The 55,257-nt window shown below is 71.5% G+C and carries 55 protein-coding genes and 1 pseudogene (1 of these 56 only partly in view); 15 read left to right on the plus strand and 41 right to left on the minus strand.

Annotated features, from left to right (window positions below; translation table 11 throughout):
- A partial coding sequence (locus I4Q55_RS29465; RefSeq protein WP_206792140.1) for a transposase family protein occupies positions 1–635 on the plus strand: 635 nt, incomplete at its 5' end.
- Between the two features lie 159 nt (positions 636–794).
- Here I4Q55_RS29465 and I4Q55_RS29470 read toward each other — a convergent pair.
- Both I4Q55_RS29470 and I4Q55_RS29475 read right to left on the minus strand, forming a co-directional pair.
- A complete protein-coding gene (locus tag I4Q55_RS29470) occupies positions 795–1,283 on the minus strand; it encodes a polyadenylate-specific 3'-exoribonuclease AS (RefSeq protein ID WP_206792141.1) in 489 nt (162 codons plus the stop codon).
- Between the two features lie 21 nt (positions 1,284–1,304).
- On the minus strand, positions 1,305–2,066 hold the full coding sequence (locus I4Q55_RS29475; RefSeq protein ID WP_206792142.1) for a 1-acyl-sn-glycerol-3-phosphate acyltransferase: 762 nt from the start codon (positions 2,064–2,066) through the stop codon (positions 1,305–1,307).
- 213 nt (positions 2,067–2,279) lie between these two features.
- On the opposite strand from I4Q55_RS29475, the gene I4Q55_RS29480 reads away from it, so the two are divergent.
- Genes I4Q55_RS29480 through I4Q55_RS29490 form a run of 3 tightly spaced genes read left to right on the plus strand, consistent with a single transcriptional unit; the run spans position 2,280 to position 4,694 of the window.
- Entirely contained in the window at positions 2,280–3,047 is a 768-nt protein-coding gene (locus I4Q55_RS29480) for a carboxylesterase (protein ID WP_206792143.1), read from the plus strand.
- The gene (locus I4Q55_RS29485; RefSeq protein WP_206792145.1) at positions 3,044–3,544 is read left to right on the plus strand and encodes a hypothetical protein; all 501 of its coding nucleotides are present in this window, start codon (positions 3,044–3,046) and stop codon (positions 3,542–3,544) included. Before I4Q55_RS29480 ends, I4Q55_RS29485 begins: the two co-directional genes overlap by 4 nt.
- A gap of 10 nt (positions 3,545–3,554) precedes the next feature.
- Entirely contained in the window at positions 3,555–4,694 is a 1,140-nt protein-coding gene (locus tag I4Q55_RS29490) for a glutamate--cysteine ligase (protein ID WP_206792147.1), read from the plus strand.
- Here the strand turns inward: I4Q55_RS29490 and I4Q55_RS29495 are convergent.
- Complete coding sequence (locus I4Q55_RS29495; RefSeq protein WP_206792149.1) at positions 4,691–5,533, minus strand: NUDIX domain-containing protein; 843 nt, start codon at positions 5,531–5,533, stop codon at positions 4,691–4,693. The two genes, I4Q55_RS29490 and I4Q55_RS29495, sit on opposite strands and share 4 nt — an antisense overlap.
- Positions 5,530–6,132 carry a TetR/AcrR family transcriptional regulator gene (locus tag I4Q55_RS29500; protein ID WP_242546998.1) on the minus strand — a complete coding sequence of 201 codons (603 nt, stop codon included), beginning with the start codon at positions 6,130–6,132 and terminating at the stop codon, positions 5,530–5,532. The genes I4Q55_RS29495 and I4Q55_RS29500 overlap by 4 nt, the downstream gene beginning before the upstream one ends.
- A gap of 77 nt (positions 6,133–6,209) precedes the next feature.
- On the opposite strand from I4Q55_RS29500, the gene I4Q55_RS29505 reads away from it, so the two are divergent.
- A complete protein-coding gene (locus tag I4Q55_RS29505) occupies positions 6,210–7,049 on the plus strand; it encodes an SDR family NAD(P)-dependent oxidoreductase (RefSeq protein ID WP_242546999.1) in 840 nt (279 codons plus the stop codon).
- Here the strand turns inward: I4Q55_RS29505 and I4Q55_RS29510 are convergent.
- The 7 genes from I4Q55_RS29510 to I4Q55_RS29540 form a co-directional block, all read right to left on the minus strand.
- Complete coding sequence (locus tag I4Q55_RS29510; protein ID WP_307793348.1) at positions 6,976–7,284, minus strand: hypothetical protein; 309 nt, start codon at positions 7,282–7,284, stop codon at positions 6,976–6,978. The genes I4Q55_RS29505 and I4Q55_RS29510 overlap by 74 nt on opposite strands.
- A 154-nt stretch (positions 7,285–7,438) precedes the next feature.
- Positions 7,439–8,377 (minus strand): ROK family protein, encoded by a 939-nt coding sequence (locus I4Q55_RS29515; protein WP_091307795.1) that lies wholly within the window; start codon positions 8,375–8,377, stop codon positions 7,439–7,441.
- Positions 8,378–8,392: 15 nt separating this feature from the next.
- Positions 8,393–8,836, minus strand: a complete 444-nt coding sequence (locus tag I4Q55_RS29520; RefSeq protein ID WP_206792152.1) for a hypothetical protein — start codon at positions 8,834–8,836, stop codon at positions 8,393–8,395.
- Complete coding sequence (locus tag I4Q55_RS29525; RefSeq protein ID WP_206792153.1) at positions 8,833–9,966, minus strand: ArsA family ATPase; 1,134 nt, start codon at positions 9,964–9,966, stop codon at positions 8,833–8,835. Before I4Q55_RS29525 ends, I4Q55_RS29520 begins: the two co-directional genes overlap by 4 nt.
- 1 nt (position 9,967) lies before the next feature.
- Positions 9,968–10,402: an SRPBCC family protein gene (locus I4Q55_RS29530; RefSeq protein WP_206792154.1), complete on the minus strand. Its 435-nt coding sequence runs from the start codon at positions 10,400–10,402 to the stop codon at positions 9,968–9,970.
- A 27-nt stretch (positions 10,403–10,429) separates the two neighbouring features.
- The gene (locus tag I4Q55_RS29535) at positions 10,430–11,224 is read right to left on the minus strand and encodes a metallophosphoesterase (protein WP_206792155.1); all 795 of its coding nucleotides are present in this window, start codon (positions 11,222–11,224) and stop codon (positions 10,430–10,432) included.
- Positions 11,225–11,234: 10 nt separating this feature from the next.
- Positions 11,235–11,645, minus strand: coding sequence for a polyketide cyclase / dehydrase and lipid transport (locus I4Q55_RS29540; protein ID WP_091307783.1), 411 nt, complete (start codon positions 11,643–11,645; stop codon positions 11,235–11,237).
- Positions 11,646–11,771: 126 nt separating this feature from the next.
- Here I4Q55_RS29540 and I4Q55_RS29545 point away from each other — a divergent pair, with 126 nt between their 5' ends.
- The gene (locus I4Q55_RS29545) at positions 11,772–13,568 is read left to right on the plus strand and encodes a long-chain fatty acid--CoA ligase (RefSeq protein ID WP_206792156.1); all 1,797 of its coding nucleotides are present in this window, start codon (positions 11,772–11,774) and stop codon (positions 13,566–13,568) included.
- Between the two features lie 6 nt (positions 13,569–13,574).
- On the opposite strand, the gene I4Q55_RS29550 is transcribed toward I4Q55_RS29545, so the two are convergent.
- From I4Q55_RS29550 to I4Q55_RS29570, 5 genes are read right to left on the minus strand one after another with little or no spacing between them, the layout of a single operon-like run.
- Positions 13,575–13,919, minus strand: coding sequence for an antibiotic biosynthesis monooxygenase (locus I4Q55_RS29550; RefSeq protein ID WP_206792158.1), 345 nt, complete (start codon positions 13,917–13,919; stop codon positions 13,575–13,577).
- A gap of 45 nt (positions 13,920–13,964) precedes the next feature.
- Entirely contained in the window at positions 13,965–15,326 is a 1,362-nt protein-coding gene (locus tag I4Q55_RS29555; RefSeq protein WP_206792170.1) for a GH1 family beta-glucosidase, read from the minus strand.
- Between the two features lie 17 nt (positions 15,327–15,343).
- Positions 15,344–16,231 (minus strand): carbohydrate ABC transporter permease, encoded by an 888-nt coding sequence (locus tag I4Q55_RS29560; RefSeq protein WP_206792172.1) that lies wholly within the window; start codon positions 16,229–16,231, stop codon positions 15,344–15,346.
- A 9-nt stretch (positions 16,232–16,240) separates the two neighbouring features.
- Positions 16,241–17,161, minus strand: coding sequence for a carbohydrate ABC transporter permease (locus I4Q55_RS29565; protein ID WP_206792174.1), 921 nt, complete (start codon positions 17,159–17,161; stop codon positions 16,241–16,243).
- Positions 17,161–18,432 carry an extracellular solute-binding protein gene (locus I4Q55_RS29570; RefSeq protein WP_206792176.1) on the minus strand — a complete coding sequence of 424 codons (1,272 nt, stop codon included), beginning with the start codon at positions 18,430–18,432 and terminating at the stop codon, positions 17,161–17,163. The genes I4Q55_RS29565 and I4Q55_RS29570 overlap by 1 nt, the downstream gene beginning before the upstream one ends.
- A 160-nt stretch (positions 18,433–18,592) precedes the next feature.
- Between I4Q55_RS29570 and I4Q55_RS29575 the strand changes: the two genes are divergently transcribed.
- Positions 18,593–19,642: a LacI family DNA-binding transcriptional regulator gene (locus I4Q55_RS29575; RefSeq protein WP_206792178.1), complete on the plus strand. Its 1,050-nt coding sequence runs from the start codon at positions 18,593–18,595 to the stop codon at positions 19,640–19,642.
- A 141-nt stretch (positions 19,643–19,783) separates the two neighbouring features.
- Here I4Q55_RS29575 and I4Q55_RS29580 read toward each other — a convergent pair.
- From I4Q55_RS29580 to I4Q55_RS29590, 3 genes and pseudogenes are all read right to left on the minus strand, one after another.
- Positions 19,784–20,736 (minus strand): annotated as a pseudogene (locus tag I4Q55_RS29580) (FAD-dependent monooxygenase).
- Positions 20,737–20,793: 57 nt separating this feature from the next.
- On the minus strand, positions 20,794–21,768 hold the full coding sequence (locus tag I4Q55_RS29585; protein WP_206792451.1) for a ferritin-like domain-containing protein: 975 nt from the start codon (positions 21,766–21,768) through the stop codon (positions 20,794–20,796).
- A gap of 116 nt (positions 21,769–21,884) precedes the next feature.
- The gene (locus I4Q55_RS29590) at positions 21,885–23,126 is read right to left on the minus strand and encodes an aminotransferase class I/II-fold pyridoxal phosphate-dependent enzyme (protein ID WP_206792180.1); all 1,242 of its coding nucleotides are present in this window, start codon (positions 23,124–23,126) and stop codon (positions 21,885–21,887) included.
- 63 nt (positions 23,127–23,189) lie between these two features.
- Between I4Q55_RS29590 and I4Q55_RS29595 the strand changes: the two genes are divergently transcribed.
- Positions 23,190–23,669, plus strand: coding sequence for a hypothetical protein (locus tag I4Q55_RS29595; protein WP_206792183.1), 480 nt, complete (start codon positions 23,190–23,192; stop codon positions 23,667–23,669).
- Here I4Q55_RS29595 and I4Q55_RS29600 read toward each other — a convergent pair.
- The 13 genes from I4Q55_RS29600 to I4Q55_RS29660 form a co-directional block, all read right to left on the minus strand.
- Entirely contained in the window at positions 23,666–24,148 is a 483-nt protein-coding gene (locus tag I4Q55_RS29600; protein WP_206792185.1) for a hypothetical protein, read from the minus strand. The genes I4Q55_RS29595 and I4Q55_RS29600 overlap by 4 nt on opposite strands.
- Positions 24,145–24,633, minus strand: coding sequence for a hypothetical protein (locus tag I4Q55_RS29605; RefSeq protein WP_206792187.1), 489 nt, complete (start codon positions 24,631–24,633; stop codon positions 24,145–24,147). Before I4Q55_RS29605 ends, I4Q55_RS29600 begins: the two co-directional genes overlap by 4 nt.
- Positions 24,630–25,862, minus strand: a complete 1,233-nt coding sequence (locus tag I4Q55_RS29610) for an MCE family protein (protein ID WP_206792189.1) — start codon at positions 25,860–25,862, stop codon at positions 24,630–24,632. Before I4Q55_RS29610 ends, I4Q55_RS29605 begins: the two co-directional genes overlap by 4 nt.
- A complete protein-coding gene (locus I4Q55_RS29615; RefSeq protein WP_206792192.1) occupies positions 25,859–27,013 on the minus strand; it encodes an MCE family protein in 1,155 nt (384 codons plus the stop codon). Before I4Q55_RS29615 ends, I4Q55_RS29610 begins: the two co-directional genes overlap by 4 nt.
- The gene (locus I4Q55_RS29620; protein ID WP_206792193.1) at positions 27,010–28,206 is read right to left on the minus strand and encodes an MCE family protein; all 1,197 of its coding nucleotides are present in this window, start codon (positions 28,204–28,206) and stop codon (positions 27,010–27,012) included. The genes I4Q55_RS29615 and I4Q55_RS29620 overlap by 4 nt, the downstream gene beginning before the upstream one ends.
- Entirely contained in the window at positions 28,203–29,234 is a 1,032-nt protein-coding gene (locus I4Q55_RS29625; protein ID WP_206792195.1) for an MlaD family protein, read from the minus strand. Before I4Q55_RS29625 ends, I4Q55_RS29620 begins: the two co-directional genes overlap by 4 nt.
- Positions 29,231–30,268 (minus strand): MCE family protein, encoded by a 1,038-nt coding sequence (locus I4Q55_RS29630; RefSeq protein WP_206792197.1) that lies wholly within the window; start codon positions 30,266–30,268, stop codon positions 29,231–29,233. The genes I4Q55_RS29625 and I4Q55_RS29630 overlap by 4 nt, the downstream gene beginning before the upstream one ends.
- Positions 30,265–31,587: an MCE family protein gene (locus I4Q55_RS29635; protein ID WP_206792199.1), complete on the minus strand. Its 1,323-nt coding sequence runs from the start codon at positions 31,585–31,587 to the stop codon at positions 30,265–30,267. Before I4Q55_RS29635 ends, I4Q55_RS29630 begins: the two co-directional genes overlap by 4 nt.
- Entirely contained in the window at positions 31,584–32,432 is an 849-nt protein-coding gene (locus I4Q55_RS29640; RefSeq protein WP_206792201.1) for an ABC transporter permease, read from the minus strand. Before I4Q55_RS29640 ends, I4Q55_RS29635 begins: the two co-directional genes overlap by 4 nt.
- A complete protein-coding gene (locus I4Q55_RS29645) occupies positions 32,432–33,220 on the minus strand; it encodes an ABC transporter permease (RefSeq protein WP_086838139.1) in 789 nt (262 codons plus the stop codon). The genes I4Q55_RS29640 and I4Q55_RS29645 overlap by 1 nt, the downstream gene beginning before the upstream one ends.
- A 99-nt stretch (positions 33,221–33,319) precedes the next feature.
- Positions 33,320–34,078 carry a glucose 1-dehydrogenase gene (locus I4Q55_RS29650; RefSeq protein WP_206792203.1) on the minus strand — a complete coding sequence of 253 codons (759 nt, stop codon included), beginning with the start codon at positions 34,076–34,078 and terminating at the stop codon, positions 33,320–33,322.
- Complete coding sequence (locus I4Q55_RS29655) at positions 34,075–34,932, minus strand: 3-oxoacyl-ACP reductase (protein WP_206792205.1); 858 nt, start codon at positions 34,930–34,932, stop codon at positions 34,075–34,077. The genes I4Q55_RS29650 and I4Q55_RS29655 overlap by 4 nt, the downstream gene beginning before the upstream one ends.
- Before the next feature lie 83 nt (positions 34,933–35,015).
- Complete coding sequence (locus tag I4Q55_RS29660; RefSeq protein WP_206792207.1) at positions 35,016–35,207, minus strand: ferredoxin; 192 nt, start codon at positions 35,205–35,207, stop codon at positions 35,016–35,018.
- A 103-nt stretch (positions 35,208–35,310) separates the two neighbouring features.
- Here I4Q55_RS29660 and I4Q55_RS29665 point away from each other — a divergent pair, with 103 nt between their 5' ends.
- Both I4Q55_RS29665 and I4Q55_RS29670 read left to right on the plus strand, forming a co-directional pair.
- Entirely contained in the window at positions 35,311–36,474 is a 1,164-nt protein-coding gene (locus I4Q55_RS29665) for an acyl-CoA dehydrogenase family protein (RefSeq protein WP_206792210.1), read from the plus strand.
- Positions 36,475–36,482: 8 nt separating this feature from the next.
- Entirely contained in the window at positions 36,483–37,505 is a 1,023-nt protein-coding gene (locus I4Q55_RS29670; RefSeq protein ID WP_206792212.1) for an acyl-CoA dehydrogenase family protein, read from the plus strand.
- Here I4Q55_RS29670 and I4Q55_RS29675 read toward each other — a convergent pair.
- The 4 genes from I4Q55_RS29675 to I4Q55_RS29690 form a co-directional block, all read right to left on the minus strand.
- On the minus strand, positions 37,502–38,635 hold the full coding sequence (locus tag I4Q55_RS29675; RefSeq protein ID WP_206792214.1) for a serine hydrolase: 1,134 nt from the start codon (positions 38,633–38,635) through the stop codon (positions 37,502–37,504). The two genes, I4Q55_RS29670 and I4Q55_RS29675, sit on opposite strands and share 4 nt — an antisense overlap.
- A 66-nt stretch (positions 38,636–38,701) precedes the next feature.
- Positions 38,702–41,383, minus strand: a complete 2,682-nt coding sequence (locus I4Q55_RS29680) for a bifunctional GNAT family N-acetyltransferase/acetate--CoA ligase family protein (RefSeq protein WP_206792216.1) — start codon at positions 41,381–41,383, stop codon at positions 38,702–38,704.
- A 2-nt stretch (positions 41,384–41,385) separates the two neighbouring features.
- Positions 41,386–42,555: an acetoin utilization protein AcuC gene (locus I4Q55_RS29685; RefSeq protein ID WP_206792217.1), complete on the minus strand. Its 1,170-nt coding sequence runs from the start codon at positions 42,553–42,555 to the stop codon at positions 41,386–41,388.
- A gap of 406 nt (positions 42,556–42,961) precedes the next feature.
- A complete protein-coding gene (locus I4Q55_RS29690) occupies positions 42,962–43,807 on the minus strand; it encodes a sulfurtransferase (RefSeq protein ID WP_206792220.1) in 846 nt (281 codons plus the stop codon).
- A 214-nt stretch (positions 43,808–44,021) separates the two neighbouring features.
- On the opposite strand from I4Q55_RS29690, the gene I4Q55_RS29695 reads away from it, so the two are divergent.
- The 3 genes from I4Q55_RS29695 (at position 44,022) to galE (ending at position 46,999) form a co-directional block, all read left to right on the plus strand.
- Entirely contained in the window at positions 44,022–44,738 is a 717-nt protein-coding gene (locus tag I4Q55_RS29695; protein ID WP_242547000.1) for a metal-dependent transcriptional regulator, read from the plus strand.
- Positions 44,735–45,919 carry a galactokinase gene (gene galK / locus I4Q55_RS29700; RefSeq protein ID WP_206792224.1) on the plus strand — a complete coding sequence of 395 codons (1,185 nt, stop codon included), beginning with the start codon at positions 44,735–44,737 and terminating at the stop codon, positions 45,917–45,919. The genes I4Q55_RS29695 and galK overlap by 4 nt, the downstream gene beginning before the upstream one ends.
- Positions 45,920–46,018: 99 nt before the next feature.
- The gene (gene galE / locus I4Q55_RS29705; protein ID WP_206792226.1) at positions 46,019–46,999 is read left to right on the plus strand and encodes a UDP-glucose 4-epimerase GalE; all 981 of its coding nucleotides are present in this window, start codon (positions 46,019–46,021) and stop codon (positions 46,997–46,999) included.
- Between the two features lie 303 nt (positions 47,000–47,302).
- Here the strand turns inward: galE and I4Q55_RS29710 are convergent, their stop codons facing one another.
- On the minus strand, positions 47,303–48,361 hold the full coding sequence (locus tag I4Q55_RS29710) for a DUF4192 domain-containing protein (RefSeq protein ID WP_206792228.1): 1,059 nt from the start codon (positions 48,359–48,361) through the stop codon (positions 47,303–47,305).
- A 197-nt stretch (positions 48,362–48,558) separates the two neighbouring features.
- A complete protein-coding gene (locus tag I4Q55_RS29715) occupies positions 48,559–49,413 on the minus strand; it encodes a M23 family metallopeptidase (RefSeq protein ID WP_206792230.1) in 855 nt (284 codons plus the stop codon).
- Positions 49,414–49,509: 96 nt separating this feature from the next.
- Here I4Q55_RS29715 and I4Q55_RS29720 point away from each other — a divergent pair, with 96 nt between their 5' ends.
- Together I4Q55_RS29720 and I4Q55_RS29725 are read left to right on the plus strand one after the other, a co-directional pair.
- A complete protein-coding gene (locus I4Q55_RS29720) occupies positions 49,510–50,628 on the plus strand; it encodes a sensor histidine kinase (RefSeq protein WP_206792232.1) in 1,119 nt (372 codons plus the stop codon).
- A complete protein-coding gene (locus I4Q55_RS29725; RefSeq protein ID WP_242547001.1) occupies positions 50,595–51,266 on the plus strand; it encodes a response regulator transcription factor in 672 nt (223 codons plus the stop codon). The genes I4Q55_RS29720 and I4Q55_RS29725 overlap by 34 nt, the downstream gene beginning before the upstream one ends.
- A gap of 4 nt (positions 51,267–51,270) precedes the next feature.
- Here the strand turns inward: I4Q55_RS29725 and I4Q55_RS29730 are convergent, their stop codons facing one another.
- The 3 genes from I4Q55_RS29730 to I4Q55_RS29740 form a co-directional block, all read right to left on the minus strand.
- Positions 51,271–52,668, minus strand: a complete 1,398-nt coding sequence (locus I4Q55_RS29730; RefSeq protein ID WP_206792234.1) for an FAD-binding oxidoreductase — start codon at positions 52,666–52,668, stop codon at positions 51,271–51,273.
- An 83-nt stretch (positions 52,669–52,751) separates the two neighbouring features.
- Complete coding sequence (locus I4Q55_RS29735; protein ID WP_206792237.1) at positions 52,752–53,948, minus strand: ABC transporter ATP-binding protein; 1,197 nt, start codon at positions 53,946–53,948, stop codon at positions 52,752–52,754.
- A gap of 150 nt (positions 53,949–54,098) precedes the next feature.
- Positions 54,099–55,257, minus strand: partial view of a Xaa-Pro dipeptidyl-peptidase gene (locus I4Q55_RS29740; protein WP_206792239.1) — the 3' portion only. The gene runs 641 nt beyond the window's last position; only the last 1,159 of its 1,800 coding nucleotides appear in the window; its start codon lies beyond the right edge, outside the window — the gene reads right to left on this strand; it ends in the stop codon at positions 54,099–54,101.

Consider the following 55,257-nt stretch of genomic DNA (forward strand, 5'->3'; position numbering starts at 1 on the left):
CCGCCTACCGCTACCTGCACGAAGCCATCACCGCCCTCGCCGCCTGCGCCCCGGACCTGCACCACGTCCTGGCCGACCGGCGCACCCGGGGTGACACGCACGTCATCCTGGACGGTTCCCTGATCCCCTGTGACCGGGTCGCGGCGACCACGATCAAAACCAAAGGTAAGAACCGCGGCCGGATCGTGCACCTGTGGTACTCGGGCAAGCACCGCGCCTTCGGCGGAAACATCCAGTTCCTGGCCAGCTCCGATGGGTTCCCGTTGTGGGTGTCGGCGGTGCTGCCGGGCTCCCGCAACGATCTCTCCGCCGCCCGCGACCACGGGATTGTCGGCGCGTTGACCGCCGCCGCGGGCCAGGGCCTGACAACTCTGGCCGACAAGGCCTACCACGCAGCCGGGATCGGGATCCTTACCCCGTTCAAGAAAACCGCAGGTCAACCACCCCTCGGCCCGCGCCAGCGGGTCTACAACCTGCTGCATGCCCGAGCCCGGGCACTCGGCGAACGCGCCATGGCCATCCTCAAAACCCGCTGGCGAGCACTCCGCCACATCAGCCTCTGCCCCCACCGCATCGGCACCATCGTCCAAGCCGCCCTCGTCCTCACCCACCACGAACACCACGGACGCTACTGAGAAAACCTCAATGTGGCCTTCGGTGCGTTGAACGCACCCAAGGTGGCCTTCGGTGCGTCCAACGCACCCAATGTGGCCTTCGGTGCGTCCAACGCACCCAAGGTGGCCTTCGGTGCGTCCAACGCAACCAAGGCCACATTGGGGCGCTGGGAACCGAGGTCAGCGGCGCGGGAAGTAGCTCTCGATGACTTCCCATCGCGCCAGGTTGTGCTTCGCGTCCGCCAGTGCGTCGTGCTGGTCGGTCGGCGCCGCCGGGAGCTTCGGCTTTCCGGCGTCCTCCCACCGCTGCCGCAGGTCCCGGGTGAACCGAGGCAGCTGCCGCGGCAGCGCCGGCATCGGGCCCCACAGCTGGGCCAGCGCCACGTGGTCATACGCGGCGAACCACGCCCACAGCTCGATCCCGCCCGGCGGCTTGCCGAAGAACTCCAGCAGGTCGGTGCGGATCTTCTCCCTGCTCCGCCACGCGCGGTCGGCCGGCGAAGGCAGCTTGTCCAGCACGTTGTCCCGGACCCACGGCCCGGCCTTGGCCGGGTCGAACTCGGTCGACACCGCGTAGAACTCGCGGCCCCGCTCGTCCACCACCCCGATCGACACCAAATCGATGGTCACGCCGTCTTCGATGAACTCGGTGTCGTAGAAAAAACGCACTGGTGAACAGTAGTGGGGAACTCAGCCGACCTTGGAATCGGGCACCCGGGCCGCGTCCCGGGCCGAGGGCTGGGCGGGCACCGCGGGCCTGACCCCGGCCGCCTCCGCCGCCAGCAGCTCCTTGGCCTTCGCCGCGTAGATGTCGACGTACTCCTGGCCCGACAGCTCCATCAGGGCGTACATGATCTCGTCCGTGATCGACCGCTCGATGAACCGGTCACCGGACAGGCCCTCGTAGCGCGAGAAGTCCAGGGGCTTGCCGAACCGGACCTCGAGGCGGCGCGGCCACCACATCTTCGAACCGATCGGGTTGACCTTGTCCGTGCCGATCATCGCCACCGGGATCACCACGCCGCCGGACTCCAGGGCGATGCGGGCCACGCCCGTCTTGCCCTTGTACAGGCGTCCGTCCGGGGAGCGGGTGCCCTCCGGGTAGATCCCGAGCAGGTGCCCTTCGCGCACCAGGCGGGTCGCCGTGTCGAGGGCGGCCTGGGCGGCGTTGCCGCCGGACCGGTCGATCGGGAACTGGCCGACGCCGGTGAAGAACCACTTCTTGAGCGTGCCCTTGAAGCCGGGCTCGGTGAAGTACTCGGACTTGGCCGGGAAGGTCACCTTGCGCTTGACCCGCAGCGGCATGAAGAACGAGTCCGCGACCGCCAGGTGGTTGCCGGCCAGGATCGCGCCCCCCGACTCGGGGATGTTCTCCGCGCCGACGACCTTGGTCGGCCAGAGCGCCTTGAGCAGCGGTCCGAGGAACACCCACTTCATGAGCCAGTACAGCACCGGTGCCTCAGTCCTCCATCGCGGCCGCAACCCCTGTCCACCCGAGACGAACAGCCTACGAACACCGGTGGCCGCCGCACAACGCGGACCACCCGGTTACCACTTCGGCAGCGATCGATCTCACAGCGAATTCGGGGCACGGGCAGACCCCCACAAGGTCCGCCGGGCGTGAGAGCATGGACTGACTGCAAGGCTCACACGGAAGGCGATCGCATGGGCGTGCTCGCCGGCGCGGAACCGTTCGGCCACACCGGTTCGGCCGAGATCGGGTTCCTGCTCTGCCACGGGTTCACCGGCACCCCGGCGAGCATGCGGGCCTGGGGTGACCACCTGGCCGAGGCCGGGTTCACGGTGCGCTGCCCGCTGCTGCCCGGCCACGGCACCCGCTGGCCGGACCTCAACCGCACGACGTGGGAAGACTGGTACGGCGCCGTCCGCGAAGCCCTGCTCGCGCTGCTGGCGACGTGCCGGACGGTGTTCGTCGGCGGCCTCTCGATGGGCGGCACGCTCACCCTGCGCCTCGCCGAGGAGTTCGGCGACCGGATCGCCGGGATCGTCCTGGTCAACCCCTCGGTGACGCGGCTGAAGTGGGACACGCGGCTGCTGCCGGTGCTGGGCCGGGTCGTGCCCTCGGTGCCGGCGATCGCGAACGACATCAAGAAGCCGGGCGAAACCGAGCTGGCCTACCCGCGCACGCCGGTGCGCGCGGCGGCGAGCCTGGCGAAGCTGTGGGCGGTCGTGCGCGCCGACCTGGCGAAGGTGACGCAGCCGGTGCTGCTGCTGCACTCGTCGGTCGACCACGTCGTCGAGCCGGTCAACTCGCAGCTGGTGCTCAAGGGCGTCTCGAGCACCGAGGTCACCGAGGTCGTACTGGAGAACAGCTACCACGTGGCGACCCAGGACAACGACGCCGAAGTGATCTTCACCCGCAGCGTCGAGTTCGCGAGGGCGCACGCCGGACAGCCCGAGGAGACCGCATGAGCCGGGGGAAGGACGGGCCGGAGGACGTCGACGCGACGTTCGCCGAGATCGTCGCCGACCTGCGCGCCGGCGGGTTCGGGCTCCCCGAAACGGACACCGCCGAAGCCACCGGCACCGCCGAGCCCGAGTCGCGCAAGACGCCGGAGCGGCCCGCCGAGCCGCCCGCCGTGGAGTCGCCGCCGGAGTCCGGCTGGCGGTCCGGGGGCACTTCGTGGGACACCACGATGTTCTCCGACGACCCGGCGGACGACAACGAGCACTACGTCCCGCCGGAGCCGCCGCCGCTGCCCCGGCCGAAGCTGGGCGCGTTCCTCATCCTGCTGCTGTTCCTGGCCGGGCTGTTCCTGCTGATCCTGCCCGGCGCGATCGGCGTCGGCCCGACGGTGGCGACGCCGTTGGGCATCCTCGCGCTCGCGACGGCGATCGCGCTGCTGCTGCTCCGCGTGCGCCAGGGACCGCCGCCCGGCGCCGATCCCAGCAACGGCGCCCAGGTCTAATCGGACGGCGATGCGCATCGAGTTCAGTCCTTCGCGGCGATCGACCGTCGGCGCGGAGTGGGAGCTCGGCCTGGTGGACCGGCGCAGCGGTGAGCTGACCTCGGTGGCCGAGCGGATCCTCGAGGCCGTCCGGCCCGACGGGCAGGCCGAGCACCCGAAGATCAAGCAGGAGCTGCTGCTCAACACCATCGAGATCATCACCGGCGTCTGCGACACGATCGCCGAGATCAAGGCCGACCTGAACGACTCGCTCGACGTCGTGCACGGCGTCGCCGACCCGCTCGGCGTCGAGATGTTCTCGGCGGGCACGCACCCGTTCTCGAACTGGTACCAGCAGAAGGTCACCGACAAGGAGCGCTACGCCAAGCTGATCGACCGGACCCAGTGGTGGGGACGGCAGATGCTGATCTACGGCGTCCACATCCACGTCGGCGTCGACCACCGCGAGAAGGTGCTGCCGGTCCTCGACGCGCTGCTCAACTACGCGCCGCACCTGCAGGCGCTGTCGGCGTCTTCGCCGTATTGGGGTGCCGAGGACACCGGGTACGCGTCGAACCGGGCGCTGATGTTCCAGCAGCTGCCGACGGCCGGGCTGCCCTTCCAGTTCCGGAAGTGGGCGGAGCTGGAGAGCTACGTCGAGGACATGTTCACCACCGGCGTGATCGACCACTTCTCGGAGATCCGCTGGGACATCCGGCCGTCGCCGAAGCTCGGCACGATCGAGATGCGCGTCTGCGACGGCCTGCCGACACTGGAGGAGGTCGGCGCGATCGCGGCGCTGACCCAGTGCCTGGTCGACGACTTCGTCGAGCGCCTGGAAGACGGCGAGATCCTGCCGACGCTGCCGCCGTGGCACGTCCAGGAGAACAAGTGGCGCGCGGCCCGCTACGGCACGGACGCGATCGTCATCCTGGACGCGGCCGGGCGCGAGCGGCTGGTGACCGACGACGTCGCGGACCTGCTGGACCGGCTCGAACCGGTGGCGCGGCGCCTCGGCTGCGTGGCGGAGCTGCGTGACGTCGAGACGATCCTGCGGTACGGGCCGAGCTACCGGCGCCAGCGGGCGGTCGCCGAGCAGCACAAGGGCAGCCTCAAGGCCGTGATGGCGTCCCTGGTGGCCGAGATGCGCGACGGGATCCGGCGGGACTAGAGCTCGTCGAGCTGCGTGCGGAGCGTGCCGGGGCCGAGGATCGCCGCGCCGAGGGCTTCGACGCGCCTTTTCAGCTCGCGGTCGGCGGTGGCGACGAGGACCCTGGCCTGCTGCTGCGCGACGACCTCGACGATCTTGGAGTCGCCGTCGGTGTCGGCCGCGACGACCTCGACCCCCGGTGTCCCGGTGACGTGCTTCGCCTTGCCTTCGACGACCAGGATGATCCGGGGCCACCAGGAGACCGTGGCGTCGTCCGGGTCCGGGACGCCGGCTTCGGCGAGCTTGGCGAGCTGGTCGCGGAGGCGCTCGGCGGCGCCGTGCCGGTCGCGCCACCAGCCGTCCGGACGCGAGCCGACGACGTTGGCGGCGTCGACGACCAGGACGAGCTCCTGGCCGACGCGGTCGCGCAGGTGCGGCCACGCGGCGGCGAAGTCGCGGTGCAGGGGGTAACCGGGGACGTCGTCGGGATCCACCCAGCGCACCTCCGCACTTTCGGTGTTGGCGACGCGCGCTTCGGCGCCGTCGGCGAGGGCGAGCACGGTGGTGTAGCTCCAGTCGCCGTGGTCGACGACGGACGCGGAGACCGCGCGGAAGGCCTCGGCGGGGACGGAGGCCTCTTCGAAGGCTTCCCGGGCGGCGGCGCCCACGGCGGTCTCGCCGGCCTCGATGGCCCCGCCGGGCAGCGCCCAGGTGCGGCCCTGGTGCACCCACCAGGCGCGGCGCTGCAGGAGAACGCCGCGCGCGGGATCGACGAGCAGCAGGCCGGCGGCGCCGTAGCGGCCCCAGTGCACGTGCCCGCAGGAACAACGGACGAAGACGCTCGCGGACAGGTGACTCACCTCTCCAGCGTGTCACACGCCGGCCGGTGAGCGCTGTTCCCGAGGCCGGACCGGACGCCGTCGACCAGCGTACGGACGAGCTGGTCGCCGTCGACCCCCCACTTCTCCCGCGCCAGGTGGCCGCTGAGCTCCAGCCCGGCGATCCCGTGCGCGCTCGCCATCAGCAGAGCGCCGTAGCGGCGGGCATCGGGCTCCCCGACCAGGTCGGCGACCATGGCGAGGAACCGGTTCTCCAAGCGGCTCGCGGCCACCGCGGCCTCCGGGTCGTCGGCCGGGGTGCTGAACATCAGCGCGTACCGGTGCGGGTACCTTCGGCCGACCTCGATGAGGGTCAGCAGGGCGCGTTCGAGCCGGGCCGCCGGCTCCCCCCGCAGCTGTTCGACCTCGTCCGTGACCGCGTTCCACGCGTTGATCGCCAGCCGGGTCAGCAGGTGGGCTTTGTCTTCGAAGTGCCCGTAGGGCGCGCCGCGGGAGACCCCGGCCCGGGCGCCCACCGCGCGCAGCGTCACCGCCTCGGGGCCCCCTTCGTCGAGCAGCTCGGACGCCGCGCGCACGAGCGCGTCCCGGGTCGCCGCCGCCGTTTCAGCTCGCGTCACCATGCCGCCAACCATAGTTGACAATGTCACATGAGTTGTCCACAGTAGTTCATATGACAACGTCACATCAAACTTCGCTCATGGTCGTCACCGGCGCCTCGACCGGGCTGGGCGCCGCGACCGCCCGCGCGCTCGCCGCCCGCGGCCACCACGTCCTCGCCGGTGTCCGCCGGGAGCGCGACGGGGACGCGATCCGCGCCGACGGCGTCGAGCCGGTGCTCCTCGACATCACCCGGCCCGAGCACATCCGGGCCCTCGCCGACCGGGTCGACGCGGACGACCGCCCGTTGCGCGCCCTCGTCAACAACGCGGGCATCTCGGTCAACGCCCCGGTCGAGGCGCTGCCGCTGGCCGAGTGGCGGAGCCTGTTCGAGGTCAACCTGTTCGGGCACGTCGCCGTCACGCAGGCACTGCTGGCGTCGCTGCACCGCAGCCGCGGCAGGATCGTGAACATCAGCTCGGTCGGCGGGAAGGTCGCGATGGCCACCTACGGCCCCTACGCGGGGACGAAGTTCGCGCTCGAGGCGGTCAGCGACGCGCTCCGCCGCGAACTCGCCCCGCACGGGGTGGAGGTCGTCGTGGTCGAGCCCGGCGCGGTGCGAACCGAGATGGGCGAACGCGGCGCCGCCACCGCCCGCGACCTCGCCGGGAAGATGAGCCCCGAACACCGGCGCCGCTACGGCGGGCTCGTCGAAGCCGTCGTCGCCCACTCGCTGGCGTTCACCCGGACCGGCCTGGCCGCGGACAAGGCCGGGGCCGTCGTCGCCGAGGCGGCCACCGCGCGCCGCCCGCGCACGCGCTACACGATCGGGCGCGACGCGGGCCTCCTGACCTGGCTCGCCCGCGTCATTCCGGACCGGGCTCTCGACCGGGTCGCCGCGGCGAGCCTGCGGAAGTACTGGCCCCGGGAGGCCGCGTAGTACCCCGGCGGCCGCCGACGACCGCGGCCAGGAAGATGCCCACGGTGATCCCGGCCAGCAGAACCACGGCCAGCACCGGACCCGGCACCAGGGGTTCGACCAGGAACAGCGCGACCAGCAGCCACCCCGCCGACACCGCGGCGGAGGCGAGCACGGTCAGCACCCTGCTCTTCGCCTTGGCCCGCACGACGACCGCGACGGCCACCAGAACCGCGCCACCCACCCCGATCCACACACCGGCCGGGTACCCCGCGAGGAGCCGGCCGACGCCTGGGTGGGTGACACACACGGCTGAGCAGCCCCCGGTTTCCACGCTACCGGGAGGCACTGACAGTTCCGCCCGGGCAGACCGCCGCGCGGGGTACCTGTCCACAAGATCGCAGGCCGGATCAAACCGGGGTCTTCGCCGCCTCCAACGCCAAGGCCGCCGCGCCCACGATCGCCGTGTCGTCGCCCAGGTGAGCAGTCCTGATCCGAGCCAACGGCCGGTGCCGCGCCCCCGTGATCGCGCCCGCGTAGTGCTCCCGAGCCTCGTCCAAGAACAGCGGTGCCGACTCCGACACCCCTCCCCCGATCACGATGATCTCCGGGTCGAACACGTCCGCCACCAGTGCCAGGCCCTCGCCCAGCCACTTCGCCAGCTCCGCCATCGCCAGCTGGGCGATCGGATCTCCATCACGCGCCGCGCCCGCCACCCTGCGGCCCGTCACCGAGCCCGGGTCGCCCGCCACCTGGGGGGCCAGGACCGTCGACCGGCCCGGGTGCCGGGCGAGCAGCTCCACCGCCGTGGCCGCCAAGGCCGTTCCGCTGCAGTAGCGCTCCCAGCAGCCGTACTTGCCGCAGGGGCACGGCCGCCCGCCGCGGACCACCGTCAGGTGGCCCAGCTCGGGGGCCACGCCGTACGCGCCCCGGTACAGCTTGCCGTCCAGCAACAGCCCCGCGCCGATGCCCGTGCCCAGTGCCACCAGGGCCGCCACCTGGGCGCCGCGGGCCGCGCCGAAACGGTGCTCGCCCACTATCGCCGAATTGACGTCGTGCTCCAGCAGCACCGGGAGGCCGACGCGCTTCTCGATCCGGTCGGCCACCGGTGCGCCGCGCCACGCCAGGTGCGGGGCGAACATCACCGAGCGGCGGTCGCGGGCCACGAAGCCCGCCACCGCCAGCCCCACCCCGGCCACGTCGTGGCGGTTGCGCAGGTCCTCGACCACGCTCGCGATGGCGTCCTCGAGCGCGCCCTCTTCGGTCGGCGTCGCGACGCGCGCCGTGTCGAGCAGGGAGCCGCGTTCGTCCACCACGCCGGCCCGGATGCTCGTTCCGCCGACGTCCACCCCTACCGTCCGCACTCAGCTCTCCCACTCGTCGCGCCTGCGGACCGCGATGTGCTGCACCCGCGGCGACGTGCGCGGGTCCGCGGGCCGCGGCGCGGGCCGGAACCCGGGCATGTGCACGCCCTCGTCCGGTTCCCAGCGGTCCGCGAGCACCGCACGCAGCAGGGCGACCAGCTGCGCGAGCTGCTCGACGAGCCGCGCGACCAGCTCGGGCCGCTCACCCCGCACCACCGCGACGATCGCACACAGCGGACACCAGCCGCACGCCGAACCGTCCGGTTTCGCCTCGTCAGGGGTGCCATGACCACCGGGGGCTTCGCCACCCGGACCCCCCGAAAAGAAGCTGCCGTGCCCGGCCGCGAGCACGCCTTCGAGCCACGGCGCCGCCTTGTCCGCGACCAGCTCGGCGAGCAGGCGGATCTCCTCCGCCAGGCGCGGCCCGTGTTCCTCTTCGCTCACCCGCGGCCCCGGTTCCCGGCCAGGCTCACGACCAGGCCGTCGGCGTCGGATTCCGCGCCGGTGATCCGGCACGGCCGCAGCGGCTCCGGCAGGGCGATGAGCCTGCGGAAGCCGTCCACGGTGATCGCCAGGTCGTCGTCGACGCGGGCGAGGTCGACCTCGGCGTCCCGCGGGAGCGGGATCGCGACGCGCAGGGTGTACCCACCGGGGGCGGGCCGCACGCGCAGCAGCGGGGTGACGGGGGTGCCGTTGCCCGCGAGGGGGTCTTCGCCGCGGTAGAGCTCGGCGGCGATCTCCAGCAGCGCGGGCAGCCCGACCGGCTCGACGGCGCGGTGCTCGACGCGGGCGACCGGCGCGATCCCGGCCGCGGCGAGCTCGGCGAGCACGGCGTCCTGCTGCGTCCGCCGGGTGCGCAGCCAGGACGCGGCGCCGCCGCGCCAGATGCCGGGCGCGGGCATCAGCCGGTTGGCGATCAGGCCGTCGACCGCGATGCCGCGCAGGGCCAGGGAGCTGAGCGTCCGCCGTGCCTCGGCGACGACCACCCGCTCCGGGGTCAGGACCAGCCGGACCGTCGTCACCGCCGGGTCGGTGAGCAGCGCGCGCAGGCCGTCGAGGTGGGCACCGAGGCGGCGCACCGAGCCGGTGACGCGGCCGCGCGGCCCGAACACGCGGGTCAGGTAGCCGGAGACGGCCTCGGGCAGCGCGAGCAGCCGCAGCGTCTCGGCCGTCGGCCCGCAGTCGACGACGACGGACTCCCACGGCCCGTCCTCGGCCAGCCGGCGGACCTCGGTCAGGGCGAGCAGCTCGTCGACGCCGGGCAGCACGGTGAGCTCTTCGGCGTCGAGGGTGTCGAGCCCCGCGCCGGCCAGCACCGCCCGCAGCTCACCGCGCAACTGCTCCCAGGTGGCGTCCACCAGGGTGCGCGAATCGATCTGCACCCCGGAGAGGAGAGTGTCCACTTCGGACGGTTCGGCCCCGAGCGGCGTGCCGAAGGCGTCGCCGAGCGAGTGCGCCGGGTCGGTGGACACGACGAGGGTCTTCCTGCCGCGGGCGGCGAGGGCGGCGCCGGTGGCCGCGGCCAGCGTGGTCTTCCCGACACCCCCCTTGCCGGTGCACAGCAGGATCCGCACGCTAGCCCTCGGCCCGCTTCTTCAGCTCCTTGAGCGCGGTGTCCATGACCATCTTCTCGGCCTTGCGGCGCAGCAGGCCGATCATCGGCAGCGCCAGCTCGACCGACAGCGTGTAGGTGACCCGGGTGCGGCCGCCGAGGTCGGCGAGCGCGTAGCGGCCGTTCTGCGCCTTCTGCATCTGGCCCTTGACCAGGTGCCAGCTGACGCCGAGGCCGTCTTCGTCCCAGTCGTACTCGAGGGTGTAGACGTCCTTGATCGGGCCCGCGTCGAGGGTCAGCTTGACCTGCTTGGCCCGCCCGTCGGCGTCGGTGTCGAGGACCTCGGTCTGCCGGACGGCCTTGGCCCATTCCGGGTACGCGGGGAAGTCGGCGATCACGGCCATCACCCGGCTGGGCTCGGCGTCGACCTCGATGGACTGTGTGGACTGCTCGGCCATGGGTCGAAGCGTAGCCGCCGCGGTTGGTCACCAGCGCAGCACGTAGGGCTGCCCGGTCTCCTTGAAGTGACCCACGTTACGGCACTCGGTCAGGCCGACCCGGGCACGGGCCGCCAGCGGCTGGTGCACGTGCCCGAACACCGACCAGCGCGGCCGCTGCGCCCGGATCAGCTCCAGCAGCGCCGTCGAGCCGATCTCGCTGCGCCGCGCGACGACGTCGTAGACCAGCTCCGGCAGGGCCGGCGGGCCGTGCGTGCAGAGGACGTCGACGCCGGCCAGCGCGGCCACGCCCGCGTCGTAGTCCGCGCGATCCCGCAGGTAGGGGCGCCAGGCCGCACCTTTGCGCGGCCGCGGGACGACGCCGTCGGGCAGCAGCGCCCCGCCGACGAACCCGAACCGCAGGCCGCCGATCTCGGCCACCTCGCCGTCGAGCACCCGCACGCCCTCGCCGGCGAACTCCGGCCACAGCGCCGGGGTGTCGACGTTGCCGGGCGTGGCGTACGTCGGCGCGGTCATCGCCGCGAACAGCGCCGCGTACTGGGTGCGGATGGCCTCGTCGACCGCCGCGCCCGGGTCTTCGAGGCTCGCCCAGAGCGTGCGCGAAAAGGCAACGGTTTCGTCACGGGTGCCCTCGCGGCGCAGGCGGGCGAACTCGCCGACCTTCTCCGGCCCGAACAGGGCGCCCATGATGCCCTTCTCGTGGTCGTGGTAGTCGACGAAGTCGATCAGGTCGCCGAGCACGACCAGGGCGTCGGCCCCGTCACCCGCCCGCTTCAGCGCGTCCGCGTTGCCGTGCACGTCCGAGACGACGTGTACCCGCACCCCTGGCCCCCTAGCCCTCGCCGCGCGGAGGCACCCCGGGCTCGCGCCCGTCCTCCAGGATCTCCTTGAGCCCGAGGGCGATCGCCTTCGCCGCGCGTGCCCGCCGGTCGAACTCCCGGCGCAGCTCGCGCGGCGCCAGGGCCCGGGGCGTCCCGGCCGCGTCGGCGGGAGTCGCCCGCAGGAAGTAGTGCAGCAGGGTGCCGTCGAGCACCGGCTCGAGCCAGACCTCCATCGTACCGACGAGCGCGCCCCGGACAGTCCAGCGCAGGCCCTTCTCCCCCCGGTCGGTGTAGACCTCGAGGACCAGGTCGGGCCAGTAGCGCCGCCAGGAGGCCGGCTCGGCGAAGACCGCGGCCACGGTGGCGGGCGGAACGGCGAGGAACGTCTCGTCGACGATGTCGAGGGAGGGCGGCGCGTTCACGTGCGAAGAATGTCACGGCCTCGCCTCGCCGCGTCGGTCAGCATGGTCTTAAGGTGCTCACCACGCTAAGTTGACTGGCGGGTAACAGCGGTGTCACCTGCCGCCGCGTTGAACACGGAGGTCCACGTGCGCGAATACAGCGCTCCCGCCGGCAAGCCGGTGGCCGACGACGAAAACATGTCCGACGTCGTCTGGGCGAACGCCGAGCGGTTCTCCGACGTGGTGAGCTTCCGCCGCCAGGTCGAGGGCAGCTGGCTGGACGTCACCGCCAAGGAGTTCGCGGCCGAGGTGCTGGCCGTCGCCAAGGGCATGGCGAAGGCCGGGATCGGCCGCGGCGACCGCGTCGCGATCATGTCGAAGACCCGCTACGAGTGGACGCTGATCGACTTCGCGATCTGGGCGGCCGGCGCGGTGACCGTCCCGATCTACGACACGTCGTCCGCCGAGCAGGTGCACTGGATCCTGTCGGACTCGGCCGCGAAGGGCGTGTTCGTCGAGACCAGCGCCCACGCCGCGACGCTCGACGAGGTCCGGGACCGGCTCACCGACCTGGCTCACACGTGGCAGATCGAAGGCGGCTCCCCCGCCGTCGAAGAGCTCTCGGCGCTCGGTGCCGACCTGTCCGACGACGAGCTGCACGACCGCCGCCGCGAGGTGACCGCGAACGAGCTGGCCACCATCGTCTACACCTCGGGCACCACCGGCCGCCCCAAGGGCGTCGAGCTGACCCACCGCAACCTGCTGGCCGAGATCCGCGCCGACATCGAGGCGTTCCCGCAGCTGATGGAGCAGGGCAACTCGCTGCTGTGCTTCCTGCCGCTGGCGCACGTGCTGGCCCGCGCGATCGCCGTCACCGCGCTGACCGCCCGCGTCACCCTCGGGCACACCCCGGACGTCAAGAACCTGGTCGCCGACCTCGGCACGTTCCGGCCGACGTTCGTCGTCGCGGTGCCGCGCGTGTTCGAGAAGGTCTACAACTCGGCGAAGCAGAAGGCGCACAGCGAGGGCAAGGGCAAGATCTTCGACGCCGCCGAGGCCACCGCCGTCGCCTACAGCGAAGCGCAGGACACCGGCGGCGCCGGGGTCGGGCTGAAGCTCAAGCACCTGGTGTTCGACAAGCTCGTCTACGGCAAGCTGCGCGCGGCCCTCGGCGGCCGCTGCGTCGCGGCGGTCTCGGGCGGAGCGCCGCTGGGTGCCCGGCTGGCGCACTTCTTCCGCGGCATCGGCGTCCCGGTGTTCGAGGGCTACGGCCTCACCGAGACGTCGGCGGCGGCGAACGTCAACACGCAGACGGCGTTCCGCGTCGGCACGGTCGGCAAGCCGGTCAACGGCACGTCGGTTCGCATCGCCGACGACGGTGAAGTCCTGCTCAAGGGCGACGTCGTGTTCCGGGCGTACTACAACAACCCGCAGGCGACTGCCGAGGCATTGACCGACGGCTGGTTCCACACCGGCGACCTCGGCGAGCTGGACTCCGACGGCTTCCTCAAGATCACCGGCCGCAAGAAGGAGATCATCGTGACGGCGGGCGGCAAGAACGTCGCCCCGTCCGGCCTCGAGGACACGATCAAGGCGTCCCCGCTGGTCAGCCAGGCGATGGTGGTCGGCGACCAGCGCCCGTTCATCGCGGCGCTGATCACGGTCGACGAGGAGTACTTCCCGTCGTGGAAGTCCCAGCACGGCAAGCCCGCCGCCGCCACGGTCGCGGACCTGGCGACGGACCCGGACCTGGTCGCGGAGATCCAGGCCGCGGTCGACGAGGCCAACAAAGCGGTGTCCAAGGCCGAGGCGATCAAGAAGTTCACCGTGCTGGCCAACGACTTCACCGAGGCCGGCGGGGAGATCACGCCGAGCCTGAAGCTGAAGCGGAACGTGGTTTCGAAGAACTACGCCACCGACATCGAGGGCCTGTACAAGAAGTAAGCGCGCTCAGGCTCGGGTGAAGCCGCGGCTGCGCTCCACCTTCGCCACGTGCAGCGTGTAGCTCTCGTACCACTCGGCCCGGCCCCGCTGCTGGGCCGAGTGGTGCTCGGCGTTGCTCCGCCACTGCGTGAGCGCTTCGGCGTCGCGGAAGTACCCGACGGTGATGCTCAGGCCGCCGGGTGTCTGGGCGTGGTCCATGCCCAGGTATCCGGGGACGTCGGCGACCAGCTCTTCCATCCGGGCGGCGGTCTCGGGGTAGCCGGCCTGCTCGCCGGTGCGCACCGAGGTGAAGACGACCGCGTAGTAGGGCGGCTCGAAGGCTTCGACCGGGGCTGCCGGGTGATCGCTCATGGCGTCACCGTAGGGCGGCCCCGGCCCGGCGATCCAGCGACTTTCTCACGGCGTGCGCTGGGCGGCGACGAAGTCGCGGTACCAGCGGTAGCTCGACCTCGGCGTGCGGGCCTGCGTCTCGTAGTCGACGTGGACCAGCCCGAAGCGGTGCTTGTACCCGTGCGCCCACTCGAAGTTGTCCAGCAGTGACCAGCAGAAGTAGCCGCGCAGGTCGACCCCGGCCGCGGCCGCCGTGCGGACCGCCTCGATGTGCTCGTTCAGGAAGCTGATGCGCTCGTAGTCCGCGAAGTCGCTCCGGTCGGCGTACACGCACCCGTTCTCCGTCACGTACACCGGGGGCAGGCCCGGGTACCGGTTGTGCAGGCCGACGAGGGCTTCGGTGAGGCCCTCCGGCTCGACCGGCCAGCCCATGCCCGTGCGCGGGACGTCCGGCACGCGCGTGGTGTCCACCCCGATGTCGGTCACGGTCCGCAGCGCCGGGTCCGGCTCGCGGTGCGGGGCGTCCGCGACGTGGATCCGGTAGTAGTAGTTGACGCCCAGGTAGTCCAGCGGCGTCCCGATCGTCTCGAGGTCGCCGTCGAGGCGGAACGAGAAGTCCGAGACGCCGTCGAACATCGCCGCCAGGCCCGGCGCGTACCGGCCGCCGAACAGCGGGTCGGTGAACTGGCGGCGCAGCAGCGTGTCCTGGCGGGCCGCCGCCGCGGCGTCCGCCGCCGAACCCGAGACCGGCACCGCGGGCGACTGGTTGAGCACGATCCCGAACTGCTGCTGCGGTGTCGCCTGCGCCCGCATCGCCCGGACGGCCAGGCCGTGGCCGAGCAGCAGGTGGTGGGCGGCCGCCAGCGCGCCGTGTCCCTCCCTGGCTCCCGGCGCGTGGCGGCCTTCGCCGTATCCCGCGACCGCGCACGGGTACGGCTCGTTGAGCGTCGTCCAGTGGTCGACGACATCGCCCAGCTCTTCGTGCACCAGGGCGGCGTACTCGGCGAAGCGGTGGGCCGTCTCCCGCGACCGCCAGCCGCCCTCGTCCTCCAGCGCCTGCGGCAGGTCCCAGTGGTACAGCGTCAGGAACGGCTCGATCTCCCGCTCCCGCATGGCCTCCACGAGCCGGCGGTAGAAATCGATCCCCCGGCGTTCGAAGCGGCGCCCGTCCGGCTGGATCCGCGGCCAGGACACCGAGAACCGGTAGGCGTCGACACCCAGGTCGGTGAGCAGGTCGAGGTCGGCGCGCCAGCGGTGGTAGTGGTCGGCCGCCGGTTCCCCGGTGTGGCCGCCTGCCACCGCGCCGGGGACCGCCGCGAAGGTGTCCCAGATGGACGGTCCGCGGCCGTCCTCGGTGGTGGCGCCCTCGATCTGGAACGCCGAGGTCGCGACGCCCCAGCGGAAGCCGGGCGGGAAACTGGAAGTCACGGTGAGCTCCGGGAGGGTCAGCCCTTGAGCGCGCCCTGCATGATGCCGCCGACGATCTGGCGGCCGAACAGCAGGAACACGAGGAGGACGGGAACGGTGCCGATGGTGGCGGCGGTGAGCACGAGCGTGTAGTCGGTGGTGTAGCCACTGGCCAGAGTGGACAGTGCGGTTTGGACGGTCGGGTTCTCCGGCACGAGCACCACCAGCGGCCAGAAGAAGTCGTTCCAGGCCTGCATGAAGGTGAACAGCCCGAGCACCGCCGCGGCCGGGCGGGCGGCGGGCAGGGCCACGTGCCAGAACAGCCGCAGCGAGCCGCACCCGTCCATCCGCCCGGCCTCCAGCAGCTCCAGCGGCAGTGCCCGCTCGAAGTACTGGCGCATGAAGAACACGCCGAACGCGGTGACCAGGCCGGGCACGATCACCGCCTGCAGCTCCCCCGCCCACCCGAAGTCGGCCATCATCATGTACAGCGGCACGACGCCCAGCTCGGTCGGGATCGCCTGGGTGGCGACCACGACGAGCAGCAACGCCGTCCGCCCGCGGAAGCGCAGCTTGGCGAAGGCGAACCCGGCCAGCGTCGAGAACAGCACCACCGAGACGGTGATCGTGCCCGCGACGATGAGCGAGTTGCCCAGCGCCAGCGCGAAGTCCGTCTCGTCGAAGACGCGGGCGATGTTCTCGAACAGGTGCCCGCCCGGCACCAGGACCGGCGGCACCTTGCCCACGGCCTCCGTCGTCTGCGACGAGACGACGAACGACCAGTACACCGGGAACGCCGAACCGGCGAGGATCGCGATCAGCGCGGCGTAGGTCCACGGGCTCGCGACCCGCCTGGAGATCCGCCGCAGCCGCCCGGGCGAGGCGGCCGGCGGCGCGGGCGCGGCCGGGGTCAGCACGGTGGTCATGTCCGCTCCTCAGTCGGTTTGGATGCGCCGGGTCACCAGGTACGACAGGCCCGCGACGAGCATCGTGGCCACGGCCAGGATCAGCGCGATCGCCGAGCTGTAGCCGAAGTCGTACTTGGCGAAGCCCTGTTCGTAGAGGTAGAGCGCGGCGGTCTGGAACTGCCGGTCCGACCCGCCGGTGGCGGCCGCCGTGCCCGGGTTGAACAGCAGCGGCTCGGCGAGCAGCCGCATGTTCCCGGTCGTCGCGATCACCGTCGAGAAGATGATCTGCGGCCGCAGCAGCGGGACGGTGATCCGCCAGAACTGCTGCCAGCCCTTGGCGCCGTCCAGGGTGGCGGCCTCGTACATGCTCGACGGGATCGCCTGCATCGACGCCAGGAAGATCAGCGCGTGGTAGCCGGTCCAGCGCCACACGACCATCGCCGCGATGGCGGTGTGCGAGCTGGCCGTGCCGGCCTGCCAGTCGATCTGCCCGGCGCCGAACCAGCTCAGCACCCAGTTGACCAGCCCGAAGTCCCGGCCGAACAGCTGCGCGAAGATGATCGTCACCGCCGCCACCGAGGTGATGTTCGGCAGGATCATCCCCATCCGGAAGAACATCCGCCCGCGCAGCCGCCGGTTGAGCAGGTGCGCGATGCCGAGCGCGAACAGGATCTGCGGGATCGTGGTCAGCAGCCACAGGCTGACCGTGTTCCCCATCGCGTTCCAGAAGTACGGGTCGTGGAACAGCAGCTGCTCGTAGTTGCCGAACCCGATGAACTGCGCGCCTTCGGCGTCGATGAGGTTCCGCTTCTGCAGCGAAACCCAGGCGGTGTAGAGCAGCGGGAAGAGCCCGAAGACGCCGAAGATCAGGAAGTACGGGCTGATGAAACCGAACGGCGACAGCTTGACGTCCCACTTCTGCCGCCGCTCGGCGAAGGTCAGCGCCATTATTTGATCTTCGAGACGTCGCCGACCAGCTGGTCCCACGCCGCCGGGCCGTCCTGCTTGCCCTGCTCGACGCGCTGCATGGCGTTGCCGAACTCGGTCTGCACGTCACCGGCCTTGGGGCCCTGGTACTGCGGGTTCAGCTTCTTCGCCGCGTCGGTGAACACCTTGCCCACGGGAGCGTTGTTGAAGAACGGGTTGGTGTAGCCGGTGATCTTCGGGTCGTCGTAGAGCGACGGCGCCGAGGGCAGCAGGCCCTTGCTGGTGAAAACCTTCGCCTGCTGCTCGGGCGCGGTCAGCCAGGCGGCGAGCTCGGCGGCTTCCTTGGTGTGCTTGCCCTGCTTGGGCACGGTCAGGTACGAGCCACCCCAGTTGCCACCGCCGCCCGGCACGGCCGCGACGTCCCACTTGCCCGCGGTGTCCGGCGCCTGGTCCTTGATCTTGGTCATCATCCACGCCGGGCAGGTGACGGTCGCGAACTGGCCCTGGGTGAAGCCGGTGTTCCACTGGGGAGTGCTGTAGAGCAGCCCGGCGCTCAGGTTCGCCTTGACGGCGTCGACCACGAGGTCCCAGCCCTGGCGCAGCGCCGGGTTGCTGCCCACGATGACCTGGTCGTTCTGGTCGTAGTAGCCCTGCGGCGCCTGGCCGACGATCGCGTTGAGCACGGTCGGGCCGCCGTCCATGAACTTGACGCCGTTCGGCGCCTTCTCCTGGAAGCGCTTGCCCGCGTCGAAGAACGCCTGCCACGTGGGCCAGAGCGCGGACACGGCGTCGCGGTCCTCGGGGAGTCCGGCGGCCTTGAACAGGTCACGGCGGTAGCAGATGGCCAGGCCGCCGACGTCGGTGCCGTAGCCGATCTGCTGGCCGCCCTTGCCCAGCGAGGCAGCCCACTTCCAGGCCAGCCAGCGGTCCTTGAGCTTGTCGCCGCCGACGGTGTTGAGGTCGACGAACTTGTCCGGCGTCGCCTTGAACTGGGCGACGTACCCGGTGTCGATCGCTTCGACGTCCGCGGCGCCGGCACCGGTGGCCAGGTGCGCGGCGAGGTTCTTGTGGTGGTCGGAGTAGGCGGCGGTCCGCTCGGTGATCTCGATGTCCGGGTGCGCCGCCTGGTACTCCTTGATCAGGTCGGTGTAGCCGAAGTTGCCGAACAGGCCGAGGCTGAGCTTGACCTTGCCGCCGGCGGCGCCGCTGCTCCCGCAGGCGCTCAGCACGGTGGCGGCGGCCAGCGCGGCGCACACCGCGGCGATCGAGCGGTTTCTCGTTTTCGGGCGCATGAGATCTCCGTTGTTCTGCGGGCCGGTCGGAAAACGCGGGTCCCATGAGAGCGCTCCCAGCAGACTTTCGTCAAGTAACGAAATGATAAAGTGGCTTGGCGTTTACGCAGTACGAGGTCATGTGCTACAGATGTAACCGGTTACAACGACGGAGGTCGCCATGGTCACGGCCCGCGAGGTCGCACAGCTCTGCGGGGTTTCCGTCGCCACCGTGTCGCGGGTGTTCAACCGCCCGGCCGCGGTCAGCGCGGCGACCCGCGAACGCGTCGAGCGCGTGGCACGTGACCTCGACTTCTCGCCGAACGAGTCGGCGCGAGCACTGTCGCGGCAGCGGTCGGCGATGGTCGGCCTGGTCTGGGACACCGACCACCGGCGGCCCGGCTGGCGGCACCCGTTCCTGCAGGACCTGTTGCTGGGCCTCAAATCCGCGCTGAGCTCGCACGGCTACCACCTGCTGCTGCTCGCGACGAGCGACGACGCCCGCGACCGCAACCCGGGCGTCTCGCTGGCCGACCCGGTCGGGTACGTGAGCATGACCCGCCGGCACCACCTGGCCGGGCTGGTGCTGATCGACAGCGGGACGGACGCCGACGCCTTCACGACGTTCGCCCAGTCCGGCTTGCCGTGCGTCGCACTGGACGTCGCCTTGTCGGGGCCGCGGGCAACGCACGTGACGTCGGACAACGCCGGGGGCGCGGCGGAGGCGGTCCGGCACCTGGCCACCCTCGGCCACCGCCGGATCGCGACGATCACCGGCCCCCGCGGCAACGCACCGGCGGCCGCCCGCACCGAGGGCTACCGCCGCGGGCTGGCCGAGGCGGGGCTGCCGGTCTCGGAGGACCTGGTGGTGGGCGGCGACTTCTACCGCGAAAGCGGCTTCGTCGGCATGCGCCGGCTGCTGGCCCGCAAGAACCCGCCGACGGCGGTGTTCGCGGCCAGCGACGAAATGGCGGTGGGCGCCCTGCTGGCGGCCCGCGCGGCCGGGCTGCGGGTCCCGGCGGACCTGGCGGTGGTGGGCTTCGACGACATCGAGGTGGCGTCCTTGGTGGACCCGGCACTGACAACGGTGGCCCAGGACAAACCGGGCTTCGGCACCGCGGCGGCGGGCGCGCTCCTGACGATGCTCGAGACGGCGACGACACCGGAACCGGTGCTGCTCCCGACAAAGCTGGTGGTCCGCGACTCCTGCGGCGCGCACCCGCACCGCTGACCCCGGCTCATGCGCCCCAATGTGGCCTTCGGTGCATCCAACGCACCCAATGTGGCCTTCGGTGCATCTGACGCACCCAATGTGGCCTTGGGTGCGTTGAGCGCAACCAACGCCACATTGGGGTGTTTGGGGCCGGCCGCGCTAGGCCGTGATCTTCGCTTCCCAGTCGATGTGGTGCGAGTACAGCCAGCCGCGGTCCTCGCCGACGTCTCCGCCCGCGCTCGCCTTCACCAGCTTCTCGACGCGCTCGCGCCGCAAGCTTTCGTACGCCGCGAAGGCCGACGCCGGGTCCGGCAGGTCGCGCAGGCACTGCGCCAGCACCACGCTGTCCTCCAGCGCCATCGACGCGCCCTGCCCCGCGGCCGGGGACGCGGCGTGGGCGGCGTCGCCGGTGAGGACCATCCGGGGCGTCGACCAGACCCGCGTCTCGGGGACGTCGTAGGAGTGGCCGCCGAAGACCTCGTCGCCGGTGGCGGCGACGATGTCCGCGCAGGGCAGCGGGTCGCCGTCGAACGCCGCGTGCGCGAACTCGCGCCAGCCCGCCGGCGTGACCGCGGCGATCTCCTCGCGGGACCGCTCGGCATCCGGGATGCGGGCGAACCAGAACGTGGCGCCGTCGGGGTCCGTCGTGAACCCGAAGGCGGCGCGGCTGCCGCGGATCATCCGGTAGATCCCGGGCGCGGCGGGCAGCCCGCCGGCGCGCGTGTAGCCGTACACGACGGTCAGCCCGGTGTAGCGCGGCTCGTCGGCGGCCGGGTCGATCAGCTGCCGGACGACCGAGCGCAGGCCGTCCGCGCCGACCAGCACGTCACCCGTTTCGGTGGTGCCGTCGGCGAACTCCGCTGTGATCCCGGCCGGGCCGGTCTGCGCGCCCACCAGGCGGCGTCCGCGCTCCAGCGGGAAACCGTCAGGGTGCGCGGGCCGTCGAGGCCTTCGGTGTCGAACTCGCGCCGGCCCACGGTCTCCCCGTTCGGGGCGACGAACTCGACGTCCATGCCGTTGTGCATGATCGTGAGGAACGCGCCGATGCCGTCCCCACCCGCGGGATAGGCCTCGTACACGACCGGCTCGTGGCCGGCGAGCTTCAGCGCCATCGCCGCGACTCCGCGTGCCGCCGCCTGTGACGTTACCTTGGCGGCGGCACGCGGTGCCTACTCCTTCGCACCGCTGGTGGCGATGTCGCCGTTCAGGCCGCGCGGGTAGAAGCCACCCGAGGACACCTTGTCCGGGTTGAGGTAGGCGATGTTGAGCACGCGCTCGGCGGACCGGCCGAACGCGATGCCGTTGGCGTCGGTCGGGACGAGGTTCGCCTTGCCGTCCTTGATGACGCCTTCGTCGACGTCGGCCTTGCCGTCGAGGCTGTCGCGGGCGTCGGACATCTTGTTCGTGATGTCGCCGAGGCCCCGCTCGAACAGCGCCGAGCGGATGATGCCGGCGTGGTAGGCCTCGACGGCGAGGATGCCCGCGGCCGCGTCGAGGAACGTCTTGTTGTTCACCAGCGGGGCGGCGCCCTTGTAGGCGGACACGCCGACGTCCTCGAACAGGTAGGCGGCGAGCAGGAAGTTGTTCTCGCTCCCGAACGGGTCGAACGTCTGGCCCTGCTTGATCACCCCGGCGGCCTGCATGGCCGCGGTGAAGCTGTGCTGGAAGTCGATCTCCGGCTGCGCCACGGCGGCCTTGTCCAGCGCCTTGCGCAGGAAGTTCACGTGGGCGACCTCGTCGCCGGCGATCTCCTGGACCATCTGCTTGACGAAGTCGCTCTTGAACTTGACGCCGTGCCCGCCGGAGACCTTGCCCAGGTTGCCGACGCCGTTGACGTACTTCTCGTTCAGGCCGTAGCCGAAGGCGGCGAACGAGTACAGGTTCGCCTCGAGGTACTCGAGGTTGAGCGCGAAGTTCAGCACGGCGGCGTCGCTCGCCGCCTCCTTCCCCGCGTCACCTCCCTGCTGCCCGTACTGCGACGTGGCACCGGCCGAGCCGAGGCCCAGCGACAGCGCTGTGCCGAGCGCACCGGCACCCGCGACGCCGAGCCCCGCCGCTCCCGCAGCCTTGAGGAAGCGGCGGCGGTCGGTCGCGTTCTCCGCGCTGCGCTCGATCAGCTGCTCTGTGTAGCGTTTTCCGAACACCGGGGGACGTCCTCTCGTGACGAGTTCGTCCACCTCACCCACCGGTCATACGTACCTGGACGGCCCCCGGCTCGGTCAAAACGGGAAAATTTTTGATCGACTTCCGTTTGCGCAGGTCAGGCGCGCTGCGCCACCGCGAGCCGGACGCACACGGCCAGCGCGCGGACGGCCTCTTCGACCTCTTCGAGCTTCGGGAAGGTCGGCGCGATGCGGATGACCGCGTCGGCCGGGTCGGCGCCGTGCGGGTGGGTCGCCCCGGCGGGGGTCAGCGCGACGCCGGCCTCCTTGGCCAGCCGCACGACCTCCTTCGCGGTGCCCTGCGGGACGGTGAGGGTGATGAAGTACCCCCCGGTCGGCTTGGTCCAGGACGCCAGGTCGGACAGCTCCTCGGTGAGGATGCGGTCGACGGCCGCGAACTTCGGGCCGATGATCTCGGCGTGCTTGCGCATGTGGGCCCGCACCCCGGCCTCGTCCTTCAGGAAGTGCGCGTGACGCAGCTGGTTGACCTTGTCCGGGCCGATGGTGCGCTTGCCGATGTTGCCGGTCCACCACGCGAGGTTGGCCTCGGAGGCGCCGAAGAAGCCCACGCCGGCGCCGGCCAGGGTGATCTTCGAGGTCGAGCCGAAGACGAAGACGCGGTCGGCGTTGCCGGCCTCGGTGGCCAGGGCGAGGAGGTCGGCCAGCTCCGGCTCGTCGTCGGTGAGGTGGTGCACGGCGTAGGCGTTGTCCCAGAAGATCCGGAAGTCGGGCGCCGCGGTGCGCATGGAGGCCAGCCGCTGGACGACGTCGTCACTGAACGTGACACCGGTGGGGTTGCTGTACTTCGGGACGCACCAGATGCCCTTGACGGCGGGGTCCTCGGCGACCAGCGTCTCGACGGCGTCCATGTCGGGGCCTTCGTCGGTCATCGCGACCGGGACGAGCTCGATGCCGAAGCGCTCGGTGAGCGCGAAGTGGCGGTCGTAGCCCGGGACGGGGGCGAGGAACTTCACCTGCGGCTCGTCGGCCCAGCGGCGCTCGGCGCCGGGCAGCTTGCTCAGCAGGGCCTGGACGACGGCGTCGTGCATCAGCTCGAGGCTGGAGTTGCCGGCGGCGAGCAGCTGCCCGGCGGGCACCTGCAGCGCGGCGGCGAAGATGCGACGCAGCTCCGGCAGGCCGTTGAGGCCGCCGTAGTTGCGGACGTCGGAGCCGTCCTCGGCCTTGAAGGTGCCCTCGCCCGGGAGAGCGAGCAGCGCGTTCGAGAGAGCGAGCTGCTCGGGCGCCGGCTTGCCGCGGGTGATGTCCAGGGAGAGGCCTCGGCCGACCAGGGCCGCGTAGTCGCTGCGGGCCGTGTCGACGTCGACGGAAGCAGTGGTCATGGCCTCAACGCTAAACCCGCCGTCGATACCATTTCGGGGCGGGTCCTGGCTAGGGTGGTTCGTGTGCACCTAGTCGTCCACGCCGACCAGCGTCAGTTCTCGTTGCGCGACTCCGCCGCCCGGTTGACGGGCAGCGGCTGGACGCCATCGGCGGTGGAGTCTCACCGGATCGGGGTGGAGCCGGGCGGAATAGCGATCGCGACGGCGCGCTCGGACGTGGTCGAGTCTTCGGTGGACTTGCTGCCTTCGCCGCCTGCTGTGGTTCCTTCCGCCGAGCACGTGGTGGAAGCGGATCTTCCGGTTCCGAGCGGGCGGGTGGTGATTTCCGGGCCTGCGGACTACCCGTCGCAGGAGAAGTACTTTTCGGTGCTGCCGGGGTTGTACCGGGCTCGGGTTTCTTACGTGCCGGCCGGGCCGCCTGGGGTGACGTGGAACGAGCACGAGTTCGGGGAGCACTACCGGTACGTGGTGGAGCTGTGGCCGGTGGAGCGGCCGTCCGAAGTGGAGGTCCTGCGCCAGGGCGCGGCTGTGTGGGACGGTTAGAGCGCCGTCAACGTGGCCAGCTTCCAGCGGCCGTCCACCCGCTTGGCCGTCACCGCCAGCTGGGCCACCGATGACGTCGGCGCTCCGCCGCCCTGGGCCACCGTCTGCTGGTCCAGGAACAGGAGCAGGTCCGCGGAGTCCCCGCGCAACGACCTGACCCCGATCGCCCGGACCGTTGTCGTGCGCGTCAGCTTTTCCGACTCCGCCTTCGTCCGGGCCGCAGCGAACTGGGTCTGGTACTGCCGCACCGCATCGCCCGTCAACACCTCCGCCGCCGCCCGCTCCGTGCGGGGCAGGTTCGCGTAGTCGTACGAGAACACCGCCTTCACCGCGTCGCTCACCGAAGACGAAACCTCGGCAGTGGCCGGAAGATCCACCAAGGCCTGGTTGTCGCCCGGGGACAGGGATGCCGTCTCGATGCCGAACCACGCCGTGCAGCCCAGGGCCAGCACCACCACCGCGACCAGCACGCGGGTCATGAGCCCGCCGCCTGGACGCCGCTGATCTTCCACCCTGCTGGGGAGCGGGACACGTCCACCGTCAGGCGGTTCATCTTCGGGGTGACCGCGCCGCCTCCCGTCGAGACGCGGACGTCCAGCACCGCCAGGAGACGGGCGGTCCCGGCGGGCACGTCGATCTCCGTCACCGCCGCCTGGACCAGCGATGCGGTCGACACCGTGCGGGCCGCGACCGCCCGGTCGATCTGCAGCTGACGATCACCCGAAAGATCCTTGGCGTACTGGCCCGTCGTCGCCGCTGTCCAGCGGTCCACGTCCGCCGCCGCCGTGCGGTAGTCGATCGTGTTCAACGTAACCAAATAAGGCCCCGCCGCCGACAGGATCGCGTCGCGGTCGCGGCCCCGCGCCAGCGACTCGTCGGAAGCCGCGCGCCACCACGACCAGCCCGCGAAGGCCGCCGCCAGGATCGACAAAGCAGCCAAGACCACCAGGAGACGCTGCGTCACGGCGCGCCCAGCAACCGGCCGAGCCCACCCGAAGACGGCCCCGTCAGCAGGCTCAGCATCCCCGGCAGCTGCGCCGGCGAAGACGAAGCCGCCTGCTGCTGAGGTGCCGCGGGAATCGCGGGCGGCTTCCCCGCATAAGGCGCGTTCTGCGCCCCGCGCACCCCGGTCGGGCTGCCCGGCGGCTCGGCGCAGTACGCGTTCATGTTCACCGGTGCTTCCGACTCATCGTTCGCCGGACGCTGCTTCGTCCCCTCATACCCCTTCGTGCACGACGCCGGGTCGAAGAAGTTGAACACCACGCCCAGGTGACCCGTGCCGTCCGGGGACGTCGACGGCGAGAACGCCGAGATGATCGGGTACGCGACCAGCAGCTCCTCGATCGAGTCCTTCCGGGACGTCGTGATCTGCGCCGTCGTCAGCAGGTTGGCGAACAGCACCCCCAGATCCGTCCCCGACGCCGCCAGCACGTCGCTGATCTGCCGGCTCAGCCGCGGCGCCTGCGCGATCACCCGCCGCAGGTCCGGGTCGGACTTCTTCAGCTGACCCGCGATCGTGCGCAGGCCGGACGCGAAGTCCGTGATGTTCGCCGCCTGGCGTTCCTGGGTGCCCAGCACGATGCGCGAGTTCGCCAGCAGTCCCTGCGTCTGCGGCACGTACTGCGCGGCCACCGCCGTCAGCGAGCCCGTGCTGTCCAGCAGCTGCTGCAGCTGCGGGCCCGCGCCCGCGAACGCGTTGTACGTCTCGTCGACGACCGTCCGCAGCGACTCCGGGTGCACGCTCGCGACGAGGTCGTCCAAATGCGACAGCACGGTGTCCGGCGACGGTGGCAGGGACGTCCTGTCCGCCGTGATCACGGACCCGTCCTTCAGGTAGGGCCCGCCGTTGTGCAACGGCAGCAGGTCGACGAACTGCTCCCCCACCGCCGACCGGTTCGCCACCTGCGCGTGCGCGTCGGCCGGGATGTCCGGCGCGCCCGCGTCGATGTCGAGCGCGACGTCGACGCCGTGCTCGGTGAGCGTCAACGACGTCACCCGGCCGACCGTGACGCCGCGGTAGGCGACCTCGGAGTTGACGAAGATGCCGCCGGAGTCGGTCAGCTGCGCGGTCACGACGTAGCCGCGGTTGCCGAACAGCCGGTCCAGCCCGGCGTACCGGCCGCCGGCGTAGACCACCGACACCACCGCGATGACGACGAACGCGAACAGCTGGATCCGGATCTTGCGGGTCACCGGCCGCCCCCGATCAGGCCGAGCAGGCCGCCCAGCAGGTTCGGCCCGGCCGCCGGCGGGACCGAGCCCAGGTCGGGCAGCGGCAGCGGTGGCGCGGCGGCGGACGGCTGCCCGCCGATTCCGGAAGGCAGCGCGATCGGCGGCTGCGACGAGTTCGCGAAGTTCCGGATCAGGACGTCCAGGTCCAGGTTCACGTTCGCCTCGACGTTCGCGTAGTCGCCCTTGATCACGTTGCCCGCGTAGTCCGGGAACGGGTAGGTGAGCAGGATCTGCAACGCGGTCGGCAGGTTCTGGCCCGCTTCGGCGAGCTTGGCCAGCGTCGGCTGCAGCGCCTTGAGGTTCGCGACGAGCTGGTCGCGGCTCTTCGTCACCGTGTCCACCGCGACCCCGGACAGCGTGTTCAGCGCGTTCAGCATGCCCACGAGCTGGTCGCGCTGGTCCGTGACGACCTTCAGGCCCGGCGCGAGGTTGTCGAGCGCGTTCGTCAGGTTCTGCGTCTGGCCCGTCAAGGTCTTGGACAGCTTCGCGAGGCCGTCGATCGCGCGCAGGATCTCCGTCTTGTGCCCGTCGAGCTGGGTGGCCAGTTCGTCCACCCGGGACAGCAAAGCCCGGATCTCCGGCTCGTTGCCCGACAGCGCTTCGTTGAGCTCGTGGCTGATCTTCTGGATCTGCTCGACGCCGCCGCCGTTGAGCAGCAGCGAAAGCGCGCCGAGCACCTCCTCGACCTCGGGGTTGCGGTTGGTGCGCCCGAGCGGGATCTGCGCGCCGTCGGCCAGGCGACCGGTGGCCGGCTCGGCCGTCGGCACGCTCAGCTCGACGAACTTCTCGCCCAGCAGCGAAGACTGCTTCAGCTCGGCGCGCGCGTTCGCGGGCAGCGCGATGCCGCCGTTCACCGTCATCGCCACCAGCGCCGACCGCGTGTCCGGCGTCAGGGTGATCTTGTCGACCCGCCCGACGGCGACGTCGTTGACCTTGACGCTCGACTGCGGCACCAGGTCCAGGACGTCGGTGAACAGCGCGGTGACGTGGTACGGGTGGTCGCCGACGTCGGCGCCGCCCGGCAGCGGCGTGCCGTAGAGGCCGTTGAACCCGCCGTCACTGCACGCCGCCAGCACGAGTACCCCGGCGAGCACTCCCGCGAGCCGCTTCACTTCGCACCGCCGGACAGCTGCTCCATGACGTCGACGAGCGGGAGCGGCAACGGCGGCAGCGTCCCGTTCTGCAGGGAGTTGAGCACCTGCGGGATCGTCGGCAGCTTCAACGCGCCGTCCAGGACCGGCGCCAGCTGCTTGCAGATGTTCCCCAGCGTGTCGGGCACTTCCTTGGGCGTGAACGAGCTGATCAGGCGGCACACGGTGAGGATCGGCGGGTGGGTCAGCTCGTTGAGGTTGTCGCGGACGGCGATGGTGCCCGACGCGGCGTCGTAGGAGTTGATGAAGTTCGTGGCGCCGGTCGGGGCGATGTCGAGCACCTCGGCGAGCGCGGCGCGCTGGTCGACGAGGACCTTCGACAGCGACGCCAGTTTGTCGACATTGGATTCCAGTGCCGCTTTGTTGTCGTTGACGAACTGCTGGACGTCGCCGAGCGCACCGCCGAGGGACTGCAGCGCGGCACCCACCTCGGACGAGTCCGCGGCGAGGAACCGGCTGACGTCGGCGACGCGGCCGTAGAACTCGTTGAGCTGCTGGTCGCTCTGCGCGAGGGCGCCGGTGAAGGAGTTCAGGTTTTCCACGGTCGAGAACAGGTCGTCCTTCGAGCCGTCGAGGGTCTTGGCCAGCTCCGCCAGCTGCCCGACCGTCGAGTTCAGCGAAGCCCCGTTGCCTTTCAGCGTGTTCGCCGCGGTGTCGAGGACGCCGGACAACGCCCCGTTCTTGTTGGCGCCGTTCGGGCCCAGCGCCGTCGAAAGCTTGTCGATGCTCGAATACAGGTCGTCCAGCTCGACCGGCGTAGCGGTGCGCTGGCGCGGCAGGACCGTGCCCGAAGCAAGGACAGGCCCGCTGTCGTAGGCCGGCGTCAGCTGGACGTACCGGTCGCTGACCAGGCTCGGCGCGACGACGACCGCGCCGACGTCGGCCGGCAGCGGCACGTCGTCGCCGACCCGCATGTCCACGCGGACCGCGTCGCCCTCGGGCGTGACGTCGGTGACCTCGCCGACCGGCACGCCGAGCACCCGCACCGACGAACCGGCGTACAGCCCGACGGTCTTGCCGAAGTAGGCGGACACCACCGTGCCGGTGGCCGCGCGGAACACCAGGTACAGCCCCGCGGTGACGATCAGGGCGAGGACGCACCCGAACGCCAGCCACGTCACCAGGCTGCGGCCGCGGGCCGTGTGGATGGTCATCGGCCGCCCACCCCCTGGTTCGGCGCCGCGATCGGCGGGGTGCAGCCTTCGGGGTTGATGGTGACGACGCCGGCGTTGATCGTCGGCGGCAGCAGCCCGCACAGGTAGCCCTCGAACCAGCGGCCGTTGCCGGTGGCGTTCGCGCCGACGCGGGCGAACGGCGCCATCAGCTGCAGGCTCTTGTCGAGGTTGCCCTGGTTGCGCTGCAGGATGTCGGTCACCTTCCCGAGCTTCTCCAGCGTCGGCTTGAGCTGGTCGCGGTTGTCCTGGACGAGCCCGGTGAGCTGGGCCGACAGCTGCTGGGTGCCGGTGAGCAGCGCGTGGATGGCTTGCTTGCGGTTCTGCAGCTCGGTGAGCAGCAGGTTGCCGTCGCTGATCACGCGTTGCAGCTGGGCGTTGCGGTCGGACAGCGTCTTCGAGACCTGGCTCGTGTTCGCCAGCAGCGTGTGCAGGTCGGCGTCACGGGAGGAAACCGTGCGAGCCAGCGACGAGAGCCCGTTCAGGGTGTCTTTCAAGTACTGCGGGCTGTCCTTGAGGCTGTCGGACAACGCGTTGAAGCTGTCCGCGAGCTGTTTCGTGTCGATGTCTCCGACCGTCGTCGACAGCTGCTCGAACGCGTCCTGCAGCTGGAACGGCGTGCGCGTGCGGGCCTGCGGAATCGTGTCGTCCGGCTCCTGCGCGCCGCTGCCCTTCGGGTCGAGCGCGAGGTACTTCTCCCCCAGCAGCGTCTTGATCTCGATCGACGCTGTCGTCCCGTCGCCGACCCGGACGTCCTTGACCCGAAACCGGACCAGGACCTGCTTGCCCGCGAGTTTCACCGACGACACCGTGCCGACCTTGACGCCGGCGACCTGGACCTCGTTGTCCGGCGCCAGCCCGGCGGACTCGCCGAAGTACGCCGAGTACGTCGTGCCGTTGCCGAAGAACGGGAGCTGGTCGGCGAAGTACGTCGTGGCCGTGACGAGCACGATCAGCACGAGCGCGACCGCGCCGACGCCTGCCTGGTTGCGTTCTTTCAGCGGTTTCACGGACCGCACCTCTCCGCGCGCTGGGTGCCGGGGATCGGGATGATCGGCAGGGTGATGTCGAGGGAGGAGATGCCGATGGTGCCGGTGATCCCGCACAGGTAGTAGTTGAACCAGCTGCCGTAGCTCAGGGTCCGGGTGAACTTCTGCAGGTTGCCCGGCAGCACCTGGAGGAGGTGGTTGAGCAGCTCGCCGGAGTCGCCGAGGTTCTGCGACAGCGCGCCGAGTTGCGCGACGTCGTCCTTGAGCGCCGGGCGCGCGTCGGCCAGGAGCCCGGTGGTCGACACGGCGAGGTCGCCGAGCGCGCTGACCGCCTCGCCGATCGGCTTGCGCTGCTCGGCCAGCCCGCTGACCAGCTTCTGCGTCTGCTCGATGAGGTCGCCGAGCTGCGCGCCGCGGGAGTTGACCGTGGCGAGCACCGTGTTGAGGTTGGCGATGACCTGGCCGATCACCTGGTCCTTGCTCGCGATCGCGGTCGTCAGCGACGCCGTGTGCTGCAGCAGGCTGGTGATCGTGCCGCCCTCGCCCTGGAAGACGCTGATGATCTCGGCCGACAGCCGGTTGACGTCCTGCGGGTTGAGTGCCTTGAACAACGGCTTGAACCCGTTGAACAACACGGTGAGGTTGAGCGCGGGTTTGGTGCGCTCCGGCGGGATCGTGCCGCCTTCGGGCAACGCGCGATCCCCGGGGACGTCGGTGCCGAGCGCGAGGTAGCGCTGGCCGACCAGGTTGCGGTACTTGATCGTCGCGGTCACCGTCTCCGGCAGCCGGTAGGTGTGCTCGACGTCGAACCGGACCTCGGCGAGGTTCCGCTCGCCCTCGACCACCGCGATCGTGTCGACCTGGCCGACCTTGACGCCGGCGATGCGGACGTCGTCACCTTCCTTCAGCCCGGACGCGTCGGTGAACTTGGCCAGGTACGCGTGCGTCTCGCCGAAGTTGGTGTTCGCGATGGTGGCCGCCAGGATCCCGGTGAGCAGCACCGTGACGACCGCGAAGATCCCGAGCTTGACCAGCGACGGGACAAAACTCCTCATTTCAGCTCCACCTCCGCCCCGCGGTAGAGCGGCCCGACGAGCAGGCCCGCCCAGCCCGGCACGTCACCCGGCGAAGTGCCGAGCGCGGGCGACGCGAGCAGGTCGATCAGGTCGTTTTCGTACGCCGAGCCGACGATCGTGCCGTCGCCGCCGACGGCGCCGCCCCCGGCGGGCAGCTCGCCGGGCGGGTACTTCGGCGGCGGGGGCTTGCTGGAGCCGTCCTTGATGGGGCCGTCCGGCGGGTACTGCGGCCACACGCCGGGGTGCGGGACGCTCGGGTAGCAGCGCGGGCCGCGCTTGTCCTCGTACTTCGGCTCGTCGACGCCGGGGAGATACTTGCCGCGGCTGGCGGCGAACTCGATGGTGACCCGGCTGACCTCGGGGTGCGCGGTGCCCTTGCCGAACGCCAGCTCGGCCCGCGGCACCGACTCGGCGAGCTGCCGCAGCAGGCACGGGTACTCGGGCGCGTACTTGGCGAGGACGTCCAGGGTCGGCTGGATCGCGGTGGTGAGCCGGATCAGGTTGTCCTTGTTGACCTGCAGGAAGCTCGTGAGGTCGACCGAAGCGGCGGTGACCGTGGCGTAGAGGTCGCTGAGCTGCGCGCGCTGGTCGACGATCGTCCGGGTCGTCGTCGTCAGGTCCGAGAGCGCCTGCAGGATGTCGGGCGCGGCCTTGTCGTAGGTGTCCGCGACGTTCGCCAGCCCGGTGATGTCGGCTTTGAGGTCCGGCAGCGACGGGTTCAGCTTGCCGAGGTAGTCCGACAGGCCCGCGAGGGTCTCGCCGAGCTGCTTGCCGCGGCCGTCGAGCGCCGTGGCCACCGCGGTGAGCGTGCTCGACAGCTTCTCCGGCTGGACCGCCTGCAGCAGCGGCATCACGTCGTCGAGGACCTGCTGCAGCTCGATCGCCGCGCTGCTGCGGTCCTGCGGGATGACGTCGCCGGCCTCGATCGGCCGTTCCTTGTTCTCCGGCAGCTGGAGGGCGACATAGCGCTCGCCGAAGAGCGTCTTCGGCAGCAGCCGCGCGGCGACGTTCTTCGGGATGACGTGGGTCTTGTCCGGGTCGAGGGCCAGCTCCAGCTCGGCGTGGTCGCCCTTCGCCACGACGGACCGGACCTCGCCGACGAGCATGCCGCGGACCTTGACGTCGCCGCCGGTGCGCAGCTGGCTGCCGACCCGGTCGGTTTCGAGCTTCACGAGCGTCACCGGCGTGAACGCCTTGTTGTAGACGGCCAGGGTGAGTGCGATGAACAGGGCGGCGACGAGCAGGAAGACGAGCCCCAGCACCTGGTACCGGAGCCGCTGCCAGAGCTCGCGCCTCATCCCGAAATCCTCACCGTGGTGTTCGCGCCCCAGATCGCCAGCGACAGGAAGAAGTCCAGCACCGAGATCAGCACGATCGACGTCCGCACCGCGCGGCCGACCGCGACGCCGACGCCAGCCGGGCCGCCGCTGGCGTGGAAGCCGTAATAACAATGGGACAGGATCACGAGCACGCTGAACACGATCACCTTCCCGAACGACCACAGGACGTCGCCGGGTGGCAGGAAGAGCGTGAAGTAGTGGTCGTAGGTGCCCGCGGACTGGCCGTAGAGCCAGATGGTGATCTGCCGGGACGCGAGGTAGCTCGAGAGCAGGCCGACCGCGTACAGCGGGATCACCGCGGCGACGCCGGCGAGCACCCGGGTCGTCACCAGGTACGGCATGCTCGGCACGCCCATGACTTCGAGCGCGTCGATCTCTTCGGAAATCCGCATGGCGCCGAGCTGGGCGGTGAAGCCGCAGCCGACGGTCGCGCTCAAGGCGAGTCCCGCGGAAAGAGGGGCGACTTCGCGCGTGTTGAAGTAGGCGGAGATGAACCCGGTCAGCGCCGCCGTGCCGAGCTGGTTGAGCGCGGAGTAGCCCTGCAGGCCGACGATGAGGCCGGTGAACAGCGTCATCCCGATCATCACGCCGAGGGTGCCGCCGATGACCGCGAGGCCGCCGGTGCCGAAGCAGACTTCGGTGAGCAGCCGCAGGGTTTCCCGGCTGTAGCGGCGGATCGTGCGCGGCGACCAGGCGAGCGCCTTCGCCGCGAACGCTAGCTGCTTGCCGAGCCCCTCCAGGCTCTGGCCCGGGCGCGCGATGTACTCGAGCGTCCGGTCGGCGTCCAGGGGTTCGGCGGTCATCACATCGCCTTCGGCGGGACGATCCGCAGGTAGATCGCGGTGAGCACGACGTTGATGAGGAACAGCAGCAGGAACGTGATGACGACGGCCTGGTTGACGGCATCCCCGACGCCCTTCGGCCCGCCCGCCGGGTTCAGGCCGCGGAAGGCGGCGACGACCCCGGCGACGAAGCCGTACAGCAGCGCCTTGATCTCGCTGACCCACAGGTCCGGCACCTGGGCGAGGGCGTTGAAGCTGGCCAGGTACGCACCCGGCGTGCCGCCTTGCAGGACGACGTTGAAGAAGTAGCCGCCGAGCACGCCGACCACGCTGACCAAGCCGTTCAGCAGCACCGAAACCACCATCGCCGCGAGCACCCGCGGCACGATCAGCCGCTGGATCGGGTTGACGCCGAGGACCTCCATGGCGTCGATCTCTTCGCGGATCTTGCGGGCGCCGATGTCCGCGCAGACCGCGCTGCCGCCGGCGCCCGCGACCAGCAACGCCGTGATCAGCGGGCTGGCCTGCTGCACGATCGCCAACGCGCTGGCCGCGCCGGTGAACGACTGCGCGCCGATCTGCGCGGTCAGCGAACCGAGCTGCAACGCGATCACCGCACCGAACGGGATGGCCACCAGCGCCGTCGGGAGGATCGTGACACTGGCGAAGAACCAGCACTGCTGGATCCACTCACGGGTCTGGAAGGGGCGCTTGAAGATCGCGCGCAGCACCTCCCAGGAAAGCGTGGCGAGCCGGCCGACCTGGGTCAGGGCCGCGGTTCCCGGGAGCGTGCCAGTGCCTCCGCTCACCACACCTCCCAGTAAGTCGTCATTGACCTCCGAGTCTTCTCCACACCCGGTTCCCGCTTTTGGTTAGCGGTGTTCACTCAAGCTTTCGGCAGTTCTCCTTCAGAAGTTGAGGGCGTGCGTGGCCGTCGCCCCGCCGTCCGCGACGAATTCCGCACCCGTGCAGTACGCGCTCTCGTCGCTGGCCAGGAACAACACAAGCTTGGCGACGTCCTCCGGCTGCCCGACCCGCTTCAGCGCGACCTTCTTGCCGACGTACGACATGTCGACTTTCTGGCCGCCCGCCGCGGTCTCGACCATCTTGGTGTCGATCGCGCCGGGGTGCACCGAGTTGACCCGGATGTGCTTCTTGCCGAGCTCCATCGCCGCGACCTTGGTCATGCCGCGGATCGCGAACTTGCTCGCGGTGTAGGCGACGAGGTAGGGCATCCCGGCCAGACCCTCCACAGAGGACACGTTGACGATGGAGCCACCGCCGGCGGCGGTCATCGGTTCAACGACCGAGCGCATGCCGAGAAACGCCCCGATCTGGTTCACGCGGATCACGCGTTCGTAATCGGCCAGCGTCGTCTGCCCCAGCTCCGAAAAGTGCAGGATGCCGGCGTTGTTGACCAGCACGTTCGGCGCGCCGAACTCCGTTGTCGCGCGCTCGACCGCGGCGGCCCAGCCGTCTTCGTCGCCGACGTCGAGGTGCTGGTAGACGGCCTGCTCGCCGAGTTCGGCGGCCAGCTGCTTGCCCTCGTCGTCGAGGATGTCGGCGATCACCACCTTCGCGCCTTCGGCGACGAACGCGCGCGCGGCGGCCTCGCCCTGTCCACGCGCGGCGCCGGTGATCAGGGCGATCTTCCCGTCCAGCCTCATGACTCTCCCTGGCTCTCGGTGACGGCGAACATCCGGGCGGGATCCCGCTCGGCGAAGAACTCGCTCACGGTGGTTTCGAGTTCGTCGAGCGCCCAGCGCCGCTCGATCCGCGGGGGCTCGACCAGCGCGACCGTGCCGCCGTGGACGACGAACACCTGGCCGTTGACGTGCTCGGCCGCCGGGGAGGCGAGGTAGGTGACGAAGGGAGCGACGTTTTCGACCGAAAGGGGATCGGCGCCGTCGGCAGGAGCGGCGCCGAACACCCCTTCGGTCATCGCCGTCCGCGCGCGCGGGCAGATCGCGTTGGCGCGGACGCCGTACTTGGCCAGGCCGCGGGCGGCCGACATGGTGAGCGCGGTGATGCCCGCCTTCGCCGCGGCGTAGTTGGGCTGGCCCGGCGAGCCGAAGAGGAACGCCTCGGACGCGGTGTTGACCAGCCGCCCGTACACCGGCTTGCCGTCCGCTTTGGACTTGTCGCGCCAGTGCTTCGCGGCGTTGCGGGACAACAGGAAGTGGCCGCGCAGGTGAACGCGCAGCACGACGTCCCAGTCGTCGTCGGACATCGAGAACAGCATGCGGTCGCGCACCACGCCGGCGTTGTTGACCACGATGTCGAGCCCGCCGAGGTCGAGCGCGGCTTCGGTGAGCGCGTCGGCCGTGGCGCGTTCGCCGACGTCGCCGGCGACCGCGACGGCCCGGCCGCCCGCCGCTTCGATCTCGGCGACGACGTCCTTCGGCTCGCTGATGTCGTTGACGACGACCGTGGCACCCCGGGTGGCGAGCGCGAGCGCTTCGGCCCGCCCCAGCCCCGCGGCGGCGCCCGTGACGATCGCCGTCCTGCCGGTCAAGCTCACCGCGGGACCTCCTCGTCGAGTCCTGATCTCGGGCCTACAGTAGAATCTGTTCTCGTTCGAGGCAACCCTTTGGGTGAACGGCGCTAACCCGCGATGAACAGCGCATTCTTCGGGCAGCCCTTGACCGCATCGGAAACGCGTTCTACCTGGTCGGGCGCGACCGGGCCCGGCTGGATCACCAGTTCCTCCTCGTCGTCGAGGTCGAAAACTTCCGGAGCGAGCCCCACGCACACCGCGTTCGCCTCGCACAGCAGCCGGTCGACGCCGATCTCCATGCTTCCTCCGCCGCTCGAGCCCTGGTACAACTAGAACAGGTTCTACTGTAACGCCGGGAGCCGGTACGGCACCACAACGAGCCGGACCGGGTGGAGGTGACGGGTGCGGATCGATTACACGCCGGAGCAGCGCGCGCTGGCCGCCGAGCTTCGGGAGTACTTCGCCGAGCTGATGACGCCCGAACGGCGCGGCGGCCTCCGCTCGGGCGGCGGCGAATACGGCGATGGCGTGGCGTACAAGGAGATCGTGCGGCAGCTGGGCAAGGACGGCTGGCTCGCGCTGGGCTGGCCGCCGGAGTACGGCGGGCAGGGCCGGTCGATGCTCGACCAGCTGATCTTCACCGACGAGGCGGCCGTCGCCGGGGTGCCGGTCCCGTTCCTCACGGTGAACACCGTCGGCCCGACGATCATGCGCTACGGCACCGAAGACCAGAAGGCGTTCTACCTGCCGAAGATCGCCGCCGGCGAGCTGCACTTCTCGATCGGCTACTCCGAGCCGGAGGCCGGCACCGACCTGGCGTCGCTGCGGACGCGCGCCGAGCGCGACGGCGACGAGTACGTCGTCACCGGCCAGAAGATGTGGACGAGCCTGATCGAGTACGCCGACTACGTCTGGCTCGCGGTCCGGACCGATCCGGCCGCGAAGAAGCACCGCGGGCTGTCGATGCTCATCGTGCCGACGTCCGCCGAGGGCTTTTCGTGGACCAAGGTGCACACCGTGGCCGGCGCGGGCACGAGCGCGACGTACTACGACGGCGTGCGCGTGCCGGTGTCGGCGCGCGTCGCCGAGGAGAACGCGGGCTGGCCGCTGATCACCAACCAGCTCAACCACGAGCGCGTCGCGCTGACGTCGTCGGCGCCGATCCGCAAGGCCCTCGCCGACGTGCTCGAGTGGGCGCGGGAGACCGGCGCCCTCGACCAAGAGTGGGTGCGGCTGCACCTCGCGCGGGTGCACGCGGGCGCGGAGTACCTGAAGCTGCGGAATTGGCGGATCGCCTGGGCGGCCGCGAACAGCGAGCTGGGCCCGGCGGAGGCGTCGGCGACGAAGGTCTTCGGCACGGAGTTCGCGATCGAGGCCTACCGGCTGCTGATGGAGGTGCTCGGCGCGGCCGCCGTCGTCCGCGAAGGCTCGCCGGGCGCGCAGCTGGCCGGGCGGATCGAGCGGCTGCACCGGTCGGCGCTGATCCTCACCTTCGGCGGCGGCACCAACGAGATCCAGCGGGACATGATCGCCGCCACCGCCCTCGGCCTGCCCGTCACGCGCTAGGAGCACCCATGGACTTCACCTCTTCCGAAGCGTCGGCCGACCTCGCGGCGCTGACCCGGCGGCTGCTGGCCGACAAGGTCACCCACGACCCGCACGGCACCGGCGGTTTCGACACGGGCGCGTGGACGGCCCTCGGCCAGGCGGGCGTCCTGGACGCGGCCCTGCCGTCGTCGCTCGGCGGCGGCGGGTTCGGCCTGCTGGAGCAGTGCGCGGTGCTGACCGAGATCGGCCGCGCGGTGGCGGCGGTCCCGTACCTGCCGTCGATCACGATGGCGGCGTCGGCACTGGCGGAGTTCGGCACGCCGGAGCTGGTGGACCGCTGGGTGCTGCCGGTCCTGCGCGGCGAGCGCGTGCTCGCGGTGGCGTTGTCCGGGTTCACGGCGTCGGCGGGCCGGGTGTCCGGTGCCGGGACGGCGGTGCCGTTCGCGGCGTTCGCGCACGGGTTCCTGGTGGCCACTCCCGGCGAGGTGTTCCTGGTCGACGCCGCGGCACCGGGGGTTTCGGTGCGGCCGCAGCAGACCGTCGACCACGCGGACGCCGCGCTTGTGGAGCTGTCCGACGTGCCGGGCGTGCCGCTGGGCGACATCGGCGAGTGGCTGCGCCTGCGCGGGACGGCCGGGGTGTGCGCGCAGCAGCTCGGCGTGGTCGAGCGGGCGCTGGAGCTGACGGCGGCGTACGCGGCCGAGCGGAAGCAGTTCGACCACGTGATCGGCGGGTTCCAGGCGGTACGTCAGCGGCTGGCGGACGCGTACCTGGACGTCGAAGCGGTCCGCCTGACGACGCTGCAGGCGGCGTGGCAACTGACGTCGGACGTCCCCGCGGCGGACGCGGTCGCGACGGCCAAGTTCTGGGCGGCGGAGGCGGGCCACCGGGTCGCCCACACGGCGGTCCACGTCCACGGCGGCGTCGGCATCGACGTCGACCACGTGGTCCACCGGTACTTCGCGGCGGCCAAGCGCCTGGAGTTCCAGCTCGGCGGGGCGACGCGGCAGCTGCTGGCCCTGGGCGACCTCCTGGCGGGCCGCGGCTAGCTCGCCGCGTAGGTCCAGAACTCGCGCATCAGCGGGGTGGGCTCGGGGCCGGTCATCTCGACCTGGGTCAGCAGCACCGAGACCGTGCCCGTCGCCGGAACCAGGTGCAGGGCCGTGCCCGCGCCGCCGACCCAGCCGTAGCGGCCCGGGACCTCCCAGGGTTCCTTCGGGTCGACGTCGACCGAGCCGCCGAAGCCCCAGCCCTGGCCGTGCAGGAACGGCCGCGCCGCTTCCCGCTGGGCGGGTGTCAGGTGGTCGGTCGTCATGCGGTGGACCGACTCCGGTGTCAGCAGGCGGTGGCCGCCCGCCGTGCCCTCGTCGCGCAGGAACCGCGCGAACGCCAGCAGGTCGTCGGCCGCCGAAACCAGCCCGCCGCCCCCGGACGGGAACGGCGGCGGCGCGCTCCAGCGCCCCTCCGGCGAGTCGACCAGCCGCAGCCCCTCCTCGCCGCGGCGGTAGGCGCTGGTGAACCGGCCCAGGGCCGCCGTCGGCACGGTGAACCCGGTGTCGGCCATGCCGAGCGGCTCGAACAGCCGCTCCGCCAGGAACTCCGGCAGCGGACGGCCGGCCACGCGCGCGATCAGGACGCCCTGCAGGTCGGAGCCGGTGTCGTAGAGCCATGCCTGTCCCGGCTGGTGCAGCAGCGGCACCTGCGCCAGCGCCGCCAGCCACTCGTCCGGCGACGGCGCCCGCGGGGCCGCCACCGGGTGGCCGAGGACCTGGAACAGCAGGTCGACCGCGGGCAGTCCCATGTCGGCCGCGAAGCCGTACCCGCAGCGGAAGGTGAGCAGGTCGGCCACCGTGATCGGGCGGGCGGCCGGCACGACATCGTCGACCGGGCCGGCCGGCGTCCGGACGACCACCGGCGACGCCAGCTCCGGCAGCCACCGCGCGACCGGGGCGTCCAGAGCCAGCTCGCCGTCGTCGACGAGCATCAGCACGGCCGCGGCCACGATCGGCTTGGTGAGCGACGCGATGCGGAACAGCGAGTCCCGCGCCATCGGCACGGTGCCCTCGGCGTCGGCCGAGCCGGCGGCCGAGGCCTCGACCTGGTCGCCGCGGGCCACGAGCGCCACCGCGCCCGGGACGTCGCCGGTGTGCCGGGTCAGCAGCTCGGTCAACGAGGTCATGGGGCAGAACCCTATTCAGGCCGTCGGGATGCGTTCCGTGGCGCCGCCCTGACCGGAACGAGGTGCTCAGTCCTGGGGGTTGATCGCACGCAGCCGGCGCGGGCCGGTGTCGGGCCGGGACGGCGGCGCGCCCAGCACCAGGCGGGCGTTGGCGACGAAGGCGCCGTCCGGCGAGGCCAGGATCGGGTCGAGCACCAGCGACCGCACCTCAGGGTTGTCCTCGGCCAGCGCCGCCACGCGCAGCACCATGTCCTGCAGCGCGGCGAGGTCGGCGGGCTCGTCGCCGCGGTAGCCGGTGAGCAGCGGCGAGGTCCGCGGCTCGCGCAGCAGCGTCGCGGCGTCGACGTCGGTGAGCGGCACGGCCCGGTAGGCGCGGTCGCCGAGCAGCGTGCTGACCAGCCCGGACAGCCCGAACGACACGAGCGTGCCGAACGACGGGTCGTCCTGCAGCCCGATCACGCACGACAGGCCCTTGGGCGCCATCCGCTGGACGTACACCTCGTCGTCGCCGGAGACCTCCCGCAGCGTCTCGTACGCGGTGCGCACCGAGTCTTCCGAGGCCAGGTCGAGCCGGACGCCGGCCAGGTCGGGCCGGCCGCGCAGCCGCTCGTCGACCGCCTTGAGCGTCACCGGGTAGCCCAGCTCGCCCGCCGCCGCGACCGCGTCGTCCACAGTGGACACGATGCGGAACGGCACGACGCCGATGCCGTAGCAGTCCAGCAGCCGCACGACTTCGGCGTCCGAGAGCAAGGTCGTCTTGCCGCTGCCGGTTTCCAGGAGCTCGCGCACGATGCCCTGCGCCTGCTCGGTGTGGATGCCCGCGGGCCGCACCAGCGTGCCCTGCGGGCGTTGCCGCCACGCCGCGTACCGCACGACCCGGGCGAGCGCGTTGACCGCGCGTTCGGGGCTCGGGTACGACGGGATGGAGCCCCGCGTCGGCACGCCGTCGCCGGACAGCACGGCCAGTTCGTCCGGGACTCCTTCGGCGGCGAGGAACGTCGAGACGATCGGCTTGCGCTGCCCCAGTTCGACCACGGTCTCGCGCAGGGCGCGCGCGTAGGCGGTGCCGGGAATGGCGATCGGCGGCGCGAACACGACGACGAGCGCGTCGGTTTCCGGCGAGATCAGGGCCTCGCGGACGGCCTTGGCGAACTCCTCCGGCGGGGCCTGCGGGCCGACGTCCACCGGGTCCGAAGCGAGCCGCAGGCCCTGCATCCGCGCGGTGTCGGCGGCCAGCAGCCCGATCGCGCTGGAGTTGCCGACGATGCCGACCCGCGGCCCGGCGGGCAGCGGCTGGTGGGCGAACACGAGCGCGGTGTCGAACAGCTGCGCCAGCGACTCCACGCGCACGACCCCGGCCTGCTCGAACAGCGTCTGGACGCTGGCCTCGTCGATCTCCGTCGACGTCGCCGCCAGCTGCGGCCGGACCGCGTGCCGCCCGGACTTCACCGCGACGATCGGCTTGGTCCGGGCGAGCCGTCTGGCCAGCCGCGCGAACTTGCGCGGGTTGCCGAAGGACTCGAGGTACAGCAGCACGAGGTCGGTGTCCGGGTCGGTTTCCCAGTACTGGAGCAGGTCGTTGCCCGAGACGTCGGCGCGGTTGCCCGCCGAGACGAACGTCGACAGGCCGAGGCCGCGCGCTTCGGCGTCGGCGAGGATCGCGGTGCCCAGCGCGCCGGACTGGCAGAAGAAGCCGGTGCGCCCGCGGCCGGGCAGCCGCGGCGCGAGGGTGGCGTTCAGCCGGATCCCGGGCGCGGTGTTCAGCACGCCGAGCGCGTTCGGGCCGACCACGCGCATGCCGTGCGCCCGCGCCTCGCCGACCAGCCGCAGCTCGGCGTGCAGGCCGTGCGGGCCGGCTTCGGCGAACCCGCTGGAGAGGATCAGCAGCGTCTTGACGCCCTTGGCCAGGCAAGCGTCCAAAACGGACTCGACGGACTCGGCGGGCACCGCGACGACGGCCAGGTCGACCGGGTCCGGGATGTCCAGCACCGACGGGTACGCGCGGACGCCGCGGACCGAGCGGTGCTCCGCGTTGACCGGGTAGACGGTGCCGGTGAACGCGGCGACCAGGAGGTTCGCGAAGGCGACGTGGCCGACCTTGTTCGGTTCGGTGGAGGCGCCGATCACGGCGACCGACGTCGGGTGCAGCAGGTTGTGCACGCTGCGCGCCTCGGCCGCCTGTTCGCGCGAGCGCGCGACGGCGAGGGACTCCTCGGTCGGGTCGATGTCGAACTCCAGGTGCAGCACGCCCTCTTCGAACTCGCGGCTGACCTGGTAGCCGGCGTCGCGGAAGACGCGCACCATGGCGGAGTTCTCGGCGAGCACCTCGGCGACGAACCGGCGCAGCCCGCACTCGGAGGCGGCCGCGGCGAGGTGCTCGAGGAGGATCGAGCCGACCCCGCGGCCCTGGTGGGCGTCGCTGACGACGAAGGCGACCTCGGCCGACGGCCCGTGGTCGAGCCGTTCGTACCGGCCGACGGCCACGATGTCGTCGCCCAGGAAGGCGGCGAACGCGACCCGGTCGTGGTGGTCGACCGTGGAGAAGCGCTTCAGGTCCTTCTCCGGGATCCGCGGGTAGGCACCGAAGTACCGGAAGTAGCGGGTGCGTTCGGACAGCTTGGCGTGGAAGGCGACGAGGCCGTCGGCATCGGTGGGCACGACCGGCCGCAGGTGGACGGTGCCGCCGTCGGACAGCACGACGTCGGCCTCCCAGTCGCGGGGGTAGTCGAAGGGGTCCCGTCCGGCCATGGTCAGTCCCTGGGGTCGTCGGGGTCCAGGCCGTGCAGCGGGAACACGGCGCGACGCGTGTCCCGGACGGCGATGTCCACCGGGTCGTCCTCGCCGTCGCCCCACGGCTTGAACTCCGTGTCGCGGTCGTCGGACATGGTTTGCGGGAGTTCGGCGTGCGGGGCGGCCTTGGTGACGGTTTCCCGCCAGCCGGGCGGCAGCGGCGTCGCGGGGTCGACGTCCCGGTCGAGGACGGTGGCGATCAGGTGCGTCCAGGATCGTGGAACGACCCGGATCAGCTGGTAGCCGCCCCCGCCGACGGCGATCCACTTCCCGCCGGCGTAGGTCTCGGCGAGGTCGCGGAGGGTGGCGTAGATGGTGCGGTGCCCGTCGACGGACAGCGAGAGGTCGGCCAGCGGGTCTTCTTCGTGGGAATCGACACCGCACTGGGTGAAGAGCAGCTGCGGTTCGAAGTCGGCGAGCAGCGAGGGGACGACGGCGTGGAAGGCCCGCAGCCACCCGGGGTCCCGCGTGCGCGGCGGCAGCGGGACGTTGACCGAGGTGCCGTCGGCCTTCCCGCGGCCGGTCTCGGCGGAGTAGCCGGTGCCGGGCCAGAGCGTGAAGGGGTGCTGGTGCATCGAGATGGTGAGGACGCGCGGGTCGTCGTAGAAGGCGGCCTGGACGCCGTCGCCGTGGTGGACATCGGTGTCGATGTAGGCGATCCGGTCGAAGCCGTGGTCGAGCAACCACGAGATGGCGACGGCGCAGTCGTTGTAGACGCAGAAGCCGGCGGCCTGGTCGCGCATGGCGTGGTGCAGGCCCCCGGCGATGTTGACGGCCCTTCGCGATTCGCCTTCGGCGACCTTCCTGGCGGCGAGCAGCGTCGACCCGACGACGAGGGCGGAGGCATCGTGCATGTCGGAGAAGACGGGGTTGTCGGAGGTGCCGAGGCCATGCCCGACATCCCACCCGACGAGCGGCGCCTCCCGCACGGCGGCGAGGTATTCGGGGGCGTGGATCCGGAGCAGTTCGTCGTCCCCGGCGCCGGTGGGGACGAGCAGTTCGACGTCGCGGAGCACGCCGAGCTCGGTGGCCAGCCGGACGGTGAGCTCCAGCCGGACGGGATTGAAGGGGTGATCCCCACCGAGGTCATAACCCAGCAGGGCACGGTCCCAAACAACGGCCGGCGACATACCGCCCGACTCTAGTGCCGATCGGCCGGGTGTGTGGACTGGAAATGGCTTGGCGGGAGTGGGGCGTGCCCGGGGGTGGTGGCGTCGGCGGGGCTCGACCGGGGCGTGGGGCCGGCCGGGCTCGACCGGGGGCGTGGGGTCAGCCGGGCTCGGCCGGGAGCGGCAAGGCCAACCGGGCTCGGCCGGGGGCGGCGGAGGCGGCCGGGCTCGGCCGGGGTGGTGGGGTCAGCCGGGCTCGACCGGGGCGGTGGCGCCGGCCGGGCTCGGCCGGGAGCGGCAAGGCCGACCGGGCTCGGCCGCGAGGTCGTGGGCCAGCCGGGGCCATGCCTCTGAGCGGCGGGCCGGCGGGGCTCGGCCGGGGAATGCGCCCCGGCCTCATCCCGGCCCGCCGCCGGCCTCGGGCCGCTCAGCCGGGCAGGGGGCCCGTCGCCGCGGGGCGCTGGGGGTCTCGGGACCAGTGCGACCACGAGCCCGCGTACAGGCCCGCTCCCGGGTGGCCCGCCAGCTCCAGCGCCAGGACCACCGAGCTCGCCGTCACCCCCGAGCCGCAGTACGCGCCCACCGGCTCGCCCGGGCGGAGGCCCAGGCCGGCGAACCTCTCCGCCAGCTCGGCTGGGGGACGCCAGCGGCCGTCGGGGGCGATGTGGGCCGAAAACGGGGCGTTCACCGCTCCCGGGATGTGGCCCGCGCGGGGGTCCACCGGCTCCGTCTCGCCCGCGTAGCGCGGGGTTGCCCGGGCGTCGAGGAGGAGGCCGTCGCGGGCCAGGGCGGCCGCCTCGTCCGCGTCGAGAACCGGCATTCCGCCCGGTCGGACCGTGATGTCGCCCGGCTCCGGGTGCGCCTCCTCCGTGCTCACCGGGTGGCCTTCGGCCGTCCACGCCGCGTAACCGCCGTCGAGGACCGCCACCTCTTCGTGGCCCGCCCAGCGCAGGAGCCACCAGGCCCGCGCCGCCACCGAGCCGTCCGCGTCGTCGTAGGCCACCACCCGGACACCTTCGCGGACGCCGGCCGCGCGCAGGTCGCGCTGCAGGTCGGCCGGGTCGGGCAGGGGGTGGCGGCCACCCTCGCCCGGCTCGCCTGCCAGCACCTTGTCGAGGTCGGTGAACACCGCTCCGGGCACGTGCCCCTCGCGGTAGGAGTCGGCGCCGGGCGGGCCGGCGAGCCGCCAGCGGACGTCGAGGACCACGGGGCGGTCCCCGGCCGGGCCGGCCAGCGCGGCGGCGAGGTCGGTGGTGCTGATCAGCGGACGCATGCCTCCCATCTTCCAGCGGCCGCCCGCCCGGCCGCGCCGGGGTACGGACATATCCCCCACCGGCGGCTTGTCGCCGATCCGGCCACGAGCAGGCCGTCCCCCCGCTCGGCACGTAACGATGCCGCGACGTCTTCGGCCGTGACTGTGGCCGGATCGGTAACCATCGGCGCCGTACCCCCGAGCGCCGCCGCCGCTGCCGGGGTCAACGACTACGATGAGCAACGCGGACGAAGGGGACAGCGTGAACGATCTCATCGACACCACCGAGATGTACTTGCGTACCATCTACGAGCTCGAAGAAGAGGGTGTCGTTCCGCTGCGCGCCCGCATCGCCGAGCGCCTGCAGCAGAGCGGCCCGACCGTGAGCCAGACCGTCGCCCGGATGGAGCGTGACGGGCTGGTCGTGGTCGCCGACGACAGGCACCTCCAGCTCACCGACCACGGCCGCGAACTGGCCATCGCCGTCATGCGCAAGCATCGCCTGGCCGAGCGCCTCCTCGTCGACGTGATCGGGCTCGAGTGGGAGCACGTGCACAACGAGGCGTGCCGCTGGGAGCACGTGATGAGCGAGGCCGTCGAGCGCAAGCTGGTCAAGCTGCTCGACCACCCCACCACGTCGCCGTACGGCAACCCGATCCCCGGCCTCGACAAGCTGGGCGACGGCGAACCCGCGCCGCCCGCGGAGGCCGACCTGGTCCGGCTCGACGAGTTCGCCCGCACCGGCGGCGGCCGCGTCGAGATCCGGCGCATCGCCGAGCACGTCCAGCTGGACGAGTCGCTGATGACCGAGCTCAAGTCGGTCGGCATCGTGCCGGGCGGCACGGTCACCGTCGGCAAGGCCAACGGCGCCACCATCGAGGTCACCGGCGGGGACACCACCGCCCAGGTCGCCAGCTCCGCGCTGCACGCCGTCCTGGCGCAGGCCCGATGAGCCCCGCTTCGGAGGCCGTGGCGGCGTTCCGCACGGTCCACGGCACCGCGCCCGCGGGCGTGTGGTCGGCACCCGGCCGGGTGAACCTGATCGGCGAGCACACCGACTACAACGACGGCTTCGTGCTGCCCTTCGCCCTGCCCCACCGCCTGGCCGCGGCGGCGTCGCCCCGCGAGGACGGCGTCCTGTCCGTGGCCACCCTGGGCGACGACGGCCAGCTCCAGCGCTCCGGCGAGCTCAAGATCGCCGACCTGGCGCCGGGCTCGGTCGACGGGTGGGCCGCGTACCCGGCGGGCGTCGCCTGGGTGCTGCGCGACCAGGGCTTCGCGAACGGGGCCGACCTGGTCATCGCCGGGGACGTGCCGTCGGGGGCCGGGCTGTCCTCCTCCCACGCGCTCGAGTGCGCGGTGTCGCTCGCGCTGCTGGGACTGGCCGGCCTGGAACTGGACGGCAGCCGCGCCGACGTCCCGACGCGGCCCCAGATCGCGCGGTGGGTGCAGCGGTCGGAGAACGACTTCGTCGGCGCCCCCACCGGCCTGCTCGACCAGACGGCGTCCCTCTGCTGCACCGAGTCCCACGTGTTGTTCCTCGACGTGCGCTCGGGCGAGCAGGAGCAGGTGCCGTTCGGCCTCGCCGACGCGGGGCTGCAGGTGCTGATCATGGACACCCGCACCAAGCACTCGCACGCCGAAGGCGGGTACGGCGAGCGCCGCCGCGGCACCGAGCGGGCGGCCGAGCTGCTCGGGGTGAAGGCGCTGCGCGACGTCACCGTCGAAGGCCTCGCCGACGCCCTCGGCCGGCTCCCCGAGGACCTGGTGCCGCTGGTGCGGCACGTCGTCACCGAGAACCAGCGGGTGCTCGAGACGGTCGAGCTGCTGCGCGCCGGGCGGCTGGCCGACATCGGGCCGTACCTCGACGCCTCGCACGTCAGCATGCGCGACGACTACCGGATCTCCACGGCCGAGCTGGACCTCGCGGTCGACTCGGCGCGGGCGGCCGGCGCGCTCGGCTCGCGGATGACCGGCGGCGGCTTCGGCGGCTCGGCGATCGCGCTGGTCCGCGACGCCGACCTGGAGCGGGTCAAGGCGGCCGTCGAGGCGGCCTACGAAAAAGCCGGCTACCGGCGACCGCGGATGTTCACGGCGGTGCCCTCCCGCGGCGCCGGCCGCGACGAGCTCTGACACCGCGCGGGTCCGTTCGGGGCAACCCCCGCGCGGACCCGCGCGTCGGCCAGGGGGAAGACTGTGGGGCACAGTCACCCTCGGCAGGAAGGCCTGGATGTGTCGGAGCAGAGCAACGCCCTGAAGCTGGTCGTGACGGGCGGAGCCGGGTACGTCGGAAGTGTCTGCGCCGCCCGGCTGATCGAGGCCGGGCACCAGGTCACCGTCGTCGACGACCTGTCCACCGGGCACGCCGACGCCGTCCACCCGGACGCGCGGTTCATCGAGGGCGACGCCGCGGAGGTGGCGGGCAGCCTGCTGCGCGAGGGCTTCGACGGCGTGCTGCACTTCGCGGCCAAGTCGCTGGTCGGCGAGTCGATGACGGAGCCGGCGAAGTACTGGGAAGGCAACGTCGTCACCTCGCTGCGGCTCCTGGAGGCCATGCAGGAGCACGGCACGCCCCGGCTGGTGTTCTCCTCGACGGCGGCGACCTACGGCGAGCCGGAGCAGTCGCCGATCCCGGAGACGGCGCCGACCCGCCCGACCAACACCTACGGCGCCACGAAGCTCGCGATCGACGCCGCGATCACCAGCTTCGCCGTGGCGCACGGCCTGGCGGCGGTGAGCCTGCGGTACTTCAACGTCGCGGGCGCGTACGGCGCCTTCGGCGAGCGCCACACCACGGAAACCCATCTCATTCCCCTCGTTCTGCAGGTCGCTTCGGGCGACCGTGAGCGCATCCAGATCTTCGGCGACGACTACCCGACGCCGGACCACACGGCGGTGCGCGACTACATCCACGTCGTGGACCTCGCGGACGCGCACCAGCTGGCGCTGAAGCACGCCACTGCGGGCGAGCACCGCATCTACAACCTGGGCAATGGCACCGGGTTCTCCGTTCTCGAGGTGATCGAGGCCTGCCGTGCGGTCACCGGGCACCCGGTACCGGCGGCGGTGGCTCCGCGCCGGGCGGGGGACCCTTCGGTGCTCGTGGCGGCCAGTGACCGGGCTCGGGAAGAGCTGGGCTGGAAGCCGGAACGGACCGAGCTGGCCGGGATCGTGCGGGACGCCTGGGAGTTCACGCAGTCGCGGCGGGGCTGAGCCCGGCGCGACGACGACGGCCTGCGGGGGCGGCCCGGGAAGCTGCGGGTGGCGAGGGGCCGGCCAGCGGGACTGCGGCCGGCCGAGGCGGCCCGGGGAGCAGCGGAGGCGGGGCGCGACAGCCGGCAGGTGCGGCTGACGGGACCCCGGCCGACCGGGCCGGCCCGGCCGGGGCGGGCGCCGGCCGGCTGGTGGGAGTCCGGGGCGCCGGGACGGCCTCTCTTGCTCCGAGGCCGGTAGGCCGCCTCCGCCGAACTGCCTCCGCCGGCCCAGAACCAAGCTCCACTGTGGACAGCACCCTCCTCACGCTGCCCGCTCCGCGTCGAGATCCGTGGGTTCCAGGCCGAAGCCGGCGAGTGGCCCCGCTGCCGCCGTCGCCAACCCGCGGATCACCTCCGGGGGTGTTCCGTGGTGGAGCACCCTCTTCAACAGCTCCGCCAGCACGTGGCCCGGTTGCGCCTCCAGGGCGTTGTCCAGGGCCATGCCCGCGAAGGCTCCGTCTCCGCGCATGTACGCCGTGAAGCCCAGCAGCGTCGCCGCCTCTGCTCGCTCCGGGGCCGGTGTCTCGCGGACCAGTGTCAGCCACAAGCGCTCTGCTTCCCTGGCCTCCGCTGATGCCGGGGGTACCGCCATCGCCAAGCAGATGTCGCGGATTTCCGGCAGCTTCAGGGCGCTTGCCAGCAGGACCGCTTCCTCGTCCGTCAGCGGCCCCTCGCCGAGGCGCTGACGTTCGAACGCCGCACGGACCACCGAGGCCGCGTCGCCGACACATGTCGCGTCGAGCCACGGTGGGGATGTCAAGCGGGACAAGCGATCCGCGCGGCGTTCGAGCGCCTCCGGGGACCGCGGGGCCAGCAGCGCCTCGAGTTCCTCCCGGCTGTCGAACGCCACCGTGCCGTGCTCGGTCGCCGCTGCCGCCGCCACCGTGGCGCGCAGGTCCGGCAACGTGCCGGCGCATTCTTCGCTGCGATAACACCCCCACGGGGCGCCCGTCCTGATCGTGGGTGTCCACAGGGCGTGCAGGACCGGGAGACTCAGTGCCTCCGTGAGCTCTTCCAGGAAACCCGCGTGCGGTGGCGGCTTTCCGGGTCTTCGCCGGCCGCCGACGATCACCACCGTCACGCCGGCGTGGTGCCCCTCCGCGAACCGGGCGGACAGCGCCCGCGCCTGGTGGGCGCGGTGTTCGCGGCGGGGCAGGTCGCCACGGAGGATCAGGCCCGGGCGGTCGCCCGGGTACTCGTGGCCGATCAGGACGGCGGACTTCGCGGGCCGGAAACCGATCAGGTACGGGAGCGCGGCCAGCAGCTGCGCGGGGTTTCGGAGATCGACCGGCGTCCGGCCGGCCGGGGTGGCTGTGGTCATGCCTCCACAGTGGGGCAGGACGCGGCCGGATGGGGCGGTGGCGGGAAATCTGTGGACAGCCGGGGCCGATGTGGACGAAACCCGCCCGGCCGGGGCCGGGCGGGGCGTTCCTGTCGGTGGGGTGGGCTATGCTGCCCGGCCCCACCGGCCGGATCGTCTAGCGGGGTCCGGGCGGCAGAGTCCCGGATGTCACCGGCTCACCCGCAGTGCTCGAACCCGCTCTCGTAGGTGTTGCTGCCCACCGAGCCGCCCCACTTCACGCAGGTCGCCGCGGCGGTCTTCTTGACCGGCCCGGCGTAGTAGGTGAAGTCACCGGAATCGGTCACCCGCGCCGAACCCTGGACCTCCAGGAACGCCGACACCGCGCTGGCCGTGCCGAGCGACGTCGACTTCAGCGTGGTCACGCAGTTCGCCTTGGTGGAAGCGTTGTACAGCAGGTAGGCCGTGCCCGAGGAGTTGGCCAGCGCCTGCTGGTCGACGACGGAGAAGCCGTCGCCGCAGACCTCTTCGGCGGAGTACGGGTTGCCACCGCAGGCGTTCTTGCTCGTGAAGCTCGTGTGGTCGTAGTACGGCACGGCGACGCCGTTCAGCACGGCCCGCTGCGTGACGCCGTTGAGGTTCTCCTCGAAGTGCAGGTGCGGGCCGCTGACGTTGCCGGTCGCGCCCGCCGTGCCGATCTGCTTGCCGCCGGTGACCGACTGCCCGACCGAAACCGACTGGGTCGACAGGTGCGCGTAACGGGTCGTCCAGCCGCTGCCGTGGTCAATCTCGATCCACCGGCCGTAGCTCTCGGCCCCCCGGTTTTCCACCCGCGTAACGGTTCCCGATGCCGACGCGAGCACCGGCATCCCGGTGATGCCCGCCTTCTGGAAGTCGACCGAGTTCTGCGGGCGGTGGTCGCCGAAGGTCGCGGCGGTCACGGTGACCCCGCACTTGAACGGCACCTGGAAGTTGGGCGCGGCCGAGGCGGGCGCCTGACCGGCGAGGGTGAGGCCGAGCGCGGGCAGCGCCGCGGCGGCGGCGAGCAGGGCGAGCCGTCGCAACCTGGACATGGGGAAACCTCCTGCACAAACGGGACAACTTGACACCACGAAGGGAAGTCCCCGTCGGTACATTTTCCGTACAAGCACTCGCGGAGGACTGTCGAAATGCCGATCCGACCAGCCACGTTCCCCCGCGCCCAGGGCTGGTTGCGCTGGGCGCTCGTCGCGGTTCCGATGGTCGCCGCCATGCCACGGGCGACCGACGTGCGCTCCTGGCTCCTGATCACGTTCACCCTCGCGCTGTCGATCCCGTTGCTGTGGCTCCACGACGCCGGCGTCCGGCCGCTGACGACCGCGCCGGCCCTCGCCCTGATCGCGAGCACGGGCGCGCTGTGGGTGCTCCACCCGGGCAGCTGGGCGTCGGTGGCGATGTTCAGCACCACGTTCTTCGTGGTGCTGAAGCAGTCCACGGTGCCGATCGTCGTGGCGGTCGTGCTCGACGCCGGCGTGATCACGACCTGGGCGGCCCGCCACGACCTGTGGGACGACGCCCTGTCGACGTACGCGGTGCTGGCCGTGATCGTGCTGATGGCGCTGAACCGGCGGGCCCGGCTCGCCCGTGTCGAGCAGACCGAGCTGGCGCTGGCCCGCGCGCAGACCGCCAACGAGGAGCACGCCCGCGCGGCCGCGCTCGCCGAACGCGCCCGCATCGCCCGCGAGCTGCACGACGTCCTGGCCCATTCGCTGGCCGGGCTCTCGCTGAACCTCCAGGGCGCGCGGCTGATGCTGGTGCGCGACGGCGCGAGCCCGGACGCCGTCGCCCAGATCGAGCGGGCGCAGACGCTGGCGTCGGAGGGGCTCGCCGAGGCCCGGAAGGCGGTGGCCGCGCTGCGCGAGGACGCCGTCGGGGTCGAACGCGCGATCGCGGACCTGCTCGCCGCGTACCGGCTCGACACCGGCGCCCGCGCGGACCTCGCGGTCGAGGGCGAGCCGCGCGAGCTCGACGCGGCGGTCGGCACCGCGCTGGTCCGCGCGGTGCAGGAGGCGCTGGCCAACACCCGCAAGCACGCCCCACGGGCCGAAGTGGACGTCACGCTCGGCTACGCCGGCGGATCGGTGGAGCTGACCGTGGCCGACCGGCAGGGCAGGCGCCCGCCGGCCGCGCCGGCGGCAGGCTACGGTTTGCGCGGGATGGGCGAACGGGTCGCGCTGCTCGACGGGCGTCTGGAGAGCGGACCGGGGGAGGACGGATGGCGGATTCACCTGACGGTGCCGGCGGCGTGACGCTGCGCGTCGTGCTGGCCGACGACCAGGCCGTGGTCCGGGAAGGCCTGGTCACGCTGCTCGGGCTGCTGCCCGGTGTCGAGGTGGTCGGCGCCGCCGCCGACGGGCTGGCCGCGCTCGAGCTCGTCGCCGAACACCACCCCGACGTCGTGCTGGTCGACCTGCGGATGCCGCGCTGCGACGGCGTGGAGACCACCGAGCGGATCCGCGCCGGGCACCCGGACACCGAGGTCGTCGTGCTCACCACCTACGCCGACGACGAGTCGCTCCTGGCCGCGCTGCGCGCCGGGGCGCGCGGGTTCCTCACCAAGGACGCCGACGCCGAGTCCATCGCGCGGGCCCTGCGTTCGGCCGCCGCCGGGCAGTCCACAGTGGACGGGGAGCTGCAGCGGCGGCTCGTCGAAGCCGCCGCCCGCGGCACCCCGCCGCGCGTCAAGGCGGTCGAAGGCCTGACCGCGCGCGAGATCGAGGTGCTGCGGCTGATCGCGGCGGGTCTGTCGAACACCGAGATCGCCCGCACCCTTGTGGTGAGCGAGGCGACCGTGAAGACCCACGTGAACCACCTGTTCGCCAAGGCCGGCCTGCGCGACCGCGCGCAGGCCGTCGCCTTCGCCTACCGGGCGGGCATCGCCGGCTGACCCGTCACGGCGCGGGTGGGATGTTCGCGTTGTGGTGGAAGACGTTCCGCGGGTCGTACGCCGCCTTGATCCGGGCCAGCCGCGCGTACTTCTCCGGGCCGTAGGACATCCGGACGCGGTCGGCTTCGTACTCCACCATGAAGTTGACGTAGCCCGCCGAGTTGGACGAGAACGGCACCAGCGCTTCCCAGAACTCGCGCACCCACGCGCGGTCCACGGCGTACGGTTCCGGCTCGGCCGCGAGCGAGTCGATGTTGATCAGGATGCTCTCCCGCCGCGGGCCGCCGAACGCCGTCGCGTCGTCGGCGACCTCGGTGAAGGCCCCACGCATGGCGAAGATCGGCATGATCGACATCGGCGAGGTCTTGCGCGGCAGGAAGTCCGCGATCACCTCGATGACCTCGTCGGTGAAGGCGTCGGCGTAGGCCGCCTTCTCGTAGGCCAGGATCCCCCACGGCGCGGCACCGTCGATCATCCGCTGGAGTTCCACGTACGGGATCGGCGAGACGAACTCGAACAGCGGCGCCGGTCCGGAGCGGGCCGCCGCGACCGCCTCGGCGTGCTGCTCCTCGCCGTCGAAGCCGGCGATCAGCACGGCGTAGCCCGGCCGGAAGTGGTGCGCGTCGGGAACGAACGGCGCGGGCGGCGCGTTGAGCCCGGCGACGAGCACTCCCGTTTCGCGGGGCAGCGTCCGGAGCAGCTCGCGGGCGTGGCGCAGCGCGGCCACGCCGTCCTCGAGGCCGTAGAAGAACAGTCCCAGGTGGACGATCGGGCCGACCGGGTGCAGCCGGAACTCGAACTCGGTGACGACGCCGAAGTTGCCGCCGCCCCCGCGCAGCGCCCAGAACAGGTCGGGGTGCTCCTCGGCGGACACGCGCAGCACCTCGCCGTCGGCGGTGACGAGCTCGGCCGAGAGCAGGTTGTCGCACGACATCCCGTGCTTGGCGGTGAGCCAGCCGAAGCCGCCGCCGAGGGTCAGCCCGCCGACGCCGGTGTGACTGATCGTGCCGCCCGGTACCGCGAGCGCGTGCTCCTGCGTGGCCGCGTCGAGCTGCGCCCAAGTCGTCCCGCCGCCGCAGCGGGCGGTCCGGCTCTCCGGGTCGACGCTGATCGCCTGGAGGGAGCTCAGGTCGAGGCAGAGGCCACCGTCGACGACCGCGGCGCCGGCGTAGTTGTGCCCACCGCCGCGCACCGAGACGTCGAGACCGGCTTCGCGCGCGTACGCGAGCGCCGTCGCCACGTCCGCGGGCCCGGCGGGCCGCACCACCACCGCGGGACGGCGGTCGATCTCGCCGTTCCAGACCGACCGGGCGACGTCGTAGCCGGGGTCGCCGTCGGTCAGCACGGCTCCGGACAGCTGGGTGCGCAGGCTCTCCAGGGTGGGTTCGGCGGTCGAGGTCATGGCGGGTCCTCTCGCAGCGGATAGAACGCCGGTAAGTCGCCTGACCTGCGAAAATCGTTACATTGAGTGACCTTCGGCAGGACTCATTCGGCGGCTGGGACGCCTCCGTTTCTCGGCCTGACGTCCTGCTTCGCGGCAATTTCCGCGACGAGCTGGAACGCGGCGTCCCGAGCCGGTCCGTCAGTCACCTTCGAGACGAGGAAGTTGGCGAAATGCAGGTGGTGGGTGGCCACCAGCCGATCGTGGAAGGTCCCGATGGACTCCACAGTCTTCGAAAACATCCGGAGGTAGACAACCGCGATGAAGTTCCCGAGGATCCCCCCGATCGCCCCGAGCGACGCCACGAGGATCTTCTCGAGCGAACTCGCCGGAGTCGCCGGAGTCGCCGATTTGAGCAGAACGAAAGCCATCGCAATGACGGAGAACCCCGCCGCAATGCAGAATATTCCGGTGAAGAAGATGAATCCACGCTGCCGGAGAGCTTGATCGTAGTACCGCCTCAGCTGCTGACTGTGCACCTGAAAAAGCTTCATCGCCCGGCGCTCCAGCTCCTGCCCTTCGAGCATCTCGTCGAGATCCTGCTGACCGCGGATCGCTTCGATGTCCTTGAACAACGAGTTCGCTTCGGTTCGCATCCATACCCCGGACGCCAGGAACAGACCGGCGTACACCAGGATCAACAGGGAGAGCTCCGCGTCGTCTGCAACGACCAGATAATACCCGTCAAGGAGTATGGTGACCGCGGCGAACAGGGTCGCCACCGCGGACCACTTCTTCAGCCGCCGCCGTCGCCCCTCGATCCGGTGTACTCGCCGATCGATCGCGGCGACATCCGTCGAGACCACGGGATCGGTGTCCCCCAGTTCCAGGCTCACGCCCGGGCGCCAGTCCGCTGTCACGACAACTCGCTGCGCAAGATTGACCTGACCGAGTTTCTCGATTTCCTCGATCAGGGAACGCAGCAGCGCGAGCACCTTCACCTCGAACTGGCCGCCTGCCGTCCGGCCATTCGTCGCCAGGCTCAGCCGGCCGTAGGCGTAGAGCCGCACGATCACCTTGCCCTTGGCGGCATCGAGTTCGACGATGCCGCTCTGCACATCTTTCAGATGATTCTGTGCGGTCGGGAGGATCCGCTCGGCCAGGCCACCCTTGAGCAATACGAGCTTGTCATCCGGCAGGACGACGCCGCCCTCACCGTGGACGACCAAATTGATCGACGCGATCTCCCCCGAAGCGACGAGGAAGTCGGATACTGATCGAAGCTCGTTCAGCGTCACCATGACGCCTCCTCAACCGGTTCTGGCGCAGTTCACACTCCATGGTCGTTCCGCAAACAACCGGCGTTACCCGTGCGAACTTCCGAAATCCGGCCGTGACGTCATCGAGACGGAACCATTTCCGTCACGTATTCCCTTTCTGATCCCCCGGCCTCAGCCGAACGCGGCCCGCAGGGCCGGCTTGCCGCCCGTGACCGGGAGCGTCACCGACGTCTTCGTCAGGTCGAGGGCCAGCCCCGCGCCCGGCTTCGGCCGCAGCGTGTAGTCGTGGTCGCTCGACGCCAGCAGGAACTCCAGCCGGTGCCCGGCCGCGAGGACGTAGTCATCCGGCATCAGCTCGACGGCGATCCGGTAGGTCTGCCCCGGCGTGATCGGCTCCGTGCGCGCGGGCGACGTGCGGTTCTGCGGGTCGGTCCAGCCGCGGGTGATCACGTGCGACGAGCCGTCGGGGGCGCGGTCGAGCAGGATCGCCGAGACGTTCGCCGCGGGCCGGTCGAACGCCAGCGCCAGGTCGGCGCGGACCGTGCCGGAAAGGCGTACGGACTGCTTCGCCGCCGGAGTCGCGTACAGCAGGCGGTTGCCGGACGAAGCGAGGCCGGCCAGCTGCTCGATCGTCTTCGCCGAGTCGTCGGCGAGGGTTTCCGCGGCCGCCGTGCCCGGGACGGGGTTGCGCGTGTCGAGCGCGCCCTTCGAGCGGCCACCCGGCCAGGGGTACACGCGGACGTCGGCGGTGCCCGGCGCCGGCCAGTCGGCCTCGTCGGTCCACGACTTGTCCTCGCGCTGGATCGTGGCCTTTGGCTCGTTCTGGATGCCGTTGTCGATGCCGTAGAGGTAGTGCGACAGCCACTTGTTCAGCGTCGCGAGCCAAGCGTCGCGCCGCAGCGAGTACGGGTCGGCGTGGCCGGACTGGTGCAGCCAGATCTTGTGCTCGACACCGCGGGCCTTCAGCGCCTCGTACCAGGTCGCGACCTGCTCGGTCTTGACGTTCCAGTCGTTGAGGCCGTGCACCGCGAGCACCGACGCGCGCACCTTGCCGACGTCGTTACGGTAGTTGCGGACGTCCCAGAACGGCGTGTAGTCGCCGGTGACGCGGTCCTGGTCGCGGGTCAGCCCGTCGATCACCGGGCGGCAGACCTGCTGGTCGGCACGGGTGTAGACGTACTCGGCGAGCACGTCGGCGTCCTCGCCCTGGAACCCGCCGGCCGCGACCACCGCGCCGTCGCGGCGGTAGTACTCGTACCAGCTGGAGATCGCGGCGATCGGCACGATCGTCTCCAGCCCTTCGACGCCGGTGCTGGCGACGGCGTTGGGC

Origin of the sequence: Amycolatopsis sp. MtRt-6, from assembly GCF_017308975.1 — a bacterium.
Lineage (GTDB): Bacteria > Actinomycetota > Actinomycetes > Mycobacteriales > Pseudonocardiaceae > Amycolatopsis.

Coding starts and splice junctions, on each gene's coding strand:
- I4Q55_RS29590 (WP_206792180.1), bottom strand. CDS start 23,126: ATGACCACTGCTTCCGTCGACGTCGACACGGCCCGCAGCGACTACGCG.
- I4Q55_RS29500 (WP_242546998.1), bottom strand. CDS start 6,132: ATGGTGACGCGAGCTGAAACGGCGGCGGCGACCCGGGACGCGCTCGTG.
- I4Q55_RS29730 (WP_206792234.1), bottom strand. CDS start 52,668: ATGACCTCGACCGCCGAACCCACCCTGGAGAGCCTGCGCACCCAGCTG.
- I4Q55_RS29565 (WP_206792174.1), bottom strand. CDS start 17,161: ATGGCGCTGACCTTCGCCGAGCGGCGGCAGAAGTGGGACGTCAAGCTG.
- I4Q55_RS29490 (WP_206792147.1), top strand. CDS start 3,555: ATGCGCATCGAGTTCAGTCCTTCGCGGCGATCGACCGTCGGCGCGGAG.
- I4Q55_RS29550 (WP_206792158.1), bottom strand. CDS start 13,919: ATGAGCGATCACCCGGCAGCCCCGGTCGAAGCCTTCGAGCCGCCCTAC.
- I4Q55_RS29695 (WP_242547000.1), top strand. CDS start 44,022: ATGAGCAACGCGGACGAAGGGGACAGCGTGAACGATCTCATCGACACC.
- I4Q55_RS29675 (WP_206792214.1), bottom strand. CDS start 38,635: ATGACCTCGTTGACCGAGCTGCTGACCCGGCACACCGGCGACGTCCCG.
- I4Q55_RS29660 (WP_206792207.1), bottom strand. CDS start 35,207: ATGGAGATCGGCGTCGACCGGCTGCTGTGCGAGGCGAACGCGGTGTGC.
- I4Q55_RS29620 (WP_206792193.1), bottom strand. CDS start 28,206: ATGACCATCCACACGGCCCGCGGCCGCAGCCTGGTGACGTGGCTGGCG.
- I4Q55_RS29680 (WP_206792216.1), bottom strand. CDS start 41,383: ATGGCCGGACGGGACCCCTTCGACTACCCCCGCGACTGGGAGGCCGAC.
- I4Q55_RS29560 (WP_206792172.1), bottom strand. CDS start 16,231: ATGACCACCGTGCTGACCCCGGCCGCGCCCGCGCCGCCGGCCGCCTCG.
- I4Q55_RS29505 (WP_242546999.1), top strand. CDS start 6,210: ATGGTCGTCACCGGCGCCTCGACCGGGCTGGGCGCCGCGACCGCCCGC.
- I4Q55_RS29735 (WP_206792237.1), bottom strand. CDS start 53,948: ATGGTGACGCTGAACGAGCTTCGATCAGTATCCGACTTCCTCGTCGCT.
- I4Q55_RS29485 (WP_206792145.1), top strand. CDS start 3,044: ATGAGCCGGGGGAAGGACGGGCCGGAGGACGTCGACGCGACGTTCGCC.
- I4Q55_RS29710 (WP_206792228.1), bottom strand. CDS start 48,361: ATGACCACAGCCACCCCGGCCGGCCGGACGCCGGTCGATCTCCGAAAC.
- I4Q55_RS29480 (WP_206792143.1), top strand. CDS start 2,280: ATGGGCGTGCTCGCCGGCGCGGAACCGTTCGGCCACACCGGTTCGGCC.
- galK (WP_206792224.1), top strand. CDS start 44,735: ATGAGCCCCGCTTCGGAGGCCGTGGCGGCGTTCCGCACGGTCCACGGC.
- I4Q55_RS29575 (WP_206792178.1), top strand. CDS start 18,593: ATGGTCACGGCCCGCGAGGTCGCACAGCTCTGCGGGGTTTCCGTCGCC.
- I4Q55_RS29650 (WP_206792203.1), bottom strand. CDS start 34,078: ATGAGGCTGGACGGGAAGATCGCCCTGATCACCGGCGCCGCGCGTGGA.
- I4Q55_RS29720 (WP_206792232.1), top strand. CDS start 49,510: ATGCCGATCCGACCAGCCACGTTCCCCCGCGCCCAGGGCTGGTTGCGC.
- I4Q55_RS29715 (WP_206792230.1), bottom strand. CDS start 49,413: ATGTCCAGGTTGCGACGGCTCGCCCTGCTCGCCGCCGCCGCGGCGCTG.
- I4Q55_RS29640 (WP_206792201.1), bottom strand. CDS start 32,432: ATGACCGCCGAACCCCTGGACGCCGACCGGACGCTCGAGTACATCGCG.
- I4Q55_RS29725 (WP_242547001.1), top strand. CDS start 50,595: ATGGCGGATTCACCTGACGGTGCCGGCGGCGTGACGCTGCGCGTCGTG.
- I4Q55_RS29635 (WP_206792199.1), bottom strand. CDS start 31,587: ATGAGGCGCGAGCTCTGGCAGCGGCTCCGGTACCAGGTGCTGGGGCTC.
- I4Q55_RS29600 (WP_206792185.1), bottom strand. CDS start 24,148: ATGACCCGCGTGCTGGTCGCGGTGGTGGTGCTGGCCCTGGGCTGCACG.
- I4Q55_RS29685 (WP_206792217.1), bottom strand. CDS start 42,555: ATGTCGCCGGCCGTTGTTTGGGACCGTGCCCTGCTGGGTTATGACCTC.
- I4Q55_RS29630 (WP_206792197.1), bottom strand. CDS start 30,268: ATGAGGAGTTTTGTCCCGTCGCTGGTCAAGCTCGGGATCTTCGCGGTC.
- I4Q55_RS29690 (WP_206792220.1), bottom strand. CDS start 43,807: ATGCGTCCGCTGATCAGCACCACCGACCTCGCCGCCGCGCTGGCCGGC.
- I4Q55_RS29530 (WP_206792154.1), bottom strand. CDS start 10,402: ATGGCCGAGCAGTCCACACAGTCCATCGAGGTCGACGCCGAGCCCAGC.
- I4Q55_RS29570 (WP_206792176.1), bottom strand. CDS start 18,432: ATGCGCCCGAAAACGAGAAACCGCTCGATCGCCGCGGTGTGCGCCGCG.
- I4Q55_RS29670 (WP_206792212.1), top strand. CDS start 36,483: ATGGACTTCACCTCTTCCGAAGCGTCGGCCGACCTCGCGGCGCTGACC.